Here is a 55,933-nt window from a genome sequence, read left to right as displayed (position 1 = left end):
TCGACACCGTCGGCCGGATCCCCATGATCTCGGCCACCTACATCGGGTCGGGGCTGCTGCTGCTCGGCACCGCCTGGATGTTCAACGAGGGCATGCTCACCGCGGTCACGCTGACCGCATGCTGGTCGGTGGTGTTGTTCGTGGCCTCGGCCGGGGCGAGTTCGGCCTATCTGACCGTCAGTGAGATCTTCCCGATGGAGACCAGGGCGATGGCCATCGCGTTCTTCTTCGCGATCGGCACGGCCGCCGGCGGCATCGCGGGTCCGCTGATCTTCGCCTCGCTCGTGGAGACCGGCGTGCCCAGTGACACCGCGCTCGCGTTCACCATCGGCGCGCTGGTGATGATCGCCGGCGGGCTGGTCGAGTTGTTCCTCGGGGTCAAGGCCGAGCGGAAGGGGCTGGAGGCCATCGCAGCGCCGCTGACGACCGCCGGGGCGACGCGGGCCGCCTGACCAGGTGGGCGACACGGTCGATGTACGCGGTCGGCAGACCGTACAGAAGGGACGCCATCTCCTGATCGTGGATCACCGGCAGGGCGGCAACCGCGTCGGAGGCCAGCCCACGGCAGTACTCGATCGTGTCGTCCGCCATGCGGCCCGCCCTCAGCCTGCGTAGCACCTCGTCGACCATTTCGGGCTTTCCGAGCAGCTCCCTGACGTCGGCACCGGCCATGAGCAGCGGCAGACTGTAGACCCCCTGCCGCAGATCGTTCCCAGCGGGCTTCCCCAGCTGCTCACTGGTAGCGGTCAGATCGAGCAGGTCGTCGAGGATCTGGAAGATCAGCCCGAACTTCTCCCCGTACGCCGCCATGCGCGCCCGGTCCTCCGGCGAGGCGTGCGCGCACACCGCCGCCACCAGGCACCCGGCCCTGAACAACGCGGCGGTCTTGCCGGTGATGGAGCGCAGGGCGCTCTCTTGGGTTCGGTCCGGATCGAAGAGATCGGTCGTCTCCAGGAACTGTCCCTCGGCCAGCTCGACGACGGTCGCCGCCAGCACTTCGGCGACCGGCCTGGAGACCGCCGTGATCGCCGCCAGCCCCGCCCTGGCCAGCATGAAGTCCCCGATCACCAACGCCCTGCCATCGCCCAGCTCGGCGTTGAGCGTCCGCGTGCCGCGGCGCTCGGTCGCCCGGTCCATGAGGTCGTCGTGCACGAGCGAGCCGGCGTGAATGAGCTCCACGCAGGCCGCCGCCGTGATCACCCGCCGGTCGGGCGCCTTGCCGAGCGCGATCGAGGTGGCGAGCGTCAGGGCGGGCCGCAGCCGCTTCCCACCGGCGGCGACGATGCGCTCGGCCCCGGCGTTGATGCCGGGCAGCGTGGAGGACCCGCTCAGGCGCCGGATCCTGGCCTCGACCTTCCGCAGACCTTGGATGATGGCAGGGCTGCTCAGAAGTTGATCCATACCTCCAGCTTGCGCCGCGGCCGCTGTGCGACGGCTGAGAGAGCCTGAGGGCTCTCTCAGTACGCTGGCCACCGTGACCGAATCGCCCGGCAAGGAGCTGTACGTCATTGTGTGCGCGGCAGAACCGGCCGCGGAGGTCGGCCGCCTGGTCGCCATGGCGCAGGACGAAGGGTGGATCGTCCAGATCGTCGCCACGCCGTCGGCACTGGACTTCATCGACGTGCCGGCACTGGAACGGCAGACCGGCCGCCCCGTGCGCAGCCGCTACCGCAAGCCGTCCGAGCCCAAACCGCCCCGCGCCGACGCGATCATCGTCGCGCCGGCCACGTACAACACGATCAACAAGTTCGCTCAGGGCATCGCGGACACCTACGCCCTGGGCGTGCTGGCCGAGGCGCCCGGCCTCGGCATCCCGGTCGTCGTGGTGCCCGTCGTCAACGACGCCTTGGCTGCCCGGATCCCGTACCGGCGCAGCGTGGAGGAGCTCCGGGCGGATGGCGTGCGGGTGTTGTCCGGCTTGGACTGGAAGCGAGCGCTGACGGAGCTCACCTCGGCGGGCTAAGCCCATGCGGCGAGAAGGTCTTCTGGGCGCCAGACCTGGCTCGTCCACGACCTCTCAATGCGTCGCAGGGCGAGGTCGGGGCGCCCCCGCTCGGCGAGAACGGCCGACCGTATTCCTGCAACGCCTCCATCCTCGTGTCACCCACGGCCGTGGCCAGGGCTCTGAAAGCCTCGTTCCAGTCCTGGGGGCGAGTGCCTTGGACCAGGTCCGCGTGGGGCGACCCGGCACAGGCCATGCCCTGGACCAGATCATGCCGTTCGGCGGCGGGCGTGCGGCCGCGTGACGCCTGGAAGATGAGAGCGCAGTTGAGCCTGACACCGTGTGAGGTGGTATGCCGGATGTGTCCGACGTAGAGGAGGAACATCGTGGCAATGGCGGAGCGGGTCGACGCCGTCCTAAGGGCGGGTGCGGCGCCGGGGTTCCACGGGCTCGTGGTGATGCGGGGCGGGGAGGTCGTGCTCGAGCGTTATGGGGCCGGGGTCGACTATCGGCTGGGCGATTCGCTGGGGCATGTCGCGTTCGATCGGGACACGTTGCACGACATCCGGTCCGTGTCCAAGAGCGTTGTGGCGTTGTTGTACGGCATCGCGCTCGGTGAAGGGCTGGTGCCGGAGCCGGGGGCGGCGCTGGTGACGCAGTTTGCGGAATATTCGGATTTAGTCGGAGATCCGGGGAAAGCTCATCTCACCGTCGAGCATGCGCTCACCATGACGCTCGGGCTCGAATGGAACGAGGACGCCCCGTACACGAGCACGGCCAACAGCGAGATCGCGATGGAGTTCGCCCCCGACCGCTACCGCTACGTGCTGGAGCAGCCGGTCGTCGAGGAGGCGGGAAAGGTCTGGCACTACTGCGGGGGCGCGACCGCCCTGCTCGGCGGGATCATCGCGCGCGGGACGGGGCGTCCCTTGGAGGAGTACGCCGCTACGGCGCTCTTCGGGCCGCTCGGGATCACCGACTTCGACTGGTCCAAGGGGGAGCACGGGGTGGTGTCGGCCGCGGCCGGGCTGCGGCTGCGGCCGGTCGACCTGGCCGCCGTCGGGCAGCTCGTGCTCGACGGCGGCCGCGGGATCGTGCCGGGCGCATGGCTCCAGGAGATGCTCCGGCCGCGAGTGAACATCGCCGAGGGCTTCGAGTACGGCTACCAGTGGTATGTGGTCACCGGCGACCGTCCCCACGTCAAGGGCATCGGGAACGGCGGGCAGGAGGTGCTCGTCCTCCCCGGGGAAGAGCTGGTCGTGGCGGTGACGGCGGGCCAGTACGACGGTGACCCGGCCAGTTCCAGGGCCGTCATCGAGGCCGTGCTCACGGAATGAGCGGGATCCGGCCCGTGGCCGCGCGGCCTTCCAGGAGGCGGTGCGCCTGGGCGGCCTCCTTGGGCGGGAGAGCACGAGAGGCTCGCCGCGAGCTACGCCGACCTCGTCAGAGGGCTGATGCGCGAGAGCTCGTCAGAGAGCTGATGGGCGGAGGACCGCCACGGCCGCTCTGATCGCCGGGTGCTCGCCGTACCCCCTTCTGAAGGCCACCAGCGTGCGGCGGCTCAGCGGCAGGCGGGTGAGGGTGACACCTGGCGGTGGTGAGCTCGCGGCCAGGCGCGGCACGAGCGCGACGCCCTGGCCGGCTGCCGCGAAGGCCAGGATGGTGTCGAAGTCGTCGATGTGATGCCGGACGCGCGGCTCGAACCCGGCCGCCTGACACGCCCTGATCGCCATGGTGTGGCAGAGTGTGCCGGGCTTGTTCATGATCCAGGAGTCGTCGCGGGCGTCGGCGACGGAGGGCCGGTCGGTCAGGTACATCGGCTCGCTGAACAGCGGCTCGGTCTCGATGGACGCGTCGGTGACCGGCGGGACGAAGTCGTACTCGTGCACGAGCGCCACGTCCAGCTCCCCCGCCCGCAGCGCGGCCGAGACATCGGCGGGGTCGATCTCGGAGACCATCGGCTCCAGCCCCGGGTGCGCCGCGGTGAGGGCGGTGAGGGCGGCGGGCAGGAGCGCGCGGGTGGCCGTGGGGAACGCGCCGATCCGCAGCGGGCCCGACGGCCCGCCACGGACGGCGGCGAGCGCGGCCGAGGCGCGTTCGAGCTGCTCTAGCACCGTCTGAGCGTGCTCGACGAGGAGGTGGCCCGCCGGGGTGAGCGTCACGGTGCGGCCGGTGCGTTCGAGCAGCGGCACGCCAGCCTCCCGCTCCAGCGCGCTGAGCTGCTGGGAGACGGCCGACGGAGTGAACGTGACCGCCTCTGCCACTGCGGCGATCGTGCCGCGCCGGGCCAGTTCGCGGAGCAGGAGGAGCTTGCGTGGGTCGAGCATAAGCTGAGCTTACGCTTGACCATAGAAATCCGAACTGGACCTAACGGGTTACGGTCGGTCAGTCTCGAATCATGTTGAGAGGAATCCACGTACCGCTGGTCACCCCGTTCACCGCGGCGGGCGAGGTGGCCGTTGACGCGATCGAGAAGCTCGCCCACCAGATGCTCGACGAGGGCGCGGCCGGGCTGGTCGCGCTGGGCACCACCGGCGAGGTGGCCGCGCTCGACGCCGAGGAGCGGGCTCGGGTGATCGAGGTGTGTGCACGGGTCTGCGGGCAGCGGCAGGCGCTGCTGACGGTCGGGGTCACGGGGAACGACGTGCGGTCGGCGGCGCAGGCGTTGCGGAGCCTGCCGGAAGGGGTCGGTGCCGCCCTGGTGACCGTCCCGTACTTCCTGCGGCCTGGCGAACGCGGCGTCGTCGCGTACTTCGAGGCGCTGGCCGAGGAGACGCCGGTGCCGCTGGTGATCTACCACATCCCCTACCGGACGGGGCAGGCCGTGAGCGCCGCGACGCTGCGCCGGCTGGGGGCGCATCCGATGGTCGCCGGGGTGAAGTACGCGGTCGGCGGGATCGATCTGGACGCCGTCGATCTGCTGGGGGACCTGCCCGACGGGTTCGAGGTGGTCTGTGGGGAGGACGCGTTCATCTCGCCGCTGCTCGCGCTGGGCGCCTCGGGCGGGATCCTGGCCGCGGCTCATCTGCGTACCCGGGACTTCGTCGAGCTGGCGGAGGCCTGGCAGGCGGGGGACGTGGCCCGGGCGCAGGCGCTCGGGCGCCGGCTGGCCCGGCTCTCGGCGGCGCTCTTCGCCGAGCCCAACCCGAGCGTGATCAAGGGCGTGCTGCACGCCCAGGGCCTGATCCCGACCCCGGACGTGCGGTTGCCGCTGGTGCCCGCCGGCGCCGAGGCGGTGTCACAGGCTCGCCTGGTAGCGGTACATCCAGGCCAGTGACTCCTGGCTCGCGCTCTTCTTGAGGAAGAACGGCAGCATCAGGTCGCGGAAGACCCGGGCGACCGGGCCCGCGGCCTTGCTGTTGCTGATCGTCCTGGAGTACGCCACGACCCGCTCCGCCCGAGGCCGCCGCTCGGCCTCGTAGCGCTCGAACGCCTCGCGGTGATCCCGGCCGTCGCGCAGGCACCGGGCCAGCACGATCGCGTCCTCGATGGCCAGCGAGGCACCCTGGCCCGCGCTGGGCGACGTGGCGTGGGCGGCGTCCCCGAGGAGCAGGACCCGGCCGCGGTGCCAGACGGGCACCGGCGGCAGGTCGTAGATCGGCAGGCCCGGCCCGACCTCGCTGCGCGCGATGAGCTCGGCGGAGGCGTTCGCGTCGTCCTCGAACGCCTTGACCAGCTCCGGCCGCCAGCTCTCAGGATCGTCGCCGAGCCGCCTCGGCAGGTTCGCGAACCACCACGTCGCACCGGACTCGGCCACAGAATCCATGGTCCCGCTCGCACGGGGGTCCGCTGGTAGCGCAAGCTGCCGCTCTGCGCCCCAGGCTCGCTGCTCTGTGTCTATGGTCGCGCTCGCACGGGGGTCCGCTGGTAGCGCAAGCTGCCGCTCTGCGCCCCAGGCTCGCTGCTCTGTGTCTATGGTCGCGCTCGCACGGGGCTCCGCTGGTAACGCAAGCTGCCGCTCTCCGCCCCAGGCTCGCTGCTCTGTGTTCGTGTAGCCGAAGAACGCGCGTTTGCCGAACACCATGTTGTACTCGCCGGGCTCCCCGGCGAGGTTGCCGTCCTTGACGATCCCGCCGAAGCTGTACAGGCCGCTGTAGCGGGGCGCGGGGGCCTGGGGGTCGAGGATCGAGCGGGTGCGCGAGCGCACGCCGTCACAGGCGATGAGCAGGTCGCCGGTGGCCTCAGAGCCGTCCTCGAACCTGGCCGTGACCTCGCCGCCACGGTCGTCGTAGCCGGTCAGGCGCTTGCCGTAGTGCATGTGGATCCCGCGTTGGACCGCCTCGTCGCGGATGGTGCGGTAGAGGTCGGAGCGCTGGACCGTGTGGCTGACCGTGCCGTCGTCGAGCCGCAGACCGTTGGCCACTTCGCCGAGCCGCTTGCCCGTGCCGCTCCACATGACCATCCGCGGGGTGGGGATGGCCGTGTCCAGCACCTGGCGGTGCGCGCCCAGCAGGCGCAAGGCGGCCAGGCCGTTCGAGGCGAGGTTGAGGAAGGAGCCGACGTTCTCGGCGCCCTGCCCGTACGCCTCGAAGATCTCGGCGTCGATGCCCACCTCGCGCAGGGCCATAGCGGTGACCGGGCCTGCGATGCCACAACCTATGATCAAAGCCTTCACTGTGATAACCTTTCGTTCGGTCGAACGAAATATAGAACGAAGGCGAGCCGGTGTCGAGAGGTATTTCGGAGCATCGAAAGAAATTGCTGGAAGGGCTCACCATGGCGGGGCGGGAGAGCAGCAACGCCGCCGTGATGTACCACACCGCCATGGGCGAACGGCTAGGGCTCGGCATGACCGAGGAGAAGGCCCTCGACCTGCTGCAACGCCTGGGCCCGCTGACGGCGGGCGAGATCGCGCAGCACACCGGGCTGGCGCCGGCATCGGTCAGCGGCCTGGTCGACCGGCTGGAGGGCAAGTGGCTGGTGCGGCGGGTGCGTGACACCAAGGACCGGCGCCGGGTCATCGTCGAGATCAACCAAGAGCGGCTGGCCGGGTTCGGGGAGCTGTTCGAGCCGTTCGTGGCCGCGCTCGCCGAGCTGTACGAGCGCTATACGGACGAGCAGCTCGAAGTGATCCTCGACTACCTCACCCGGTCGGCCGCCCTGCAACGCGAGGCCACCGCAGGGCTGGCCGACGGCGCTTAGCGTTCGGCATCTCTGATGGCCGTGCCGACCTCGCCCACCCGGTCGGCCAGCAGGCCGATCGCGCCCACCGCTCGTGCCATCGGGTCGTCGTCCGCGCCGCCCAGCGCCTTGGCCCTGAGGTACGCCCGCTTGATCTCCGCCCACCGTTCGGCCTGGGCCGGGGACAGGCGGCCGCGCAATTCGGCCAGCTTGAGCAGGTTGGCCTCGGCGTCCGTGGTCAGCGTCTGCGCCTCGCCCAGGTAGTGGTCGTCGATCAGCGCTTCCAGCTCGGCGTCGTTCATCGCGGGCACGATGCGCTCGGCCAGCTTGTTCATGTTCCGGTACGAACCCTGCAGCCGGAACGGCGGCTCGGTGCGGGCCGCGTCGGACTGGCCGGCCGAGGCGATGTACGCCTGATTGTTGGCCAGAACGACCTCCTGCACGCGGACCAGCTTGGCCAGGACGCTGAGGATCTGGTCCAGCTCCGGCTTCGTGTACGGGTGCTTGAGCTGGTCAGGCTGGACCGTCGTGTCGCCCTTCGCGAGGCGGACGAGCACCTCCACGTCGGCGCGGTCGCGGCCGGACAGCGGGGCCAGCACCGGGTTGGAGGTGAGGGCGTTGTCTATGTAGCTCAGCGCGAACAGCTCGTCCTTGCCCGACAGGACGTCGCCCAGGTTCCACACGTCGGCCCGGTTGGCGAGCATGTCGGGGATGCGGAAGCGCTGCCCGGACTCGGTGTACGGGTTTCCCGCCATGCACACCGCGAACCGCTTGCCGCGCAGGTCGTAGGTGCGGGTGCGGCCGTTCCAGACGCCCTCGATGCGGCGCTGGGCGTCGCACAGCGAGATGAACTTCTGCAGGAGCTCCGGTGAGGTGTGCTGGATGTCGTCCAGGTAGAGCAAGGTGTTGTTGCCCGCTTCGAGGGCGAACGAGATCTTCTCCACCTCCTGCCTGGCCGTCGCGTCGGGGGCGTCCGCCGGGTCGAGCGAGGTCACCTCGTGACCCAGCGCCGGTCCGTTCACCTTGACGAAGACCAGGCCGAGGCGGCTGGCCACGTACTCCATCAAGGTCGTCTTGCCGTAGCCGGGGGGTGAGATGAGCAGCAGGAGGCCCATCTGGTCGGTGCGTTTGCCCGCGCCCGCCGCGCCCAGCTGCTTGGCCAGGTTGTCGCCGATCAGCGGCAGGTACACCTCGTCGAGGAGGCGGTTGCGGACGAAGGCGCTCATGACCTTGGGCTTGTACTCGTCCAGGCGCAGGCGGTTGCGTTCGGCCTCGACCAGCTCGTTTCTGCTGCGCTGATAGGCACGGTAGGCCGGGACCCGCTCCTCCCTGTGGTGGCGGGTTCTGGTGAGGAGCTCGTCCAGCTGGATGTGCAGTTTGCGGTCTTTGATCCTGGGGTGGGTGCCCAGGAGGCCGTCCACGGTTTCGGCGCTGGTGGCGCTGGAGTCGTGGCGGGGGAGGTTGCCGCACAGTTGTACGGCGATGGCCTCCGCGGTCTCCGGGGCTTGGCGGTAGGCGCCCAGCCAGGCGGTGGCCAGTTGCAGGCGGTCGGGGAGGGGGAGCGCTTGGAGGTCGTTCTCGAACTCGCGCATCTTGACCGGGCCCAGGGACTGGCGGAAACCGTCCAGCAGGTCGCGTGCCGCCTTGCTGGTCACGAAGCCGATGGGGTTGCCGGCCAGCTCCTCGACGAGATACTCACCCGCCATGCCGCCCGCGCCGGCGCCTGGGCTCAATGCCCGGTCCGGGGGTGCCGCGTCGGTGGGATGCGGTGCGGTTGAGCTGGGCGGACTTGGGCGGAGTCCGGCCATGAAGGCGCTGATCCGGGCACCCAGCTCGCCGGCCAGCGAGCCCAGCGCAGGGGTGATGCCGAAGACCGTGCGGGCGCGGACCAGCGACACAGCCCGGGTGGTGAATGTTTTACGTGAAACCTCGTCCACCCCGAAAGCCCAGAAGAGCTGAGCCATGGCGCGGACCTCGGCGGGATAGCGGAGCAGTCCGGCACCCTCGCGCAGGCGCACCAGCGTGTCCAGGATGGTCGTGGCATCGTGGTCGTGCACCCCACGTTCGTATCCCTCGTCGTACCGGGACTCGGCGGCCTGACGCACCACGTCGGCCAGAGGCGCGCCCGACGTGACGGAGTCCAGGAGCGAGGCGGCCAGGTGTTCGGCGCGGTAGACCTCGGGCGTCTCCGACACCAGCAGCTGGTCCCAGAAGGGGCGGGTGTGCGCGAAGGAAGGCGGGACGGGGGAGCGGTAGTCGGTGCCGGTGATCGCGAAGTGCATGGTGTCGTCGTGCGGCACCAGCGTCAGGTCGATGGGCTGGGTGTTGACGGCGAAGCGGTGACGGCCAAGACGCAGGGTCTCGCCGCCGTCGGAGAAGAGGTCCAGGCGGTCGCGGAGCGCCCGGGCCGCCTCCTGCTGCGCCGACTTGATCCGCCCGTCCAGCTCCTCGGCCCGTACGGCGTCCCCGAGCGACCGCAGCTCCCCGGCGGCCGACCGGACCTTGGCCACCATCGGGTCGGTCGCGAAATACGTGTTGACCTCGTCCAGCGAGCCCAGCGAGCCGAGCCGGCGGGTGACGCTGCCGAGGACGCGCTCGGCGGAGGTGAAGAGCCGGTCCGCTCTGCGGGCCAGCTCGTCCAGCTGGGTCTGCTTGCGAGCGGAGAACGCCTCGTAGACGTCGTCCCGCTTGGCCGACAGCTGCGCGGCGAAGTCGTCGAACTCGCCGAAGCGCGACTCCAGGTTCTCCAGCTGCAGCATGAGCCGCCCGAGCTGCTCGTCGCATTTCCCGGGCGTGTCGGCCATCGCCAGCGCACCGGTGATGGCCTGTCCGAGCAGGGCGAACTCGGCGGCGAACGCGGCCCGGCCCTCCGTGCCGAGCAGCTCGCGCCGCCGCCCGTCGAGCACGGCCCGGGCCCGGTTCACGCCGCCGAGCACCTCCGCGATCCGGCCCAGGATCGACGTGCGTACGGTGGCGTCGGCGATGTCCAGCGAGCCGACGACCTCCGTGACGACCTCCAGGCCTTCAGCCTGCTCCGCCAGCCGCTCGGCGACGGGCGCGGCCTCGGCGACCGTGGCGATCGCGGCGGCGTCGGCGGCGAGCCGGTCGACGGCCGCGTGGTAGGAGGTGAACGCGTCCTCCCCGGAGAGGAACGCGACCGCCCGGCGACCGGTCGCGGTCACCTCCTCGGTCACGGAGGTGGACAGCGTGTCCAGCGCGGCCAGGTCGATGTAGCGGGTCTCGCGCAACGTCACGAGGTGGCCCTGGGCGCGGCGGAGTGTGGCGAGCATGGTCACCCATGCGTCGGCGGTGGCCGGGTTGTCGGCACGCGCCTGGCGTACCAGCTGGGTGGTCTCCTCCGTGGCCTTCGCGAGCGTGTCGGCGGCCAGCCGGGTGAGGTGCTCGACGTTCTCGTACTCGTCGAGGACCTGCTCGGCGGTGGCGCGGACGTCGGCGAGCGGCCCGCGCAGACCGTGCTCGCCGAGCCAGTGGTAGGAGTCGAAGGCCCGCGTGCAGGCGGCGATCAGCCCCTCGAACGTGCCTGCCGACGGCGCCATCTCCTCGACCATGCGGGACACGGACAGGCAGTCGGAGATGCCGCGCACCAGCTCGGCGTTGCCGATGCGCTCCAGGGGGCCGGTTCCGGCGGGCTGGGCCGCGGCGTAGGTGTCGGAGACGTACGGGGTCTGCCAGACCTGCATCGGGTGGACCCGGGTGGGCTCCTCGGAGGTGGCGCGGAAGACCACCATCGTGCCGTCGTCGAACAGCGAGTACCCGTGGCAGACGATGGGGTTGGCCACCTCCTTCCTGATCACGTTGTACGGCAGCAGCAGCGACCGCCCGTCGCCCCTGGCGTGGAAGACGTACAACACGTCCTCGCCGTTGGGCGAGCGGACCACCCGCTCGAACTCCAGGTCCGTCACGTCCGTGTCGAACGTCTTGCTGACCCCGGTCGTCAGGTAGTAACCACCGGGGAAGATCAGTCCCTGGTCCTCGGGGAGGCGCTGGCACGCCTGGCCGATGCCGTCCAGCCTGATCACGGCTTTGGTGCGGGTGTTGAAGACCAGGTGACGCCACTCGGTCTCCTTGTACGGCCGGATCCGCATGAGGATCAGCGGCCCCACCCTGGCGTACTCGACGTCGGCGTCGGCCAGGCTCTGCAACGGCTCGGCGACCGGCTCGGAGTAGATGCCGGCACCGGTCTCCGTGTTGTCCTCGATCTTGATGGTGAGGTCGCCGCCGACGGTCTCGACGAACACCTCCCCCTGGATCGAGATGTGCGGGTGGCGGCCGAGCACGTGGTCGTCGCGGGTGGTGACGGTCCACTCGAAGTCGTGCGACGGCGGGAAGACGTGGTCCCGCTCACCCCGGTTATCCAGATATTTCGGGATTCCGTCGTTCCCGACCGTCCAGCGCAGCACCCGCTGGTCGGCCGGGCCGGTCTGGAACACGGCGAGCAGCTTGCCCTCCACCCGCCTGAGCTGCTGGAGCCTGGTCTCCTTGTAATAGCGGTAAAGCTCGGCGAAGTCCTTCTTGAACGCCGGGTCGTCCAGCGACTGCAGCTTGTCGGCGTCGAACCTGAAGGCGTCGCCGTCCCTGGAGAACCGGTGCACCGCGAACACGTCGGCCACCGCCGTCTCCGGCTTGAGCCCGATGAAGACGTTGTAGCCGAACAACATCACGTCACCCAGGGAGACGATGTCCCTGGGGACGCAGTTGTTCTCGGTGCGGATCCGCTCGGTGCCCAGCAGGCGCAGCTCCGCACCGCCGAAGACCTTCAGCCGCGCTCCGTTGAGCGCCTCGGCCGCCGCCGCGAGGGCCTTGGCCTGGGCCTGGAGGCGGTTCCTGAGGACCTCGTAGGTCCCGGCCTCCAGCTCCGGGCCGGCTTGCACGGTGGTCACAGGTCCTCCAGGAACAGGGTGCGGCGTCCGATCTCGCTCACGGTCAGCCCTTCGCCCGGGCCAGCGCGGCGACCGGCGAGTCGGCCACGCCGAGGCGGCGGGCCGTGTCGAGCAACTCGCCGAGCGCCGACGACTGCGGGCCGCCGTCCTGGATGAGCCTCATGAGCAGGGCGGACACGGTCAGGTTCTTGATGTCCTCGGTACGGACGCCGCTGATCACGTTCGCGAGGTCGCCGGCCAGGCTGGCCTCACCGTTGACGTACGGCCGGACGAGCGCCCCGGCGACCTGCGAGTGGTCCACGAACCCGTCGATCGCCTTGCCCGCGGTGATCGAGCCGACCACCTTGTCGAAGAACATCGTGTCGCCGCCGACGATGTCGATGTTGGCCTTGGCGAGCCCGGCGGCCAGCACGCTCGCCTGCGACTCGGCCACCTGCCGCGACACGTCGATGTGCTTGAGCCGGATCTCCTTCTCGGCCTCCAGTCGCAGGCGGTACTCCTCGTGCTCCCTGCTGGCCTCGTCCAGTGCGGCCAGCGCGGCCGCCTTCTCGGTGAGACCCTCGGCCTCGGCCTTGAGCTTCTCGCCCACCGCGGCCGCGCCGGCCAGCGCCATCGCCTGCTCGCCTTCGGCCTGCGCCTTGAGCCGCGTGCCTTCGACCACTGCCATGGCCTTGGCGCCCTCGGCCTCGGCCGTGAGCTTCTCCTTCAGCGCCACGGCCTCGGCGCGGCCGACCTTCTCGATGGCCTCGGCGTCGCGCTCCTTGACCTGGACCTGCGCCAGGCCCGCGGCGGCGGACTCGGCCTGGACGCCTTCGGCCAGCCGGATCTTGGCCCGGGTCTCCAGCTCGGCGGCCTGCTGCTTGGCCTCGGCGAGCACGAGCTCCTCGCGGGCCTTGAACTTCGACGCGGCCTCCGCGGCCTCGGCCGCCTTGATGTCCTTGACCAGGTTCTCCTGGGCCTCGGCCTCGGCGGCGATGATGACCTGCTGGCGGGTGCGCTCGGCCTCCTCGACCACGCGCAGCCGCTTGATGGACTCCTCCTGCTCGGCCACGGTCTTGTCGACCGCGATGCGCTCGCGGATGACCTCGGCGATCGCCCGCTTCTCGGTCTCGACCTCCTTGTCCTTGGCGATGCGCGACAGCTCGGTCTCCCGCTCGCGGGCGATGACCTCCAGGACGCGGTCCTTCTCGATGCGCTCGCTCTCGATGGCGATCACGCGCTCGCGGTTCTTCGTGGCGACCGCGATCTCGCGGTCCTTGTTCTCGTGCTGGACGCCGATCTGCTCGTCGGTCCTGATGTGCGCGCTCTGGGCCCGCAGCCGCTCCTCGGCCTGCACGCGGGCGACCTCCGCCTCCTCGCGGGCCTTGACGGTCTCGATCTCGCGCTTCTGCTTCATCTCGGCGTCGGCCTGGCGGCGCTGCAGCTCGAGGATGGCCTCGCGGGCGTCCACGTTCTGGCGGGTGATCTCCTTCTCCTCGTGGCGCTGGAACTCGTTGGTCCGCACGTGCTCGATGGCCGTCAGCTCGGTGATCTTGCGGATGCCCTGCGCGTCGAGGATGTTGTTCTTGTCGAGCTGGAGCAGCGAGGTCTGCTCCAGGTAGTCGATGGCGGCGTCCTCCAGGCTGTAGCCGTTGAGGTCGGTGCCGATGAGCCGGACGATCTCATCGCGGAACTCGTCGCGCTTGGTGTAGAGGTCGACGAAGTCGAGATGCTTGCCGGCGGTCTTGAGCGCCTCGGAGAACTTGGCGTTGAACAGCGCCTGCAGCGTGGCCTCGTCGCTGGCGCGCGCCGTGCCGATGGCCTGGGCGACCTTGATGACGTCCTCGGCGGTCTTGTTCACGCGGACGAAGAATGTGATCTTGATGTCGGCCCTGATGTTGTCCCGGCAGATCAGGCCCTCGCGGCCGGTGCGCTCGATCTCGATGGTCTTCACCGAGATGTCCATGATCTCGGCCTTGTGGACGACGGGCAGCACGATGGCACCGGTGAACGTCACGTCGACTTTGTTGACCTTCGACACGATCAGCGCCTTGCCCTGCTCGACCTTGCGGAAAAGCCGGGCGATGAGGATGAAGATGCCGATGACGATGATCAGGATGACGGCGAGGAAAACGCCGAAGCCGGTGGAGATGACGTCCATCAGAGCTCGCTTTCGTAGGGCATGACCCAGAAGAATTCGCCGTCTGCGTCGTATTCGAAGATGAGTGCTTTGTCGCCGCGCGCGAGGCGGTCCTGACCGGTCGTGCGTACCTGCACGACCGCGGACGAGCCGTCGGCGGCGGTGACCTCGGCCTGGCCGAAGTCGTGCGTGGCCGAGCCGGTGCGGATGACGCACATCTGGCCGACGAAGTCGCCGCGCGAGTGCCGGTCCCCGTCGGGAAAGAGCCTGCGCAGCGGAACCAGCAGGCCACGGGTGGCGAGCCAGGCTCCGCCCGCGGCGGCGAAGGGGACGGCGATCAGTAGGCCGCCGAAGCTTGCGCCCAGGAACTGGCTGCCGATCAGGCACAGGAGCCAGGCCACCGCGATCAGCACCGAAAGCGTGATCCCTGCCGGGACTCCGCCGAGGCCCAGCCAGGATGCGTCGTCGTCCAGCTCGAAGAGGCCGGTGATGACGACCAGCCAATAACCGACGACCACGACGAGCAGAAAACTGAAAATGACCGTCGGAAAGCTCAGCGCCGTGCTTAAGAACTCGCCCATCCCGCCTCGGTGCCCATCCCCCGTGTGATGTCCTGTCGGACTATATCGAGATAAAGAGCGACTAAAGGTAAAAGTTCCCGAACGGTCTGAGTGGTTGACCTCAACCAAAGTTGAGGTAGCAGGCTGGTCCCCATGAGCGAAGTGATGAGGGCGGCGGCGTTCGCCGAGCCCGGCGGTCCCGAGGTGCTGAAGGTGATGGAGCTGCCCGCGCCCCAGGCCGGTCCCGGGCAGGTGCGCGTGCGGGTGCGGGCGGCCGGCGTGCAGCCGTTCGACACGGCCGTGCGGGCGGGGTGGCTGCCGCCGTACATGGGGGAGGTCGGTTACCCGCGCATTCCAGGCAACGAGTTCGCGGGCGTGGTCGACCAGGTGGGCACGGGCGTGACCGGAGTGGCGGCGGGGGACGAGGTGCTCGGGTTCTCGCGGTTGTTCGCCTACGCCGAGTACATCGTGGTCGACCGCACGGACGTGGCCCCGAAGCCCGCAGAGGTGCCGTGGGAGGTAGCCGGCGGGCTGACCGCGGGGGTGCAGACGGCCGAGCTGGCCCTGGACGGGCTGGGTGTCAAGGAGGGCGAGACGCTGCTCGTGCACGCCGCGGCCGGGTCCGTGGGGACGGCCGCCGTGCAGATCGCCAGAATGCGGGGCGTGAGCGTGATCGGCACCGCCCGCGAGGTGAACCACGACTACCTGCGCGACCTCGGCGCCGTCCCGGTCGCCTACGGGCAGGGGCTCGCCGACCGGGTCCGCGCGCTCGCACCGGGCGGGGTCGACGCCGCCCTGGACGGGGCCGGGGGTCACGCCTTGGAGGTCTCCTTGGAGCTCGTCCGCGACCGGGGACGGATCGTCACGCTGGTCGAGCACGGCAAGGCCGCCGAACTGGGGGTGAAGCTCGTCCAGGGCGAGCGTACGGCCGAACGGCTCGGGCGCTACGCCGCCCTGTGCGCCGAGGGGCGCTTCAGGTTCCCGGTGCGGCGGGCGTACCGGCTGGAGGAGGCCGCGGACGCGCACCGGGAGATCGAGACCGGCCACGGGCAGGGGAAGGTCGTCCTCACGATCTGAGGAGAACGGCCTCGGCTATGGCCAGGCCGATCTCGTTGAGCTCGCTCTCGCCGTCCTCGACGTCCCACAGGGCGTTCTGCAGGACCCGGCCCAGCGTCCAGCCGGCCGCCCGCTGCGGGTCGAGGCCGAGCCCGTCCACCATCAGGTCGAAGCGGCGCAACACGGCCCGGGTCACGTCGCCGGTCGCGACCACGTCGTCCCACCGGTTGTCCAGGGCTGGCCACAGGTCGAACCCTGGGTCGCCGGCCAGCGGCTTGGGGTCGATGGCCAGCCACGGCTCCCGGTCGGCGGCCAGCACGTTGTCGTAGTGCAGGTCCCAGTGCAGCAGCCGGTCGCCGGGCTCGGAGACGAGCTCGGCGACCGCGTCCGCGCACCACCGCAGCCAGTAGCGGTCCTGCTCGCGGGGCAGCTTCGTGAGAGCTTCCTCCACGTTGTCGAGCATGGCCTGGGCGATGTCGCCTAGCCGGCGCATGTCCTCGGGCGCGGGGTGGGCGACGAGCCGGGCGAGCAGCTCGGTCAGGATCTTCAGCGCCTCGATGTCGTCGGGCACGGCCGACAGCGGGCGGTCGGCGTGCAGCCGTTCGAGCAGCAGGGTGCCGGTGTCCGGGTCGGAGCCGAGCAGCCGTACGGAGGCGTCGCCGTCCCAGGCGCGTAGCCCCATCGCCTCGGTGGCGTTCTCGTCGGTGACGGGTTGCAGCTTGAGCGCGGCCCTCGTGCCGTCCGCGCGGATCACCGGCAACACCAGCGACACCACGCCGTGCCCGGGCTCGCCGTCCAGCCGCAGCTCCCATTCCTCCAGGTAGCGCTCGGCCAGCGCGGGAAGCCCGGCGGACCAGGCACGACCGGCCTCCCCGTCGTACTTGATGTGGGACTCGGTCAGCGCCGCCGGGACCGTGATCCGCATCAGTAGTGCCAGGGGAAGGGCGACCAGTCGGGGGCGCGCTTCTCCAGGAACGAGTCGCGCCCCTCGGCCGCCTCGTCCGTCATGTACGCCAGCCGCGTCGCCTCACCCGCGAACACCTGCTGCCCCACCAGCCCGTCGTCGATCATGTTGAAGGCGAACTTCAGCATCCGCTGCGCTGTGGGCGACTTGCCGTTGATCTTGCGGGCCCACTCCAGGGCCGTCGCCTCCAGTTCGGCGTGCGGCACCACGGCGTTGACCATGCCCATGCGGTGGGCGTCGGCCGCCGTGTATGTCTCGCCGAGGAAGAAGATCTCGCGGGCGAACTTCTGCCCGACCTGGCGCGCCAGATAGGCCGAGCCGAATCCGCCGTCGAAGCTGGCCACGTCGGCGTCGGTCTGCTTGAAGCGGGCGTGCTCCGCGCTGGCCAGCGTGAGGTCAGCCACGACGTGGAGGCTGTGGCCGCCGCCCGCCGCCCAGCCCGGCACCACGCAGATCACGACCTTGGGCATGAAGCGGATCAGGCGCTGCACCTCCAGGATGTGCAGGCGCCCGGTCGAGGGGGAGCCGTCGGCGTACTGGTAGCCGTCCTTGCCTCTGATGCGCTGGTCGCCGCCCGAGCAGAAGGCCCAGCCGCCGTCCTTCGGCGACGGGCCGTTGCCGGTGAGGAGCACGCAGCCGACGTCGGTGGTCTGCCTGGCGTGGTCGAGCGCACGGTAGAGCTCGTCCACGGTCTGCGGGCGGAACGCGTTGCGCACCTCGGGACGGTTGAAGGCGATCCGCACCGTGCCCTGGTCCACCGCGCGATGGTAGGTGATGTCGGTGAAGTCGAATCCCTCGACCACCTGCCATGCCTTGGGATCGAACAGCTCGGAGACCATGGACGTGAGCCTAATGGATCTGGTCTCCGGCCCACTCGTCGCCGTCAACGCGCGCACGTTCGCCGTGTTCACGGCCTGACACCCCGAGCGCGTGCGGCGCAAGCTCGCTAGGTGACCTCCGCGCGCAGCTCGGCGAGCAGCTCCCCTTGGTCGGCGAGCATGTCGGTGAGGATCCGGCGGGCGGCGCCGAGCAGATCGGCCAGCTCCGGCGTGGCCAGTGTGTAGACCACCGTGCTGCCCTCGCGGATCGCGCTCACGATCCCCGCCCTGCGCAGGACCGCGAGCTGCTGCGAGAGGCTCGACGGCTCGATGTCGATCTGGGCCAGTAGATCCCTGACGGGCAGCGGCCCTTCCTGGAGTAGCTCCAACACTCTGATGCGAGCGGGGTGGCCGAGCGTTCGGAAGAAGTCGGCCTTGGCCTGATGGACCTCCACGTGCATATAGCCCAGACTAATCCAGCGGAGTTGCATAATTCTTCAAGTCACCATGTTGTTGGATAGCATGACAGCGGGGACTAGGGAGTAGCCATGGGCCGAGGAAGAGCCAAGGCGAAGCAGACGAAGGTCGCTCGCCAGCTGAAGTACACCAACCACAACATCGACTACGACCGGCTCCGCGAGGAGCTCGGTGCCGACACGCGGCATGAGGAGAGCTACCCGTCTACGGCGTCCGAGCAGGAGTCCGAGCGCGCGCAATGACGCGGGTCCGCTTCGCGGGCGTGAGGGTGACGTTCTTCAGCCGCCTGGCCTCCGGCGCCTGGTCGGGCGCCGAGAGCTCCAGGCGGTTCAGCACCTCGCGCATGATGACGCGCATCTCCAGGAGCGCCAGCTGCGCGCCGACGCAGAAGCGCCGGCCGCCGCCGAACGGCATCCAGGCCCTGTTCTGGTGCCCGTCCATGTAGCGTTCCGGGCGGAACTCCTCGGGAGAGGGGAACGCTTCGGGGTCACGGTGCACGAGCGGGATGTACGGCCCGGCGTACCAGCCGGCCGGGATCTCGTGCTCGCCCAGCCGGAGCGGGGCGTCGAGCAGGCGCGGCGCCTCATAGACGACGGGCCGGACGCGTAGCACCTCCTTGACCACCGCGTCGAGGTAGGGCTCGTCGTCCGGCAGCCGTTCCATTGTCTCGGGCAGGCGCAGGAGTCGCTCGAAGGCCCAGGCCAGGCCGGTCGCGGTGGTCTCGTGGCCGGCGATCAGCATGGTGACCAGCTCGTCGCGGATCTCCTGGTCGCCCAGCTCGGTCTCGACCAGCCTGCCGAGGACGTCCGTGCCGCCCGGCGTCGCGCGTCGGTGGCGGATCTCGTCGAACAGGATCGTGTCCACCTCGTCGCGGAGCCGGACGAACCGCCCGTACGCCAGGAACGGCACCCGCGCGGCCATTCCGCGCAGCCGCTCCGGCAGGGCCAGGAGCTGCATGGACCCGCCGGTCTCGATCAGCTCGGGCAGCAGCGCCCGCAATCTGCCGACCCGCCCGGCGTCCCTGATACCGAAGATCAGCCTGATGATGATCTCCAGCGTGATGTCCTGCATCCGCTCGCGAAGCGTGAACGGCCTGCCCAGCGGCCAGGTCGCGATCTTCTCGGCGGCGATCGCGGCGATCTCGTCGCGGTAGCCGGCGACCTGCTTGGCGCGGAGCGGCGGGTTGAGCAGCTTGCGGTGTCGCCACCAGCCGTCGCCGTCCAGCGTGAGCACCGAGTGCGCGCCGACCATGTGCTCCAGGAAGTCGCGCCGCGCCTCACCGGCGCGCCCGCCTGTCTGGTCGGTCTGGTAGATCTGCGCGGCGAGCTCGGCGGTGGTCACGTAGACCTCCGGCGGGTAGCCGGCGTAGCGCGCCGTGAAGATGGGCCCGTACCTGCGGTGCAGGCGCTCCATCATGCCGGGCGCGTCCCGCATGAACCACGCGGTCTGCACCAGCGAGGGAAGCCTCGGTCCGGGAGGGATCATGCCGAATCTCCAATGTAGATATACGTACGTCATATACGCTCGTATTATCTCTGTAGCATGGATCGCGTGGCGCGAACAGAGGCCGGTGGATACCGCGAAAGACTGCTGGCGGGCGCGGTGGCCTGCCTGCAGGAGAAGGGCTATGCCCGGACCACCGCACGAGACCTGGTCGCCGCTTCCGGCACCAACCTGGCCTCCATCGGCTACCACTTCGGCGGCAAGGACGCGCTGCTCAACGAGGCCATAGCCGGCGTCTTCGACCAGTGGACCGAACACGTCGAGCGGTCGATGTTCGGCGCGGAGCTCGGCAGCCCCAGGGAGATGCTGGAGCGCGCGATGGTCGCGCTGGTCGACGTGTTCGAGGAGCTGCGGCCGCAGCTCATCCTGTGCGTCGAGGGTTACCCGGCGGCGTTGCGCGAGCCTGTGCTGCGGGCGAAGATGGCCGAGGCGTACGCGCGGACCCGGCAGACGGGCGCCGACATGATCAGGCGGGCCGCCGCACAACTCGGCGTCGAGCCGCCGATGTCGCCCGAGGTGCTCGTGTCGGTGCTGGTGGCGATCTCGGACGGGCTCATGATGCAGTGGCTGCTCGATCCGGCGAGCACCCCCGACGCCCGCCAGGTCGTGGACGCCCTCGCCAGTCTGTCGAGCTTCATCGCCTAGTCAGGTGGCGCAGGAGTCGTGGGTGGCGTCGAAGCCCTTGATCGACTCCGTGTCGTCGGAGCGCAGTGGTTTCAGGCCCGTCCAGTCGTCGCCGATCACGAGCACCAGCCGGTTCGTCCGCGCCCCTGCCACCTTTCTGGGCACGGCGGCGAGCAGGTCGCCGGTCAGGGTGGGCACGCGGGTCTCGCCGTTCGGCCCGTACAGGATCGTGGTCTTGGGCTGCGGCTTGCGTGCCGAGTCCCCGATCCTCGTGATGTGGTAGCCCCGCTGCTCCAGGAACGCCGCGACCTGGGTGCCCAGCCCACTGCGCCAGGTGCCGTTGCGGAGCTCAATCTGGATCTTGGAGCGGCCCACCTTGGCCTGGCCGCCCTTGATGCCTTCGACGCTCTGGTCCTTGGCCACGATCTGGAACAACCGTCCGGCCTGCGGCTGCACCCACTCGACCCGGCCGGGCTGGGTGAGCGAGTAGTGCCACGGGGTGGTGATGAAGCGGATCTTCCCGGCGTCCAGGCCCTGGAGGCTGGTGGCCAGATCCTTCATGACACCCGGGGACAGGCCACGGTCGGTGGTCACCGCCTTGGTGCCGGCGTCGAGGAGGGCGAAGAGCTTGGCCGGGTCGGTGAGCGTCTCGCCGCTCATGGCCTTCTTGACCATCGAGGCGATGAACATCTGCTGCCGCTGGATACGCCCGATGTCGGAGCCGTCGCCCATGCTGTAGCGGGCGCGTACGTACCCCAGCGCCTGCTCCCCATTGAGCGTCTGCCGCCCGGCGGGCAGGTGCAGCAGCGCCTTCGTGTCGTCCACACGCTGCGGCAGGCAGACCTCCACGCCGCCCACGGCGTCCACCATGCTCTTGAACCCGGCGAAGTCCACCTTGACGAAGTGGTCGATGTGGATGTGCGTCAGCGTCTCGATCGTCTTCCAGGTGCAGGCGATGCCGCCGGAGTTGAACGACTCGTTGATCATGCCGAGATGCGGCCGCTGCCCGGAATGGCCGCCGGTGGCCCGGCAGGCGGGCAGCTGGACCAGCGAGTCACGCGGGAAGCTGATCACCATCGCGTTGTCGCGCTTGGACGACACGTGCACCAGCATGATCGTGTCGGTGCGCTCGCCCGTGACGCGGCGGCCGTACTTGGCGTTCTTGCCGGTGCGCTGGTCGGAGCCGACGACCAGGATGTTCATGGCGGTCCCGGCGACCTTGGGCGGGCGGGTGGCGCCGAGGTCGTCGGCGGTGACGTCCTCGTGCTTGATGTTGCCGCTCAGCTTGGCGTAGACGCCTACCGTGACGCCCGCGACCAGGAGGACGACGGTCACCGTGACCGCGAGCACCCAGCGCAGCCAGGGGCGCCTCCGACGTCGTGACGGCACGCCTGGACCGGAGGGTGGCGCGTCGACGAGCCCGCTGCTCACGTGACTCCCAAGGGACGGGGCCGAAGGGCCGCCGCCCCTGGCCAAGAGCCTCGCCGTACAGATCTCGGCCGTGGAACGAGCTTGAGTGTACTCAGTCGGGCTCGGTCATGCTGGGCGATGGGGTCAGTCAGGGATGTTCAGGCGGAGTGAGACGGTGCCGCGCAGGTCCAGCCAGGCCGTGCCGGGGCCGCGTACCAGTCTCAGCACCACCTCCTCGCAGCCTGGGCAGCGGGCGACCAGGCCGGGCTCGGGGCCGTACACGCGGAGCGCGGCGACGGGACCCGTCAGCCCGCAACTCGCGCAGCGGCCGATGGCGGCGGTGACGTCCACGGCGAAGATCTCGCCGAGCGGGCCGGCCAGGGCATTGCCGTCCAGGTGTTCTGCGGTCATGGTCAGCCTCCGGTCGGGCCGAATCGTTCGGTTCTGATCCGCTCCGGCGGGTGCCCGAGCGCCAGCAGCAGGTCGGCGGCCGCCTCGACGAAGCCGGTCGGCCCGCACACGTAGCAGTCCGGCTCGAAGTCGGCCGGCCAGCCGCCCTCGGCCAGGTCGGCCAGCGTGATCCGCCCGGCCGGACGGGCCGCGCCGGAGGGCGTGGCCCTGGTGTAGAGGTAGGCGATGTCCAGTCCGGCCTCCGGCTGCCGCAGCTCGGCGGCGAAGTAGCGGCTGTCCTGGTCGCGGAGCGAGTAGAGCAGGCGGAACGGCGCGCGGCTGCCCGCCTGCCGGCGCGCCCGGATCATCGCCATCAACGGCACGATCCCGGACCCGCCGCCGACCAGCACCACCGGCGCCTTACTCTCCGGCCGCCACACGAACCAGCCGCCCACCGGGCCGCGGATCTCGACCTGGTCGCCGGGCTCGACCACCTCGTTCAGGTACGGCGAGACCTCGCCGTCGGGCACGGTCTCCACGGTCAGCTCGATGCGTTCGCCGTCGGCGGGCGCGGCCAGCGAGTAGCTGCGTTGCGCGGTGTAGCCGTCGTCGGCCGTCAGGCGCACGTCCACGTGCTGCCCCGCCACGTGCCCGGGCCAGCCGGGCACGTCGAACACCAGCGTGCGGGCGGTGGCGGTCTCGGCGCGGCTCTCATGCAGGCGGGCGGCCCGCCAGACCAGGCGGCGGCGCACCTAGTCGCCCTCGTAACGCTGCTCGCGCCACGGATCGCCGTAGTTGTGGTAGCCGGCGGTCTCCCAGACGCCGGGCGAGTCCTCGTTGAGCAGCCGGATGCCGCGCACCCACTTGGCGGACTTCCAGAAGTACAGGTGCGGCACGAGCAGCCGGGCCGGGCCGCCGTGCCGGGGCTCCAGCTCCTCGCCGTCGAAGCTGTGCACGATCCAGGCCTTGCCGTCGAGCAGCTCCTCGAGGGGCAGGTTCGTGGTGTAGCCGCCGTAGGAGTAGACCAGCGCGTATTCGGCGGCGCTCTCGACGTCCTCGAAGAACACGTCGAGGGAGACGCCCTCCCAGGTGGTGCCGAGCTTGGTCCACTTGGTGACGCAGTGGATGTCCACCGTGGGCGTCTGCATGGGCAGCGCCATGAACTCCTGCCACGACCAGCGGTGGGTCTGCCCGTCTTCGGTGTCGATGGCGAACTCCCACCGGTCGAGCGGGACCCGCGGCGTCGGACCGGCCGACAGCACCGGGAAGTCCTCGACCAGGTATTGGCCGGGCGGCAGCTCGTCGCCGCCCTCTCTGCGCCTTCCGCGGAAGCCGCGCGAAACGATCCCCACGACCGCCCCTTCCTAGTGATCCCGTCCCATTCCACCACGCCGGGGGGTGACGAGCCCGGATTCGTAGGCGAACACGACGAGTTGTGCCCTGTCGCGGGCATGAAGCTTGGTCATCGCCCTGCTGACGTGGGTCTTCGCGGTGGTCGGGCTGATCACCATGTGGGCGGCGATCTCGTCGTTGGACAGGCCGCGGGCCACCAGCGCGGTGACCTCGCGTTCGCGGTTGGTGAGCACGTCCAGGCCCTCGGGGGCGGACTCGGGGCGGCGGGCGACGTACTCGCCGATCAGGCGGCGGGTGATCGCGGGGGACAGCAGCGCGTCGCCGCGGGCCGCGACCCTGATGCCCTGCAACAGGTCGGCGGGCTCGGTGTCCTTGACCAGGAAGCCGCAGGCCCCGGCCCGGAGCGCGGTGAAGACGTACTCGTCCAGGCCGTAGTTGGTGAGGATCACGACGTGCACGCCGGTCAGCCGCTCGTCGGCGGCGATGCGCCGGGTGGCCTCGATGCCGTCCATCACCGGCATCTGGATGTCGACGAGGGCCACGTCGGGCCGGTGCTCGAGGGCGCGGGCGACGGCCTGCTCGCCGTTCGCCGCCTCGGCCACCACCTCGATGTCGTCCTCCGCCTCCAGCAGGGCGCGGAAGCCGCCGCGGATGAGCGCCTGGTCGTCCACGAGCAGCACGCGGATCACGTTGGTTCTCCCGAGGAAAGTGCGGGTTCTGCCAAGGGGAGCTCGGCGCGGACGATGAAGCCGCCCTCCGGGCGGGGCTCGGCCCGGAGCCGGCCGCCGAGCGCCGTGACCCGCTCGCGCATGCCGAGCAGGCCGACGCCGGGTACGGGTGGCGTCTCGGGGTCGGCCTGGCCGTCGTCGTCCACCTGCACGACCAGCTCCTCGTCCGCGTAGTCGATCCGGACCGCGGCCGCGGCCCCGCCGGCGTGCCTGGAGACGTTGGTGAGCGCCTCCTGGACGATCCGGTACGCGGCCCGGTCCACCTCCGCGGGCAGTTCCCTGCGTACGCCGGAGATCGTCACCGTGGCCGGCAGCCCGGTCGAGCGCGCCCGCTCCACCAGGTCGTCGAGCCGGTCGAGGCCGCTGGCCGAAGGCTCGCCGTCGGAGTCGCGCAGCACCTCCAGCGTGGCGCGCAGCTCCCGCATGGCGTCGCTGCTGGCCTCCTGGATGGCGACAAGCGCCGCCGGCACCTCCTCGCCGCGCTTGCGGGCCAGATGGACGGCCACCCCGGCCTGCACCTTGATGATCGAGATGGAATGGGTGAGCGAGTCGTGCAGCTCCCTGGCGATCCGCAGCCGCTCCTCGCCCGCCCGCCGCCTGGCGGCCTCCTCGCGGGTGCGCTCGGCCTCGGCGGCGCGCTGCTCGGCCTGCTCCAGGTACGCCTGCCGGTGCCTGGTCACCGTGCCCGCCACCCCGGCCGCCACGAACCAGCCGAGCAGCAGGGTCGTGCTCTGGAAGATCTCCTGGCTGTCGCGATCGGTGAAGGTGGCCAGGTTGTTCGCCAACGTGACGCCCAGGAACACCATGCCGGCCAGCGGAGCGAGCAGCCGGTGGCCGGCCTTGACCGCGCCGTACACCGACACCAGCACGGGAAAGGCGGCCGGCGGCCCTGGCTGGGCGTGCACCGCGTACACGAGCATGCAGGGCGTGGTGACGAACAGCGCCACCAGGGGCGCCCGGCGCCAGGCGACGAGCGCGAGGGAGGCGATGAGGACGGCTGCGAGGTCCAGAGCTCCCGTGCCGGGCGTGGTGAGCACGGCGAGCGACAACACAGCAGCCACCACCACGGCGAGCATGCCGTCCCTGGCGAGGGGTGGCCACCGGTCCAGATAGCTCATCTCTGCAGATTAGGGTCTTTTCCCGCGATGATCCTCCGTTGGAGGGCGTATTCCCTCACTACTCCCGGCGAAGTAGCCCCGTAGATCGTGATCCGGTGGACGTATGCGGAGAAGCCTCCTCTGACAGGACGACCGCTGACCGGCCGGAACACCACTATGTGCGGATATGGAGACGATCCGAGAGCGGGGCCAGTTCCGCTACGTGAGACCTGTGCCACCGAAGGCGGCCACCGGGCGGACCGCCCAGGTCTACGCGCAGCTCGCCCAGGACTTCGGCATGGCCCGTATGGCGGTCTTCCTGACCTTGTCGCCGGCGGCGGACGTGCTGGCGGCCACCTGGGCCATGTTGCGGGAGTCCCTGCTGGCCGGGGAGGCCCCGCGGGCCGGCAAGGAGGTCGTGGCGCTGGGCGTGTCGCTGGCCAACAAGTGTCCGTTCTGCGTGGCCGCGCACACGACGCTGCTGCACGCGACCGGCGACCACCGGCTGGCGGAGACCATCGCCGCCGGCGGCGTCCCTGACGATCCCGCGCACGCCGAGCTGCTGGCGTGGGCAAAGGAACGGGGCGGCCGGGAGCCGTTCGTGTCCGCGCACTCGCCCGAGTACGTCGGCACCGCCCTGGCCTTCCACTTCATCAACCGCATGGCCTCGGCGCTGCTCACCGAGAACCTGCTCCCCGGCAACCTGCAGAAATCCCGCCTGGTCAGGAGTGTGGGCGGCCGGGCCATGTCCCGCACCGTACGCAGGCGGCTGCCTCCCGGCGCGAGCCTGCCGCTGATCGCGGATCTGGCCGGGCGCCCGGAGCCGGTCTGGGCGGAGGGCACCCCGATCGGCGCCGCCTACGCCGCGCTCAGAACCGTGGCGAGGGCCGGCGGCGAGCTGCTCGCCCACCCCGCCCGCGTCGCCGTCGTGGAGGCGGTCGCCGCATGGGACGGCTCGCATCCGCCCCTGGGCAGCGCCTGGCTGGACGACCTGCCCATGGAGGACCGCGCCGGGGCCAGGCTGGCGCTGCTCGCGGCGCTCGCGCCGTACCGCGTGACCGACGCCGACGTCGCCGCCTGGCACGGCTCCAGGACCGACCAGGACCTGGTGCGGCTCTTCGCCTTCGGCGCGATCACGGCCACCGAACACGCCGAGACCCTCATCACCCGAGCACCCGCAGGAGAACGATCATGACCGTACACCAGCACGTCGCCGCCCCTTCATGGACCATGCAGTCGTTGCGGGCCGTGGTGGTCCTGCACGTCGTCGCGCTGCTGTTCCAGGCGGTGACGGCTGGAATGTTGCTGTCCTCGTCCGGCGGCCGGGCCCTGCACGTCATGTCGGGGGTCGCCCTGGTCGTCATCGGCCTCCTGCACCTGGTCATGGCGATCCTGGTGTGGCGGCCGGGCGGTGGGCCCGCGCAGTTCATCCCCTCCGCCGCGTTGCTTCTGGTGTTCACGGTCGTGGCGGCGATCCTCGGCGACCTGGGCGCGAAGACCTTTCACCTGCCGCTGGGCGTGCTGCTGTTCGGCGGTGGCGTCGTGCAACTCAGCAGGGTGCTGGCCCGGCCGGGCCGGGCATGAACCCGGCAAGACGCGACGTGCTGCGCCTGCTCGGCCTCGGCGCGGTGGCGGTGGCCGCGGCGCCGGGCTGCTCCCTGCTCGCCGGCACCCCGCAGCCGCAGCTCCTGGCCAGCGCGGCGCCCCTGCCCAAGCCGTACGCGGTGCCCCTGCCGGTCCCCGAGGTGGCCAAGCCGGTACGCGGCGCCGGCGGCGCCGACTTCTACGAGTTGACGGAGAAGGCGGCCGACGTGGAGGTGCTCCCCGGCCTGCGTACCCAGATGTGGGGATATGGCGGGCAGTTCCCTGGGCCGACCATCGTGGCCCGCAGCGGGCGCAAGACCGTTGTGAAGCTGGTCAACCAGCTCGGCGTGCCGACCGTCCTGCACCTGCACGGCGGGCACACACCGCCCGAGTCCGACGGCTTCCCGACGGACCTGGTGGCGCCCGGAGCCTCCCGCGAGTACGTGTTCCCGCTGGAGCAGCGGGCCGCCACGCTCTGGTACCACGACCACCGCATGGACTACACCGGGCCGCAGGTCTGGCGTGGTCTGGCCGGCATGTTCCTGGTACGCGACGCCGAGGAGGAGGCGCTGCCGCTGCCCGCCGGGGAACGCGACCTGCCGCTGCTGATCTGCGACCGGTCGTTCGCCGCCGACGGCACCCTGCTCTACCCGGCGCTGGGGAACCGGCCGGGCGTGCAGGAGGGGTACATGGGCGGCGTGCTCGGCGACGTGATCCTGGTGAACGGGGCGCCGTGGCCGGAGTCGCGGGTGGCCAGGGCGCGCTACCGGCTGCGGTTGTGCAACGGCTCCAACGCGCGCACGTACGAGCTCGCCACCGGCGGCCCGATGGTCCAGATCGGCACCGACGGCGGGCTGCTGAGCGTGCCGCGCACGGTGCGGCGGATCCGCCTGTCCCCGGGAGAGCGCGCGGACGTCATCGTCGACTTCTCCGCCTACAAGATCGGCCAGCACGTCGAGTTGCGGAACCTGGCGGGGGAGGGCGCCCAGGCGAGGGTGATGCGGTTCGCGGTGGACCGCGACGAGGCTGACGACTCGGCCGTTCCGCAGCGGTTGTCCACGGTCGAGGCGCTCGACCCGGGCAAGGCCACCGTGACGCGGGACTTCGAGTTCAGCAGCGGCAGCATGCATGGCGGCACCGGCTGGCTGATCAACGGCCGGCCGTTCGACCCGAAACACATGGAGGCCAGGCCCAAGCTCGGGGACGTCGAGATCTGGCGGCTGACCAGCGACGTGGCCCACCCGGTCCACCTGCACCTCGACCACTTCCAGGTGTTGTCGGTCAACGGCGAACGGCCGGCCGGGCCGCCGGAGTGGAAGGACACCGTCGAGCTCCGCGACGCGCAGACCGTCGAGATCGTCACCCGGTTCACCGATTACCGGGGCCGCTACGTACTGCACTGCCACAACCTCGAGCACGAGGACATGGCGATGATGGCGAGTTTCGAAGTCGTATGAAGGGATCAGCATGCCTGCCGACCTGGCGGAACGTTTCCACGCCTTCCTGACTGAGATGCCTCACGAGCTGGGCTTGGGGGAGGAGGACGCCGCCGCCGTGCTCGACCGTTACTACGTGCCGGAGATCGAGTACTGGAACGACGGCATCTGCCTCGACCGCCAGCGGCTGATCGACCACGTGAAGCCGGCGCGCAAGAACGCGGTGAGCGTGCGGATCGAGGTGCACGAAAGCCTCGTGGGCGAGGACGTGGCCGCGGCGCGCTACACGTTGCGCGCGGTCATGCGCAAGGGCAAGACGATCACGACGGAGATCTACCTTTTCGCCCGGTACGCCCACGACGGGCGGATCCGCCGGGTCGACTCGATCACGCGCATGTCGTGACCGGCACGGTGGTCACAGGCGGTCGGAACGCGGCCAGACGTACTCCAGGTCGTCCGGCTCGTCGTCGCCGAACACCGTCCGGTAGAAGCCGGGGTCCTTGCGCAACAGCGCGGAGCGATGGCTGCGGTGCAGGGCCGCCTCGTAGCCGGCCCACATCTTCACGACCGGGTGGTGGCGCCAGCCGTACTCGGAGACGGTGAGCGCGCGCAGGATCTGCAGCGCCTCGACCCGCTGTTTATCCAGCCGGAGCGGGTCGAGGACCGCGGCCGAGGCGGCGAAATCCGGATAGGGAAGAAAGGTCTGCATCGGTCACCTCCGCTGACGTGCTCCTTCCCAACGATCATCTGGACCACCCGCCGGGCGGCGCTCACAATCGGGGTCATGGGAGACGCGTATGTCGGCGCCAGGACGCCGCGAAGGGAAGACGCCAGGCTGCTGACCGGCCGTGGCAGGTACGTCGGCAATGTCCGCCTGCCGGGCGCCGCGCACGCGTACGTCGTCCGCAGCCCCATCGCCCACGGCCGGCTGATCGGCTGTGACACGAAGGCGGCCTGGTCGGCCGACGGCGTGCTCGACGTCGTCGTCCCGGCCGATGCGGCCGGCATGTGCCTGCCCTGCGTCAGCGTGGCGCCCGGCCAGCCGATCACGGAGTATCCCGTGCTGGACGAGACGATCAGGTACGCCGGTCAGCCGCTCGCCGTCGTCGTCGCCCGCACGCCCGAGGCCGCCAGGGACGCCGCCGACCTCGTCGAGCTGGAGCTCGACGAACTGCCTGCCGTGGCCGGCATGGAACGGGCGCTGGAGGCCGACGCCCCGCTGCTCTACCCCGACTGGGGCACGAATGTGCTCACCGACTTCACACTCGGCGACGCCGACTGCGCCGCCGCCGTCGAGGCGGCCGAGCACGTGGTGGAGATGACGTTCCGGATGGGCCGCGTCTCGCCGTACCCGATGGAGCCGCGCGGCGTGGTGGCCTCCTACGCCGACGGCGAGCTGACCGTCCACACCTCCACCCAGTCGCCGCACCACGCCCGCGAGCAGCTGGCGGACGTGCTCGGACTGACCCACGACCGGGTACGCCTGATCGGCGGCGACACGGGAGGCGGGTTCGGCGGCAAGGAGCACGTCTACCCCGACGAGGTGCTCATCTGCCTGGCCGCCATGCGCCTGGGCCGCCCCGTGTCCTGGGCCGAGTCGCCCGGCGACCGCCTGCTGGCCACGCTGCCCGCGCGGGCCGCCGTGCATCGGGGGCGGCTGGCGCTGGACGGCGACGGGCGGTTCGTGGCGCTGCAGGTGGACGTGCTGGGCGACATCGGTGCCCACCCGTCGAACGTCGGCGCCTCGACCGCCGCGGTGACGGCCACCTTGCTGCCGGGACCGTACCGGTTCGACCGGGTCGCGGTCCGCGTGCGCGGCGTCGTCACCACCACCACGCCGACGGGCTCCTACCGGGGCTTCGGCCAGCCCGAGGGCACGCTGACCAGGGAGCGGCTGATCGACGAGGCGGCACGCAGGCTGGGCGTCGACCGGGTCGAGCTGCGACTGCGTAACATGCTGGAGCGCGACGAGCTGCCGTACACGACGCGCGTCTACACGCCCTACGACTCCGGCGACTACCCCCGCGCCTTGCGGACCCTCCACCATCTGGCCATGCCTTCGGAGAAGGACGACGGGCGCCGGCGGGGCATCGGTTACTCCTGCCACGTGGAGACCACCGGCATGGGGCCGTCGATGGATCTGAAGGCCACCGGTTTCCTGGCCGGCGGGTACGAGACGGCGGTCCTGCGCATGGAGCAGGACGGGTCCGTGGTCGTGACGTCAGGCGTGGTGCCCATCGGGCAGGGCATCGAGACGGCGCTGGCGCAGCTCGCCGCCGACCGGACGGGGGTGCCCATCGATCGGGTGCGGGTGGTGATGGGGGACACGGCTTCGACGCCGTACTCGGGGATCGGCTCGATCGCCAGCCGGGCGCTGACCGTCGGCGGCGGGGCGGTCGTCCAGGCCGCCGGCCGGCTGCGCGACAAGCTCGTGGCCATCGCCGCGCATCAGCTGGAGGCCGCGCCCGCCGACCTGGAGATCGCCGACGGGGCCGTGCGGGTGAAGGGCGATCCGCAGGCGTCGGTGACCCTGCGCGCGCTGGCCACGTCCGCGTGGCGTGGCTGGGACCTGCCGGACGGGGTCACGCCCGGGTTGGAGGAGCGGGCCAGCTACGACCCGGCCGCCTACACCTACGCGTACGGGGCGCACGCGGCCGCCGTCGCCGTCGACCCGGAGACCGGGGCGGTCGAGGTGGAGCACTACTGGGTGGTCAACGACGCCGGGGTGCTGGTGAACCCGGCGGTGGTGGAGGGCCAGATCCACGGCGGCGTGGCCCAGGGCATCGGTGAGGCGCTGACCGAGGAGATCGTCTACACCGAGGACGGCCAGCCGATCACCGACTACTTCCTGCCCACGACGAGGGAGATCCCGGATATTCAGGTCGTCATGCTGGAGACGCCCTCGCCGATCACGCCGGGCGGCATGAAGGGCGTCGGCGAGGCCGGCACGATCGGCCCGCCCGCCGCCATCGCCAACGCGGTGGCCGCCGCACTCCCCGAGATCGCCGACAAGATCACTGATCTGCCGCTGACCCCGCAGGCGCTGTGGTCCCTGCTGGAGGTGTCGAGGGCCCAAGGCTGGGCACGGAACGCCTGAGCAGCAGTAATCGGGGGATCATGGAATATCGGGAGCATCTTGAGCACCCGCGCCGTGCTCGCCGCAGTGGCCGCCCTGGAGGCGGCGCCGGCGAGCGGTGCGGACAAGGTCATCGAGGAGGTGGCCGCCGGCATCGCGAGCGGTTAAAAAGAATGGCAAATTTCTTGCCGAAGATTCGACCCAGACGGCTTTCTCGTGCGTACAAGTTTTGACAGCCGCGTACGGCAACCGAGAGGTAGGCACTCTTGTTGAACCAGACGCGCATTCGCTGCCCCGCACCGGAAAGAGAAGCCATGACCACGCTGCGATCGGCTCCCCAGAGCAGGATGCAGTACGTATGGCCGCTGCGCGAGGACGCCCGGACGGTCGGTCACGCACGAGCGATCATTCGTACGGAATTGTCGGCCCTGACCCTTTCCACTGATGTTGTTGATGACGCCGTGCTCATGGTGAGCGAATTGGTGACAAATGCCTTCATGTACGGCGACGCACCCTACGAACTGATGCTTCACGTGGACGCAAAAGAGATCATGTGCGTCGTCGTGGACAGCAGCCCGATCCTGCCCGCCCCGGCACCGCACGACCTCGGCGCCGAGCACGGGCGCGGCCTGCGCATCATCGCCCGGCTCTCCGACGGCTTCTACGGCTGTCACCCCCAGCGGTACGCCACCCGCCCGGACCTGGTCGGCAAGGCCACCTGGTTCGCCCTGCCCCGCCAGGGCCTGCAGGCCAACGTGGTGCCGATCAGGCCCGGGACGTGACGCCCCGCGCGCCCAAGTGAGGTGGGGTGGTCCCTACCGCGCTCTGGGTGGCACGCAGGCTGGGCGGTGATCGCGAGCGTTCGTACCGTTGACGGCCATGAGGACTCCCACGAGAACGCGAATGCTCGCCCTCGCCTGCGCCGGGCTGGTCCTGGCGACCGCGACCGGCCCGGCGGCGCTGGCCGCGACCGGAGCACCCGCTTCGCACGCCGTGACGATCGACGACAGGGGCACGATCGTCTCAGCCGACCTGCTGGCGCGCTTATCCGCCGGCCAGATCGCCGCCTATCTCACCGAGGCGAAGTTCCCGGTGCCGGACCGGCCGCAGGGGGCCGACCTGTACGCCGTCGTCTACCGGACCACCGCCGTGGACGGCACGCCGACCACGGCGAGCGGTGTCGTCGCGCTGCCGCACAGGTCGAGGCACGGCCTCTGGACGGTCAGCTACCAGCACGGCACCTTGGCCACCAAAGCCGGCGCCGGGTCGGTCTCCGACGGCGACGGACGGGCGGCGCCGCTCATGTTCGCCGCGGCGGGCTTCGCCGGCGTCGCGCCCGACTATCTGGGCCTGGGCAAAGGGCCGGGCTTCCACCCGTACATGGACGCGGCCACCGAGGCCTCGGCCTCGCTCGACCTCCTGCGCGCGGCCGGCGAGCTGGCGGCCGGCAAGGGGCGCTCGCTGAGCGGGGACGTGCTGCTCACCGGCTTCTCCCAGGGCGGTCACGCGACCATGGCCCTGGGGAAGGAGCTGCGGGACGAGCGCGGGCTGCGCCTTCGCGGGGTGGCGCCGATCGCGGGTCCGTACGACGTCAAGGACGCCGAACTGCCTGCCTTGCTCGGCGGCCGGCTGGATCCGGGCAGCGCGACCTTCTACCTGGCGTACTGGACGGTTTCCATGAACCGTCTGCACCACTTCTATGACTCGCCGTCGGAGGTGTTCCAGGACCCGGGGGTCGAGCGGCTGTTCGACGGGCTGCACAACTTCGACGAGATCGTGGCGGGCCTGCCCGCATCGCCGCAGGACCTGGTCACCCCCGCGTACCTGAAGAGCGTCTCGCAACCGTCGGGTCCGTTGCTGCGGGCACTGGAGGTCAACGACACGACCTGCGCGGGGTGGCGCCCCGGTGTGCCCGTCCGGCTGTACGCCGGGCGCGGCGATCGTGACGTCGCCATCGCCAACTCCTACCACTGCCTGCGCGACCTGCGGGCGAGCAAGGTCAAGGTCTCGCTCACCGACGTCGGTGACGTCGATCACTTCACGTCGGCGAAGCGGTCGCTGCCGAAGGTGCTCGACTGGTTCACCGCGTTGCGCGACGCGCGCCGATAATCGGAGGCGTGTACCGGCGATGGTTCCTCCGGCTGGGCGGTGTGGCCGCGGCAGGGATGCTCGGGGCGCTGGCCCAGGCGGAGGCCGGGCACACGCCAGACGACTCGTTCCTGCGATTACGCCGCCGATGGCGGGAGATCAGCGCGGGCTCCGGCTACGACCCGGCCGCCGAGCCGTACCGGAGCAGGCTGGCCGAGCTGGGCGGGAGAGCCGCCCGATACCGCGACACGATGGCCCCGGCGCGCACGCACCTCTGGCCCGACCAGGCGTTCCCGTCCTTCGTGGCGACGCCGCGGCGGTTGCGGACGATGGCGCACGCGTACGTGCTGGACGGCACCGGCCTGACCGGCGACGCGGGCCTCGCCGCGGCCGTCGCCGCCGGGGTGGACCACTACCGGCGGCACGTTTACGCGGCCGGCGCCGACCCGGCCGGCAACTGGTGGCACTGGCAGATCGGCGTGCCGAAGGCGCTGCTCGACGCGGCCGTGCTCATCGGACCGCACCTGGACGAGCGGCCGAGCCTGGCATTGCGGGACGCCGTGGACCACTTCGTCCCTGAACGTCGCCTCGGCGCCTACCGCGGCACCAGCACCGCGGCCAACCGTGTGGACCTGTGCCTGGTGATGTTGTTGCGGGCCATGCTCAGGTCCGACCCGGGCAAGGCGGATCTGGCGGTGTCCGCGTTGTCGCCGGTGTTCCGCTACGTCAGCGAAGGCGATGGGTTCTACCGGGACGGGTCGTTCATCCAGCACACCTACGTTCCCTACCAGGGCGCCTATGGCGTGACCCTGCTGTCGGGGCTGACCACGATGTTCGCGGTGCTGCGCGGCTCGCCGTGGGAGGTCGCGGACCCGGTCGTGTTCGACGCGGTGGACCGGTCGTTCGCGCCGTTCGTGCGCGACGGGGCCTGCATGGACCTGGTACGCGGGCGCGGCGTCGGCCGGCGGCCCTTCGGCGACCACGAGAAGGGTCACGAGATCGCGGCGGCGATCCTGCTGCTCGGCGACGTGGCCCCGGCCGGCACACGGGCCCGCTGGCACGCCATGGTGAAGGGCTGGGCGGTGCGGAACACGTACCGGCCGATGCTGGAGCACGCCGAGTCGGCCGTCCACGCCCGCCTGGCGGCGATCATGGCGGACGCTTCCGTGCTCGCCGCGCCCGAGCCGGTCGGGCACCGGCTGCTGCCGATGAGTGCCAGGGCCGTACACCGCAGGCCGGGTTGGTGCGCGGCGCTCAGCATGGCCTCCCACCGGATCGGCCACTACGAGCACGGCAACGGCGAGAACCTGCGCGGCTGGCACACCGGCTCGGGGATGCTCTACTGGTGGGCCGGCGGCCACGGCGAGCAGTACTCCGACGCGTTCTGGCCGACCGTGGACCCCTACCGCCTGCCCGGCACGACCGTCTCCACCCGGCGGCTGCCCGACGGGGCGGGCGAGGGCTGGGGTGACACGTGCACGCCCTGGCGATGGGTGGGCGGGGCCACGGACGGTGAATACGCGGCCGTCGGGCAGCACCTGTCCGGGCTGGAGAGCACGATGGAGGCGTTCAAGTCGTGGTTCTTCCTCGACGACGCCGTCGTCTGCCTGGGAGCGGGCATCACCTGCGCGGACGGAACACGGGTCGAGACGATCGTGGACAACCGCAGGACCGACGCCCCGCTCGCCGTCGAGCCGGGCTGGGCCCACCTGGACGGCCACGGCGGCTACGTGGTCCAGGGGCCGCTGCGCACGCTGCGCGAACGCCGTACCGGCGGCGGGGCGAGCCGCGACTACGTGACGCTCTGGCTGGACCACGGCGTGGATCCCCGCTCGGCCGGCTACGTCTACACGCTGCTGCCGGGCGCGAGCCGGGCGGAGACGCGCGCCAGGGCCGCCGACCCCGGCCGGTTCCGCGTGATGGCCAACTCCACCCGCCTGCAGGCCGTCCACGTCCCTTCGCTGGGGCTCACGGCGGCGAACTTCTGGACCGCCGGAGCCGTCGGCGACCTGGCCGCCTCCGCCCCGTGCGCGGTCCTGGCCCGCGAGCACGGCGACGGCACGGCCACGCTCACCGTGTCGGATCCCCGGTGCGCCCTGGACGAGCTGACCGTGACCTGGTCCCGGCCGGTAGCCGGGATGCTGGGCGGTGACGCCCTCCGCACCGGCTCCACCTTCACGTTCCGGCGGCTCGCCGCGCGGGAGGGCGCCTCCATCACGGTCACCGTGCGGCTCAGCCCTTAGGCCGCTCGCCGAGCGTGTCGCTCCAGCCCATCTGCTCCAGCGTCACCTTCAACATCGGCCGCTCTCTGTCCCACATCTCGTACTGCAGCAACTCGGCCGTCTCGCTGTCGATGATCAGCCGGACGGTGATCGTGTGCGCCGTGGGCGCGGAGAGGGCGACCCCCGTGCGCCCCAGCGTGTCGGTGGCCTGTCCCTGTGAGGTGATGCCCGGCTGGTCGGCCAGCGCCTCGAACAGGGCCGATCGGGTGCCGGGCTGGAGCGGCGCTGTCATCAGATCGACAGCGGTCTGCCACAGGTAGCCGTTCTTGTCGGCGTTCGCGGTGTTGGGGCTGCTCTGCCACAGCGCATCCAGTTTCCGCTTCAGCGTGTCCTTGGCGCCCGGCAGCGCGGACAGGTTCTGGAGGGTCAGGCTCGGGTTGTCGATCGACAGGACCCGCTCGGTGTCGTCCACGCGGGTCCTGGCCTCCTCGTCCACCAGCTTGGGCGAGCCCGCCGCCTGCCACGCCGCCTCGTCCGCCGGCGAGCCGAACGTGACCGCCACGTCCTGGTTGCTCACGGTGCGTCCGGGCTCGCCCTGCTTCATGGCGCGCCAGGACTCGCGCGTGTCGGCCGCGAAAGCCAGGTACGGCAGTTCGGCCATCTTCAGCTCCGTGACCTTCCGCTCGAACTCCTTCTTCGCGGCGGCCAGCCCGTCGGAGTCGCCCTTGAGCCGTTCCTCGGTCCGCTTCTGCTCCTGCACCAGGGCTTTGATCTTGGCCTGGTAGTCGCTCGGCAGGCTCTGGACCCGGTAGGACGTGCGCTCGCGCACGTACCAGTAGCGGCCCGACGTGGCCGGTTCGCGCATCGCCGTCGTGGCCGCGGCCAGCAGGAACGAGCGGGGGCTCACCGGCTGGGCGGCGAGTGGCGTGGGCGTCGGCGGGCGGGGGGCCGCGCTCTCGCCGGAGAGCGCCACCACGGTGGCCGCCGCGGTGAGTCCGGCCGCCACCGTGCCCGCCAGCAGCAGGAACGGACGTCGCGAACGGCGACGCGGGGCGGGGCGCGGGCTCGCGAACGCGCGGGCCAGGTCGGCCGAGCGGCGCCGCCGGTACGCCTCCTCGGTGAGCTCATCGAGTGCCGCCGGCTTGAGCTCGGCGAACATGCGGTCGGTCATGCCATCCTCCGGGACGGGTATTCCACGCGGAGCGCCTGACCCAGGCGTTTACGCGCGCGGTGCAGCCTGACGTTGTACGTGCGGACCGAACAGCCCATGACGGCGGCGGCCTGCTCGGGCGGCAGGCCGTACCAGGTGGCGAACACCATCGCCTCCACGTCCTGCTCGGGCAGGGCCGACAGTGCGGCCAGGGCGGTCTCCCTGTCGATGACGTGCTCGGCGACGTCGCCCCCGGCCTGTTCCCGGTGGAGTGCCGCTATGCGGTCGACGAGCGCCTGCCGCCGGTGGCGCGAGTCGCGCTGCTTGGCCAGCAGGTTGCGGGCCACCCCGAGCAGCCATGGCAGCGGCGACTCCGGCAGCTCGTGGAGCCGCCGCCATGCCACGAGGAACGTCTCGCTGGAAACGTCCTCGGCCACGTCACGCTCGGCCCGCAGCAGGGCGTAGCCCAGCACGCGGCGATAATGCCGGTCGTAGAGGTCGGTGAATCGTTCTTCGGGATCGTCCACACCCAGTAGTCCCTCCGGACGCTCTCCGATTACCGCATCACTCCGGTTTTCTCGTCCGCGATTCCCGATACTCCCGCACCACCAGGTCGGTGAGCTCCTGCAGCGAGGTCTCCGCGGTGGGCTTGTCGACGTGATCGTGCCGTGTTGCAGCAGGTTGACCCGGTCGCACACCTCCAGGATCTGGGCGTAGTTGTGCGCGATGATCACGATGGACACCTCGCCGCGTGCCTTCAGGTCGCTGACCAGGTCGAGGATCAGCGCGCCCTCCTTGGCTCCCATCGCCGCCAGCGGCTCAGCCGCTCGGGCACCGTGACCCCGTCGGCGATCAGCTGCTCGGCGATGGCGTACAGGTCGTCGAAGGTGTTCTGCTTGTTGTGCAGCCGCCCGCCGTCCCACCACTCCAGGCCGAACTCGCCGCCGCCACGCAGGTGGGCGTGCGCGTAGATGCCGCCCGCCTCGACGAACGCGGCCAGCGGCCCCAGGTACGAGGCCAGCTCGGCGACGTTGAAGCCGCCGTACCCGTGGATCAGCGTGGGCTGTGGCCGGGTGCGGTCCAGGTCGGCGCGGTGCACCAGCGTGCAGGGGATGCGCGTGCCGTCCTTCGACGTGGCCCACACACGGGAGGTGACCAGCCCGGGCAGGGTGTGCCCGGCGCCCTGCAGGGCCGTCAGCTCCCCTGACGCCAGCGCGTAGTGGTAGACGGTCGGCGACTGCGTGTACGAGGTGTAGCCGAAGGTGATGGCGTCCTCGCAGCCCACGACCTGGTCCATCACGCCGAGCGCGACCACGCCCTGGGCGACGGAGCTGACCGAGCCCGCGCCCGGCACCGGCACCTCCCCGAGCTCCGCGCCGTCCAGGTCCAGGATCCGGATGCGGGAGACTGTGTCCACCAGCTCGCCCAGCACGAGCCGGTCGCCGGCCAGCGTCACGCCGGTGAGCACGACGTCGCCGCCGGGCACCAGCTCGGTCCAGGCGCCGGGGTCGCCGGGACTGTCGAGGGGGATGCGGACCAGGCGGCCGCGTGGTGCGCCGTGCGTGGTGACGGCCACGTAGGCGTCGCCTACCAGCACGCCCTTGTAGAGATGCGCGGCGTCGGTGATGAACTCCGGCCACTCCCAGCGGCGAGTTGCGCGCCGAGCAGGCCACGGAGCGCCGTGAGGTCGTCGGACGGCTCCTTGAGCACCTCGGCGATCTCGTCCAGGGACAGGCCGAGCCCGCGCAGCGCCCGCACCCGGTAGAGCCGCCGCAGGTCCGCCTCGGTGTAGCGGCGGTGGCCCGCGGCCGTCCGCTCACCGGCCCCGACCAGGCCGATCTCGTCGTAGTGGTAGAGCGTCCTGATGGTCACCCCGGTCCTGCCTTGGCCAGCTCCCCGATGGTCCACCGGCGCTCGCCGCCGTCGCTCGTGCTCACGCTCCGACCGTAGGACCTCCCGCCACGGGAGGTTCAAGGCCCTTGACGAAGAGGCCCGCAGCGCCTAAGTTCCCGGCCACCGGCGAAACATATCGTTACGCCCCCGAAACTTTCGGAGGTCTTCGGTGAAGTCCCTGATCATCGCCTTGGCGCTCGTCGCCGCCATCCCGCTCCCCGCTCACGCCGATCACCGTACGCCGCGTGACTTGCGCGATCTCGCGCACCAGACCGGCATCAGGATCGGCAGTGCCGTCGACATCGCCTCCCTGCGCGACGAGGCCGACTACCGCAAGGTGCTGAACCGCGAGTTCACCCACGTCACCGCGGAGAACGCGATGAAGTGGGAGTCGGTCGAGCCGGAACGGGGCGTCTTCACCTGGGCCGACGCCGACGCGCTGGTCGACAACGCCCGCCGCAACAACCAGAAGGTGCGCGGCCACACCCTGGTCTGGCACAACCAGCTGCCGGCGTGGCTGACGACCGGCGTCGAGAACGGCACCATCGACGCCGCCGAGCTCAGGAACATCCTGCGTGACCACGTCACCACCCAGGCGCGCCGCTACAAGGGCAAGATCAGGGCCTGGGATGTGGTCAACGAGGTGGTCAACGACGACGGCACGATGCGGCAGAGCATCTGGCTGACCCACCTCGGCCCCGGCTACATCGCCGACGTCTTCCGCTGGGCCCACCGCGCGGACCCGCACGCCAAGCTCTACATCAACGACTACAACCTGGAATGGAACGTCCCCAAGATCGAGACCACGCTCTCGATCGTCAAGGACCTGCAGGCGCAGGGCGTCCCGATCCACGGCATCGGCTTCCAGGGCCACCTCGGCATCCAGTACGACTACCCCGGCGACTGGGCGAACGTCATGCGCCGCTTCGCCGACCTGGGCCTGGAGGTCGCGGTCACCGAGATGGACGTGCGCATGGTGCTGCCGGTGACGCCCGAGAAGCTGACCACCCAGGCCGAGTACTACCAGCGGGCGCTGACCGACTGCCTCAGCGTCAAGGCCTGCCGCGAGTTCACCGTCTGGGGCTTCACCGACCGGCACTCGTGGGTGCCCGGCTGGTTCGAGGGCGAGGGCGCGGCCTGCCTGCTCGACGAGAACCTGGCGCCCAAGCCCGCCTACCACGCCCTACTGGGGGTCAAAAAGGCATAGCTCAAAAGATTTCCGGCCGCCGTGTCGATCCGGCGTGGGCACGTTCGACGCGATCAGTGAGAAGACGATTTCGCCAGTGAAAGGGATCGCGTCATGCAGAAGATCACCACGTACCTCTGGTTCGACAACCAGGCCGAGGAGGCCGCGCAGTTCTACACCACGCTGTTCGCCGACTCCCGCATCCTGGAGGTCCAGCGCTACCCCGAGGGTGCGCCGGGCCCGGCGGGCACGGCGATGGTCGTCACGTTCGAGCTCTCCGGCCAGCGGTTCATCGCGTTGAACGGCGGCCCGCAGTTCACGTTCAACGAGTCGATCTCCCTCTACGTCGACTGCGAGTCGCAGGAGGAGGTCGACGAACTGTGGGCCAAGCTCACCGACGGCGGCGAGGAGTCGCAGTGCGGCTGGCTGAAGGACAGGTGGGGCCTGTCCTGGCAGATCATCCCGCGCCGGCTGACGGAGCTGCTGAGCGACCCCGACCCGGCCACGGCGCAGCGTGCCATGCAGGCGATGCTCGGCATGCAGAAGATCGACGTCCGGAGCCTGGAGGAGGCCGCCAAGGGCTGACGGTCCTCGGGTGGCCGCTGAGTATCTCATCGGCCACCCGGTTCGGCCAGCCCGTACGGCAGGTCGGGCCGCTGCGAGGCGATGTGCAGTAACCGGTTGTACTTGATCACCCGCTCGCCACGCGCCGGCGCACCCGACTTGACCTGCCCGCACCCGCCGGCCACCGCCAGCTCGGCGATGAAGTCGTCCACGGTCTCGCCGGAGCGGTGGGAGACCATCCGCGCGTACTCGTGCTTGCGGCACACCTCCATGGCCTGCAGCGTCTCTGTGACGGTGCCGACCTGGTCGACCTTGATGAGCGCGGCGTTGGCGATCCCCGCGGTGATGCCCTGCTCGATGATGGCGGGGTTCGTGACGAACACGTCGTCACCGACCAGTTGCAGCCGCTCGCCGAGCCGGTCGGTCAGCTGCCGCCAGCCTCCCGTGTCATCCTCGGCCAGGCCGTCCTCGATGCTCCAGATCGGGTAGTCGGCGGCGAGCTCCGCGTACAGCTCGATCAGCTCCAGGCTGGACAGGCGCTCGCCGGCCACCTGGTACGCGCCGTCGGCGCGGCGGAAGCGGGAGGCGGCCGGGTCCAGCGCGATGGCCACCTGGTCGCGGGCGGGGGTATAGCCGGCGTCGTCGATCGCCTCCACCAGCGCGGCCAGCACTTCGCGCGGGTGCGTGAAGTCGGGCGCGAAACCGCCGTCGTCGCCCTGACCCGTCGGCCGCCCTGCCGCGGCCAGATTCCTCCGCAGCACGGCGTAGATCTCGGCCCCGGCCCGTACGGCCTCCGCCATGGAAGGCGCCCCGATCGGGGCGATCATGAATTCCTGGAAGTCGAGCTGGTTGGAGGCGAGCATTCCGCCGCTGACGAGGTTGAAATGCGGCACCGGCAGCCGCGGCCGCACGGTGTACGGGCTGAGGAACTCCCACAGCTGCTGCCCCTGGGAGGCGGCCACGGCCCGCGCGGTGGCCATCGAGACGCCCACGGTGGCGTTGCCGCCGAGCCTGCTCTTGGCCGCGGTGCCGTCCAGCTCGATCAGGGCCTGGTCCACGTCCGCCAGCGAATGCCACGGCCGGCCCTTGAGCCGGTGGAAGATCGAGCCGGTGACGAGGGCCGCCGCCCGGGACACGCCCGCGCCGCCGTACCGGCTCATGTCACCGTCACGCAGCTCGACGGCTTCCTTCGTGCCGGTGGACAGGCCGGAGGGCACGCCGGCCCAGCCGGTCGCGCCGCCGGCCAGGGTGAGCGTGACCGACAGGGTGGGGCGGCCGCGCGAGTCCAGGATCTGCATGGCGCCCAGGTCGATGATGTGGAACGCGCACACGACTCCTCCTGATGGGTACATCACGGGTCGTCTTCGACGTTGTCATGGTCGTGTGCGCGTATATAGGGCAAATCATCCTTTATTCCAGCCGGCGACCGGTCAGGGCGCCGTGACGAGACGTCCCATCCGGTAGACGGCCAGGGGGCGCCGCAGCGCGGTGATGTCGGTCAGCGGGTCGCCCGCCACGGCCAGCAGGTCGGCGTCGAACCCGGGCGCGATCATGCCCTTGCGCTCGTCCACCCGGCAGGCCCGGGCCGCGACCGACGTGCTCGCCCTCAGCACGTCGATGGCCGCGTACCCCTGCTCGACCAGCATCTCCGCTCCGTACGGCAGCACCCCGTGCGGCTTGGGCGGCCCGATCCCCGCGTCGGTCCCGATGACGAAGTCCACCCCGGCGGCGTAGAAAGCCTGCACCGCCGCCATCATGCCCGCGATCCGCTGCTGGATACGCGGTGGTGGCGGCACCGGGCTCGGCGCCATCCCCGCCGTGAGGGACACGACGACGTCGGCGGCGGCCAGCCGGGCGATCAGCCCGTAGTCCACTTCGAAGGAGTCCTCGGTGAAGAACGAGCAGTGCTCGATCGAGTCGAAGCCGGCCTCCAGCGCGTGCGAGATCCCCTCCGCGCAGTGGGCGTGCCCGGTGATCGGCAGGCCGTGCGCGTGCGCCTCGTCGGCCGCCGCCTTCAGCTCGGCGAGGCCGTACTGGAGCAGGTGCGAGTGGGTGCCGGCGGTCATCTCGCCGCCCGTCACCATCATCTTGATCACGTGTACGCCCCGCGCCGCCCGCTCCCGCACGGCCTCGCGTACCCCTTGTTCGCCTGCCGCCGCACCGCCCAGGAACCAGCAGTGCCCCTTGGGCGTGGTGATCGGCGGCCCGGCGGAGAGGATCTCCGGGCCGTCGAGACCGAGGTCGAGCCGTAGCGCCAGATAGTCCCGATCGCCCAGGTCGCGCACCGTGGTCACGCCGGCCGCCAGGTGTTGCCGCGCCGCCGACCGCATGCGGTCGGCGAGCCCTGGCTGCTCCAGCGTGCCCACGACGTCGAGTCCGGCGTCGAAGGCCAGGTGGACGTGGCAGTCGATCAGTCCGGACAGCAGCGTGGCATCACCCAGGTCGACCGTGGCGGGCGCGTCGCCGGTGACGTCGGCGACGCGCCCGTTCTCGACGATCACCACGCGGTCGTGGTGCATTTCCCGGCCGTCGAAGAGACGGCGAGCACGTAACGCGAGCATGCCGCCACCGTCCCAGGGCCGCGGCGGGAACGCCTGAGTACGCCTTACTCAATCTCAGGGGCGCGGGACCGCGATGCCGCCGTAGCGGTCCCAGCCCTGGGAGATGCGGTCATGGTATTTGGCGGCCTCGGCCGCGTCCCTGACCCAGTCCCACTCGCCACCGGCCGCCGGCACCGGATAGGTCCGGATCTGTTCGGCGACGCGCTGGGCGTCGTCGAGCCCGTCCCAGATGAGCCGCTTCATTTTCGTCGTCCGCTGCTGCTCGTCGCGCACGTAGATCCGGTATCCGAAGTACGCCGCCGCGACCGCCCGGTGCAGCCTGGCGGTCAGCACCGTCCGCTCGAAGTACGCCTTGAGCTGCTCGAAGTGCTCCGGCTTCAGGTCTCGCCCGGCCTTGACGACGTCCCGCAGCGCGCTCTCCGCCACCCGCACCCCATGATCCTTCTCCGTGAGCACGTACTCCAGGTACTTGGGCGTCATGTGGTCGCCCATGGTCACCCAGCCCCTGTCCAGCACGTACTGCGCCTCCCTGGCCAGCGTGGGGTCGGTCTTGCAGGCGGCCGGCGACAGATGGTCGACCACGTCGATCCAGAAGTGGAAGCGCTTGTTCACGCCATGACGCACATAGGTGACGGGCGGGTCGATCCACTTGCCCGCCACGCTGCGGTGATAGCTCGAACAGTACGGCTCGTAGTCGAGCCGGGAGTGGTTCGCGGTGTTCGTGCCCAGGCTGTAGAGCACCGAGGTGACGATCTCGTACGACTTCGACAGCGCCGAGGCGACGTCCCGCGCGGCCCGCGGCCCGTACGTCCTGGCCGCGAACTCGTGGTAGATCGTCTCCACACTCACCCGGGGATCCTCCGTGGCCCGGGCCAGCGCGTACAGGTTGATCTCGGTGGGCGTGCCGATGATGCGGGACTCGTCGTAGCGGTCGGTCCTGGCCACGTAGCCGATCACGTTCGGCAGCGTCTGGTAGTGACGCAGCCGTTGGACGTGCTCCTCCGGCCACGCGTTCGCGATCTTCCCCTGGCCGTTGTACTCGCCGGCCGCGTCGTACTCGACGAGCACGGGGCGGTCGATCCGCGAGATCGTGGAGTCGTTGGGGTGGGTGAGGAAGAAGTCGTGCGGCGTGGCCTTGGCCATCACCTTGACATGCGGGTTGCGGACCAGCGCGATCGCGCCGATCGTCCGCTCCATCTCCTCCGGGAAGTAGCCGAAGGTCCGCAGGTAGAGCCCGAGCCCCCGTTCGTCGACGATGACCTCGGCGACCTGGTCGACCAGATAGGCCAGCTTCTGCTCGGCCGTGGTGAGCTTCGCCGAGTGTTGCCGCTCCACCCGTGCCCCGGTCTCGATGAACGTCAGGATCACGGAGTCGATGTCCGGCACCAGATGGAGCATCTCCCGGTAGTCCTGCTTGAACCACTCCCAGAAGGCCGGATCGTCCAGGTCGATCGTGCCGCCGGGCCCGGTGCGGAACTCGGCGGGGTAGTAGTCCAGGTCGTAGAGCGAGTGGTCCCAGATCGCCACCTCGGCGATCCCGGCGTCGTGGGCCGCCTTGGTGAGCCGGTTGGCCTGCGCCTGCTTGGCGGGCTCCCGCACTTCGCGCAGGTCGTGCACGATCTCGTGGCTCAGCTGCAGATGGTTGATCCGGTACGGCTTCGCGGCGGCGATGACGGCGTCGGCCCCGGCGTCGCTGTCGGACAGGATCGTCCATCCGCGCACCTGACCGGCCTCGGCCCGCGCGCCGGGCATCGCCACTCCGGCCGTCGCCAGCAGGATCAGGACGGCGAAGAGGCGAGGGAGTGCCGTCGCCCCACGGAGTGACGCCATGGACACGCGCCTCATTGCTCCACCCCGTTCACGAACACCTTCCGCAGGGTCAGGTCGTCGGTGAAGGCGATCTTGTTCGGTCCCGCGACGTTCGTGAACGCGCACTTCTCCAGGTGCACCCCGACCAGATGGTCCGTCTCCAGGCCGACCAGATTGAGCACGGCGTCGGCGCCGTCGATCTCGGTCCGCGTCATCCGGATGTCGCGGACGGACACCGGCTCCGTGCCGCCCTCGTTGCTGTTGTAGGCCATGTTGACGAAGACGACCTCGCGGTCCACGTTCTGGCCGGTGAAGTCGCGCACGTGGACACCTTCGATGAAGGCGCCGCGCTTCTTGCTGGCCTTGATGTAGACGGGATACTTCACCGGGTAGTTGCCGGGGAAGTCCGGCGAGTTGATCACGCACCGTTCGGCGAAGACGTCGCGGACGCCGCCGGACATCTCGCTGCCGACCGTGATGCCGCCCCAGCGGCCGGAGAAGTGACAGTCCTGGACGACGATGTTCTCGCTGGGCACGCCTACCCTGCGGCCGTCGGCGTCACGCCCGGACTTGACCGCCACGCAGTCGTCGTTGGTGTTGAACCGGCAGCCGTGGATGTGCACGTACGACGACGCCTCGGGGTCGCAGCCGTCGGTGTTGTAGAGCGTGCTGACGACGGTGATGTCGCGTACGGTGACGTTCGTGCACAGGACCGGGTTGACGGTCCACATGGGCGGCTCGAGGATCGTGACCTCGCTGACCAGGATGTTCTGACATTTCACGAACTGGACCATGGCTGGCCGCAAGTAGTGCCCTGCTCCGAACACGCGCTGCTCGACCGGCACGCCGTCGTCGCCCATCTTCCGCAGCGCCCGCTGGTCGGCGCCCTGGGGCCCGCTGTTGGCGTACCAGCTCTCCCATGGCCCCTGCCTGGCCTGGCCGTCCAGCGTGCCCTTGCCCGTGACCGCGATGTTCCGCTGGCCGTGGGCGTACACGAAGGGGCTGTAGTTGTAGCACTCCGTGCCTTCCCACCGGGTGAAGACGACCGGCAGGTACGCGTTCGGGTCGGGGCTGAAGGCGATCACGCCGCCCTCGGACACGTGTAACTCGACGTTGCTGAGCAGGTGAACGGCACCGGTGAGGAAACGCCCCGGCGGGACCACGACCCGCCCGCCACCGTTGCGGTGGCACTCGCTGATGGCCGCCTTGAACGCGGCCGTGCAGTCGGTCGTCCCGTCGCCCACGGCACCGAAAGTGGTGACATCCCATCTTCGCCGCGGGAACCGGGGAGGCCGGATCTTCTTCAGAATGTGCGGCACCTTGTGCCATGGATCCGATGATCGGGCTTCGGCCTGCGCCGACGCGGTTCCTGGAAGGATCGTGGCGGCTGCGAGAGCTCCGCCGGCTGTCAGTAGAGATCGTCGAGAGTGCATGGGCCACCACCGGGGGTGTGGAGACATCGGATCTCTGTGAGCGTAAATCGCGCCGTGCCGGAATTCAAATCCTTACGAAGTTAATTGCGAGCGCCAGGCCCGCGGTGCCAGGAGTGACAACTCACGCTTTGGTCGTTCGGCGGGCGAGCCATTGCTCGCGAGTGATCGCGTACTCGACTTCGCCAAGGTGACTGCCGGGGAGCGGATCTTCCCAGTCCATGTGGAAGGTACGGATGTGCTCCATGCCGACCGCGGCCATCGTTGCGCGGGAGGCGGTGTTGACCGCCATGGTCTCGGCGAAGATGCGCGTCAACCCGAGATCTTCGAATCCGTGTCGAATGAGCTCGCGGGCCCCCTCGCCGGCCAACCCCTTGCGCCAGTGGCGACGCAGCAGGCGGTACCCGAGCTCGGCCTGTCCTTCGACCGGGCCCTGGTCGGCGCGCTCCGGCGGCTCCAGGATCCACCAGCCGACGAACTGCCCGTCGACGAAACCGGCCCAGAAGCCGAGTCCCGCCACGCGGCTCGCGACCGCCAGCCGCTGGGGATGGAGTGCCTCGACGTCCGCGCGGCTGCGGGCCCGGCCGTTGCCGAGGTAACGCATGACCTCGGGGTCGGCGTCGAGTTCGATCTCGTGCTCGAGGTGCTCGTCGGACAGGGGGATGAGCTCGATGCGGTCAGTTCGCAGTATCGCCTGAGGCATGGGACGCATTCTTGCGCTCGATCCACCCCTGCGGCGAGCCGTTATGCCGCCCGTTCCGGCTTCTTGAGCAGCTCGGTGAGGGCCGAGATGCTGTGCTCGCCGTGACCGGCCGCCACGGCCCGCTTCAGCAGGTCATGAAGCGGGGCCTGCCACGAGACGTCGATGTTCGCCTCCCTGCCGAGGTCCTCGTCGTACGGGATGCCGGCCAGGAAGAGGTTGACGCTGGCTTCGGGGTCGGAATAGGCGCCGCTGTCGATCTCCCGGGCGTAGCCGGGCAGCAGAGAGATGATCATCTCCAGCCACTTGGCGGAGAACCGCACCATGCTGCTCACCTCCAACCCGCGGGCCTGGACGGCGGCGGCGCCCTGGAAGAAGCCGACGAGCGCCGGCAGCAGGGTGGCGCCCACCGCCATCTCGTACAGCTTGGCGAGGTCCGGCTCCACGCCGAGATGCACGGTGTCGCCGCCCATGACCCGCAACGTCGCCAGGTGCTCCGCGAAGACCCTCGGGTCGCCGCCGTAGTACAGCAACGTGTCCGGCGCTCCCACCGCCGAGGGCACGTTCTTGATCGCCCCGTCGAGGCACCGGGCTCCCTGCCCGACCGCCCAGGAGGCCATCTCGCGCGCGCCGGCCGGGGAGCCGCTGTTCAGGGTGACCAAGGCGCGCCCGGTCAGCGCCGCCGCGGCCGGTCCCAAAGCCTGCCGGGTGGCGTCGTAACCGGTCAGGCAGGCGATGACCAGGGGGCTCGCCGCCACCGCGTTCTCGACGGCCTCGGCGTGGCTCGCGCCCTTGGCGGCGAGGGGGGTTGCCCTGGCAGGGGTTCGGTTCCACACGGTGGTCGGGTGTCCGGCCTTGAGGAACGCCTCGGCCAGCGCCGTCCCCATCGAGCCCGATCCAATGATCGTCACAGGTGTCATGGTTCGTACTTTGAAGGAATTACTGACATATGATCAAGTACCGATAATTTTGTCGGGTACTGACAGAGAGGTAAGTGAGGCTTCAATGAAGACACGGGCCTTCACCTGCGGACTCGACGCCGCCATCGCCGTCATGGGAGGCAAGTGGAAGGGCCTGATCCTGTTCGCCCTCCAGGACGGGCCGCTGCGCTTCGGCGAGTTGCGGCGCGCAGTGCCCGGCATCAGCGAGCGGGTGCTGATCCTGCAGCTCCGGGAGATGGAGACGGCCGGTCTGGTGCACCGCGAGGTCTACCGTCAGGTGCCGCCGAAGGTGGAGTACTCGCTCACCGACTTCGGCCGCACCCTCAACACCGCGATGGCACCGCTCGGCGAGTGGGGCGAAGAGCACCTGGACCGCATCGAGTCCATTCCCTGGGACCAGGTCAAGTGATCAGCCGCGGGCGCGCTCAGCAGGCGGTCCGTGCGAAGGCGCCGGTGACGAGGGCGCCGGCGTGGGCCAGGCCGCTGGAGGCCGCGATCTCGTCGAGCGTCTGGGCCTCGCGGATCAGCGCCAGCCGTACTCCTTCCTCCGTGATCGTGAAGCCCTGGACGGCCGGGTAGGGCAGGCTGTTGTACGCCCACGGAGTCGAGAAGTAGTAGGCGCCCGTGTCGTGCAGCACGACGACGTCGCCCTCCTCGAGCTCGGGCAGCTCACGGCCGTGGGCGACCACGTCCCCGGCGAAGCAGCAGGGCCCGGCGACATCCTGCGCGAGCGCCGGGCCCTGCTTCGGGCGCCCCTTGGCGTCATAGGCGCCGACACGCAGCGGCCAGGCGTCCGGCATGAACACGGTCCGGGTGGCGACGTGCGCGCCCGCATGGGTGATCGCGATGCGCCTGCCGCCGGCCTCCTTGGTGTACTCGACCAGCGCGCCGATGAAGCCGTTCTTGGCCAGCAGCGCCCGCCCGAACTCGGTGACCAGCGCGTACCGGCCGTCGAAGAGGTCCGGCACGGCGGCGCGCAGCGCGGCCACGTAGTCGGCGAACGCCGGGGTGACCTCGTCGCCGGCGAAGTTGACGGGCAGCCCGCCGCCGATGTCGAGGCTCGTGACCTGGCGGCGGCCCAGCGTCGCGTTGATCTCCTCGGCCAGCCGGTACGTTTCGGCGATCCCGGCGGCGATCAGGTCGAGCGGGCAGCCCTGGGAGCCGACGTGCGCGTGCAGCCGGGTCAGCCAGGGCCGCGTGGCGAACGCGCGCACGACCGCTTCGCGGGCCCCCGGGTCGCGCAGCGCGACGCCGAACTTCGAGGTCGCGGTCGCGGTGCTCATCGCGCCGATGGACCCCGAACCGACCTGCGGGTTCACCCGCAGCCCGACGACCGAGGCGCAGCCGTCGGGGCGCAGGACGTCGATGCGGCGCAGCTCGTCGAGGTTGTCGGCGTTGACGGCGACGCCGAGCGCGAGGGCCTGGGCCAGCTCCTCGCGGGTCTTCGCCGGGGAGTCGAACACGATCGTCGCGGGGTCGAACCCCGCGTCGAGGGCGATCCGCAGCTCGCCTGAGCTGGCGACCTCGCAGCCCATGCCCTCGGTGGCCAGCAGCCGCAGCACGGGGATCAGCGACGCGGCCTTGGCCGCGAACGTGTGCAGCACACCGGGGCCGAACGCCTCGTGCAGGTCCGCGACGGAATCGCGGACCCCGTCGGTGTCGATGAATCCGGCGACCGGGTGGTCGGCGCCCAGTGCACCCACGTCCACGGCGTGGCGGACGACGTCGGCGACCCTGCTCTGCATCACGTCCAGGCTCCAAGGGGGAGTTTCGGAAGGCCGCATACGAGATTCAGGCATGGACGGGGCCTGAGTCTCCAGCTGTCCGGCCAAAGAGGCTCCCCGATTTTGGCCGATCGGCTAAGGCTTTCTCACCAGCCGGACGGCCAGAGTGATCAGCAGCCGGGTGTCCGGGTCGTCGAGGTCGACCCCGAACCGCTCGCGCGCCCTGCGCAGCCGGTAGCGCAGCGTGTTCGGGTGCAGGACCAGCCGGCGTGCGGCCGTGGTGACGTCCCCGCCCGCGTCGAGGTAGGCGGCGATCGACCCGACCAGATCGCCCCCGTTCGCGATCAGCTCGTGGATGGGCCCGCCGCCGCGCTCCCAGATCGGGCGGACGGCGTCGAGGACGCGCAGGACGTCCAGGCCGGGACCGAGGTCGGTGGCGAGCGCCCAGCGGGTCGCCGCGCCACGCCGGCGCAGCAGCCGCACCACCAGCCCCGCCTCTTCCCGCGACGCCGCCGCGCGCAGCGGGGACGGCACCGGCGACCCGGCGCCCACCCATACCGGCCCCGGATCCGGCGTCGAGCCGCCCCGCCCGGCCGTCTCGCGCGAGTGCGCGGCCAGCTCCCGTGCCAGCGTGTCCAGCTCGCGGGCCAGCGCGGCGGCCTCCCGCGGGCCCGGGTCGCGGACGTCGGCGGCGTCCCGGCCCTCGGCCGGATGCGGAATCGGCAGCAGAGCGGTGACGCGGCCCAGTTCGCGCAGCACGCGCACCTCCGAACGGTAGGAGGCGGCCTGCAGCGCCAGGGCGCCCATGAGCCGGTCGGCGCCCGGTCCCGGCGGGCCGTCCAGTTCGGCGACGACCACGGCGCAGCGCAGGTCGGGTGACAGGCCGAGCGACCAGGCGTGCGTGCTCATGTCGCCGTCGCCGGACAGCAGCACACGAAGCGCGTGCTCCTCCCTCCGGCGCGCCGCGCTCTCCCGCATCCGGTGCTGGACGAGGTACGGCACGGCCACCTCGGCGGCCCGGCTCAGCGCGCTCGCGGCGTTCGGGGTGAGGCTGCGGTCGTCCGCGGCGGCCCAGATGGAGCCGAGCATCTCGCGCCCGCTGCGGATCGCGATGATCAGTCGCTCCGGGGTGTCGCCCTCGGCGGGCCGGTGGATCACCTCGCTGGACGACCAGAGCGCGCGCAGCAGCCCGCTGCGCCGCATCTCGTCGACCCGCCAGTCGGGCACCCGGCCGCCGAGGATGGTCGAGCGGCGCAGCTCGTCCGCCTCGGGGCCGGTGGCCGAGTGGGCGAGGACCCGGAACTGGGTGTCCTCGATGGTGATGGATCCTCCGGTGAACTCGGCGACCACCGACGCAAGGGCCGCCAGGCCGCCTCCGGCCGTCACGTCGGCCATCCGATCGCCCCGTCCGGCCTCGGCGTACGCGAGGGCCGACCGCAGCAGCGTGGCCACGTCGTCCCAGTCGGCCCACTCGGCGCGGGCCAGCAGCGCGACGCCGTACTGCTCGGCGACCACGAGTGCCTCCTCGGCCGGCCCGCGCACGATCACGGCGGCCGCGCCTCGCCCGGCCGCCTCGCGGATCACGATCCCGGGCTCCTCAAGCCCGGCGGCCAGCACGATCCGGTCCTGGTACGACTTGGCGGGCCCTTCGGCGCCGATGACGATGCCGTCGATGCGCATGTCCTGGCCGAGCGGCGCGAGGAGCAGACGAAGGATGCCGCCCTCGTCGAAGGCGAGCAGTTCGCGCAGGCTGACCCACTTCACCCCGTCGAGCTTATGCGCGCTCTCCTGGTCAGCGCGGCGGCGACGGGGCGAGGTCCTGGCCGGCTTCGACGCTCGGCTGTACGCCGGAGGGCGGAGCGGGGACGGTGTCGATGAAGGCGGTGCCCGCAGCGCGGAAGGCGGCGACCCCTAGTTGCACGGCGGCGGGAGAGACCACCTGGTCCTTGATGTGGTAGATCCAGTCCACCTGTTGCCGGTAGGTGCGCGTGGTCGAAGCGCCGCTCAGGTCGATGAACCACTGGTTGAACTGGATACGCATGGGCTGCTCCGGGTAGTGGATGTCGCCGTGGTCGGCAAAGAGACGGCCGTCCACGTAGTACTTCACGCGTTCGCCGGAGACCTGGATGACCAGGTCGTGCCAGCCTTCGAAGCTCGCCCGCTCTGTGGTTTGGGCGTTCACCGCCTGCCACGGATAGGCCCGGTAGGTCTCCCAGGTCGTGGCGTTCAGGACGGTGCCCGGCTCGTCCCAGCCGCCGTTGGGCAGGTACTCGAAGTCCAGCTCGCAGTAGTCGGGGTCCATGTCTCCCCCCGAGGGGGCGATGGTGAAGAACGTCTGGACGACGTGTTCGCCGTCGGCCCCGCTGGTGGGGGTGTCGCTGAAGCGGACTCTGGCCGCGTAGGTGCCTTCGTGGAACTTGTGATTCGCGGTCAACAGGGAGGTTTGCACGGTGCCGGAGGCGGTGCCGTCCGTGGAGGAGTCGAGCGTCAGCAGCCCGTCGGGGAAGCTGACCGCCGACGGCGACCAGGTCGCGCCGCGCACACCCGGGCGGCCGGAACCGGAGCGCACGGTCCAGCCGCGCAGGGCGAGCAGAGGGTCGGAGGAACCGGCGTAGGAGAAGTCGTCAAAGAGCTCAGCGGCGGCGCCCTGCGGGGTTGGTGTGTCCGTACGGCCAGGCGTGCCCCAAACGAGCCTCCCTTGTACGTAGACGGCGACCTTGTCCCAATTGGCATAGGAGCTCTGCACGCCGTAGGAGTGGTCGTCGGACTGGGTGAAAATCCGCCCGTCGGCTCGGGAGAGGCGAAGTTGTATGTCGCCGCTGGTGGCGCCGGGGTTGAGGGTGCCGCCAGTGAAGCCGAGCTCCAGGTACTGGTCATCGCCCGCCTGGCGGACGAACTGGCCGGTGACGGTGGTGCAGCCCACCATCGCCCAGGAGCAGGAGAACCGGTAGGTCTCCGAGCCGGTCAGGTAATAGCGGATCGTGAGCTCGTTGAGCGGGATCGCGGCGGCACCGTCGTTGAAGAGCTGAAACGAGGGCTCGGCCTGGGCCGTGGTGGGGCCGGGAGAGCTGTTCCTGTATTGGAGGCGCACGGTCTGCTGGGCGTCGGTGGTGAGCAGGCACGCGAGACGGATGGCGGCTGTGACGATCACCACGTAGGTGACCATCCTGCGGGCCAGGAACCGCGCCATCATCTCCTCCTCAACCTGCGGCGGCCGGAGACGGGTTCGCGAGTGCGCCCGGAAAACCTCTCAAGATGAGGGCGCCGCCATAGCGCCAGATATATGTCCGCCCACGTCGGTGACCATCACACCTTTAGTCCTGAACCCGGTAATGAGCACGGCAAGGCTGGTGTGGCGAGTTTCCGGGAGCGACCTCCTCCGCGCTCATGAACGCCGGCTGCGCCACTTCCTCGCGGCGCAGCCTTGGGGTGCGGCGGCGCACCGTCGCCCTCACTGGGCCGCCGGCCACCTCCCGCGCCGCCTCCTCGATGCATCACCATCTTGACAGGTGACGCACGGGCTTGCCAGTATCGTCACCAGTTGAACCGGTGACGCATCGCGCGTTCCCGCCGTATTTCCGCCTGCCGAGAAGGGAAAAGCCATGGCTGCCAGTTACACCGGGGTCGTCACCGTCACGGGGGAGGGCCGGAACGGAGGCCGGGTCCAGGCCGACGACGGCCTCCTCGACACCACGCTCGCCATCCCGAAGGAGTTCGGGGGAGCGGGCGGGGCCACCAACCCCGAGCAGTTGTTCGCCGCAGGCTGGGGCTCCTGTTTTCTCGGCGCTGTCAGAAGGGCGGCGGCAACGCGCAAGATCACGCTGAAGAGCACGGAAATCACGGCGGAGGTGACCCTGCACCACGGCGACGACGGCGAGTTCGGCCTCAGCGCCGTGCTCAACCTGGAGCTCGGAGGCGTGGACCAGCAGACGGCCGACGAGCTCGGCATCGCGGCCCACCAGATCTGCCCGTACTCCAAGGCGACCCGCGGCAACATCCCGGTCACCATCAACGCGAAAGCCGCCTGAGGTGCGACCGGCACAGGACGCCGCCGAGACCACTCGGCGTGCCCGCTTCAGTCGGCTGCCCGAGCGGGTCCGGCTCGAGGACACGGTCGAAGAGCGAGCCGCCACCCCGCCGGACCCCGCGCAGCGGGCCTACGACGCGGACGAATGGCTCGTGCGGTACTGCCTATGAAATCTGGAGGGGCATCGTGATGCGCATTCCCAAATCCGTGAGAGCGCTGGCCGTAGCCGCGATTGTGGCGGCCATCGCCCTAGGGTGCCTGGCCCAGGTGTTCTGAGCGGATGTCATCAGGCCGGTCACCGCAGCCTGGCGATGTCCTCTGCCATTGATCTCCGTGGGAGCGACGCTCGACGTGGGACCACGGTGTGCCGGCCGCAAGAACCGAACGCGTCTTGCCGGCACACCGGACAAAGTCCCGAGCCGCGTCGGCTGTCACGGTGTCTGCAGAAGGCGCTTCAGGGTCACAGCCCAGGGGCCGGCTGCCCGGTCCCGCGTGAGGGGGTCCGGGAGCGCGGAGACCTTGGCGCTCCAGTCGGTCCGCGTGACGTAGCGCTCTCCCTGGTTTCGTGTTCGAAGGTGCGGCGCCATTCATGATAATGACGAGCACTCCCATGCAGCGTCACTGCACCCTGAACTTCTTCGCGACTGTGTCGGCCATTGCCGCCAAGTCGCCTTCTGGATCGTAAAAGATGTTGTGATACTCGATGTTCATCTCCCCGCCGAGCACGTTCAGTATCTCTCTGAGCTGACCCTGTTGCGCCTTCATGTAGTGTGGCAACGCGACAATTTTTATGATGCGCAGACTCTCTGGATCCCCCGTGTATCCCGCTCGAATCTCGCCGAGGAGCGCCTGGAGATGCGCGGCGTCCAATGCGACGCAGAGCCACTTGTTCGGTGTGCGCAGACCGAATTTATGGAAGAGTGGATTCGTGAAATCTGGATTAACAAAGTGAATTCGATCACCGTTGCGCTGGATGAGGCCGGCCACCTCGAGGCGGGCGACCAGCTCATTCGCCTCTTGCGTAAGCTGGCTCTCGTGGAACAGGTGAAAATCCACGCCTTCTCTTGCGTCGGCCGGAATGGCGCCGGCATCCTTGAGCCGATCTATAATGCTGGCCCAGAACTCGGATCTGGCCTCGTCTGTGAACGGAAAGTCCGGCCTGCCGTCGGGATGGTGTTCACTGGTGTCATTGTAGTCATCCCCCAAGGATGCGATTCTGATGTCAGCCTCTGGCGCCCGTTCGCGCAACGACATGACCACGGTTCCCGTGAGCGTCAGGCCCCTGCGATCGGCTGGTATCGCATTCTCGTCGGTTATGGGACCGCTGTAGTCGACAAGATATGGCCCAAAGCCCTCGATCACTACAACAACTGGTTCACCCGAGCGAAGCGCGTCAACAATCTCCTGTACCTGGATGTACGAAAAATCAACTCCATTCTCTGTATAATCTGCCTCTATTGTCTCGATTTCGGCACTGATGCTTCTCAGTTGCTTCCTGGAGAAGGTGGAACCGAGGCCTTGCTCGAGCTTCTCCTGGAGGATCGGGCGCCACTTGTCGGCCACCCTCTGTACCCGCCGCTCAACGTCGGAGAGGGAGCGGTCCTCTGGACGTGCGGAAGGCTCTTCCCCGTGCGTGCCGAGCGGGCGGGCCGGCTGTGAGCCTTCCGGCGATGTCCGGTCGATGCGTGCGCCAGCCGGGTCCGGACTTTCAGCGGGTTTGCCGGAGAGCCGCTCGCTCGCCGCGGGGACGGCCGATGGCTTGCGCGTATCGGTGGGTAAGGGGTGCCCGTGCCTGCTCAGTTCGTGCAGGATTCCGTCGATCTCGGATTGGAGAGCGTTGCGTTCGGCATCTGTGGTGGCCGATGCCAGCTTGCGGGTAAGGAGCCGGAACTCGTTGTGGCGGGCGGTGACGCATTGGTCGAGGCCGCCTGTCAGGGTGGGCTGCAGGTGGCGAGCGCGTGATTGCGGGGCGGCTCGGCGTTGGAAGGTGTCGGTGAGTTCGTGGATGACAAGTCTGGCCACCTGGTCGGGGGCCACTCGGGGCGTCAGCCGTACCAGATGCGGGTCGGTTTCGGTGCCTTGGCCCACCCGGGTGCGGCCTAGACGGTTGCGCCCGACCGCGCCGATCTCGAAGCGGAAGTGCTGGATGCCGTTGCCGGTGTCCACGACAAGAGTGCTCGCATCGATCCAGCGCCAGCCCTTGACGTCGGTGCCGAAGTCTGCGGGCAGCGCCTGGGTGTCCAAGGCGGCCCGCACTTCATCGACCGTCAGTTCCTGCAGATCCTGGTGTCGTCCGTCAGGGACGAACCGCGTCCCTGCGATGGGCCCGGCCGCCACCAGGGTGTAGCGGGAACGTCGATCTGCCCCGGTCGGCCCCAACCACCGGTTGATCAGCCCGGCGATGCCGCGCTTTGACGGCTCTGTCCTGCCCGCGGGCTGGGCGTCCTGCGTGTCCTGGTCAGAGACCTGTCTCTTATAC

Annotated in this window: 52 protein-coding genes (1 of these 52 cut by a window edge); 21 read left to right on the top strand and 31 right to left on the bottom strand. The window is 70.1% G+C overall.

Features of this window, described 5'->3' with window-relative positions; translation table 11 throughout:
* Positions 1–452, top strand: partial view of an MFS transporter gene (locus ETD86_RS05530; RefSeq protein WP_138664999.1) — the 3' end only. Its footprint begins 988 nt before the window's first position; only the last 452 of its 1,440 coding nucleotides appear in the window; its start codon lies beyond the left edge, outside the window; its stop codon occupies positions 450–452.
* On the opposite strand, the gene ETD86_RS05525 is transcribed toward ETD86_RS05530, so the two are convergent.
* On the bottom strand, positions 379–1,401 hold the full coding sequence (locus ETD86_RS05525) for a polyprenyl synthetase family protein (RefSeq protein ID WP_138664998.1): 1,023 nt from the start codon (positions 1,399–1,401) through the stop codon (positions 379–381). The two genes, ETD86_RS05530 and ETD86_RS05525, sit on opposite strands and share 74 nt — an antisense overlap.
* A gap of 73 nt (positions 1,402–1,474) precedes the next feature.
* Between ETD86_RS05525 and ETD86_RS05520 the strand changes: the two genes are divergently transcribed.
* Positions 1,475–1,963: a flavoprotein gene (locus tag ETD86_RS05520; RefSeq protein WP_138664997.1), complete on the top strand. Its 489-nt coding sequence runs from the start codon at positions 1,475–1,477 to the stop codon at positions 1,961–1,963.
* Positions 1,964–2,334: 371 nt separating this feature from the next.
* A complete protein-coding gene (locus ETD86_RS05515) occupies positions 2,335–3,279 on the top strand; it encodes a serine hydrolase domain-containing protein (protein ID WP_246147663.1) in 945 nt (314 codons plus the stop codon).
* A gap of 132 nt (positions 3,280–3,411) precedes the next feature.
* Here ETD86_RS05515 and ETD86_RS05510 read toward each other — a convergent pair whose 3' ends face one another.
* Complete coding sequence (locus ETD86_RS05510) at positions 3,412–4,269, bottom strand: LysR family transcriptional regulator (RefSeq protein ID WP_138664995.1); 858 nt, start codon at positions 4,267–4,269, stop codon at positions 3,412–3,414.
* 71 nt (positions 4,270–4,340) lie between these two features.
* Here ETD86_RS05510 and ETD86_RS05505 point away from each other — a divergent pair, with 71 nt between their 5' ends.
* The gene (locus ETD86_RS05505; RefSeq protein WP_170222899.1) at positions 4,341–5,219 is read left to right on the top strand and encodes a 4-hydroxy-tetrahydrodipicolinate synthase family protein; all 879 of its coding nucleotides are present in this window, start codon (positions 4,341–4,343) and stop codon (positions 5,217–5,219) included.
* Here ETD86_RS05505 and ETD86_RS58995 read toward each other — a convergent pair.
* Positions 5,181–6,557, bottom strand: coding sequence for an FAD-dependent oxidoreductase (locus ETD86_RS58995; RefSeq protein WP_170222898.1), 1,377 nt, complete (start codon positions 6,555–6,557; stop codon positions 5,181–5,183). The genes ETD86_RS05505 and ETD86_RS58995 overlap by 39 nt on opposite strands.
* 83 nt (positions 6,558–6,640) lie before the next feature.
* Here ETD86_RS58995 and ETD86_RS05495 point away from each other — a divergent pair, with 83 nt between their 5' ends.
* A complete protein-coding gene (locus ETD86_RS05495; RefSeq protein ID WP_246147657.1) occupies positions 6,641–7,084 on the top strand; it encodes a MarR family winged helix-turn-helix transcriptional regulator in 444 nt (147 codons plus the stop codon).
* Here the strand turns inward: ETD86_RS05495 and ETD86_RS05490 are convergent.
* From ETD86_RS05490 to ETD86_RS05480, 3 genes are read right to left on the bottom strand one after another with little or no spacing between them, the layout of a single operon-like run.
* Positions 7,081–11,964, bottom strand: coding sequence for a DNA repair ATPase (locus tag ETD86_RS05490; RefSeq protein WP_138664992.1), 4,884 nt, complete (start codon positions 11,962–11,964; stop codon positions 7,081–7,083). The two genes, ETD86_RS05495 and ETD86_RS05490, sit on opposite strands and share 4 nt — an antisense overlap.
* Positions 11,965–12,007: 43 nt before the next feature.
* On the bottom strand, positions 12,008–14,104 hold the full coding sequence (locus ETD86_RS05485; protein WP_138664991.1) for a flotillin family protein: 2,097 nt from the start codon (positions 14,102–14,104) through the stop codon (positions 12,008–12,010).
* Positions 14,104–14,664: an OB-fold-containig protein gene (locus ETD86_RS05480; protein WP_138664990.1), complete on the bottom strand. Its 561-nt coding sequence runs from the start codon at positions 14,662–14,664 to the stop codon at positions 14,104–14,106. Before ETD86_RS05480 ends, ETD86_RS05485 begins: the two co-directional genes overlap by 1 nt.
* A gap of 144 nt (positions 14,665–14,808) precedes the next feature.
* Between ETD86_RS05480 and ETD86_RS05475 the strand changes: the two genes are divergently transcribed.
* Positions 14,809–15,720, top strand: a complete 912-nt coding sequence (locus ETD86_RS05475) for an NADP-dependent oxidoreductase (RefSeq protein ID WP_138665029.1) — start codon at positions 14,809–14,811, stop codon at positions 15,718–15,720.
* Here the strand turns inward: ETD86_RS05475 and ETD86_RS05470 are convergent.
* The 3 genes from ETD86_RS05470 to ETD86_RS05460 form a co-directional block, all read right to left on the bottom strand.
* Complete coding sequence (locus tag ETD86_RS05470; RefSeq protein WP_138664989.1) at positions 15,710–16,624, bottom strand: aminoglycoside phosphotransferase family protein; 915 nt, start codon at positions 16,622–16,624, stop codon at positions 15,710–15,712. The genes ETD86_RS05475 and ETD86_RS05470 overlap by 11 nt on opposite strands.
* Positions 16,624–17,502, bottom strand: coding sequence for a 1,4-dihydroxy-2-naphthoyl-CoA synthase (locus ETD86_RS05465; protein WP_138664988.1), 879 nt, complete (start codon positions 17,500–17,502; stop codon positions 16,624–16,626). Before ETD86_RS05465 ends, ETD86_RS05470 begins: the two co-directional genes overlap by 1 nt.
* Positions 17,503–17,609: 107 nt before the next feature.
* The gene (locus ETD86_RS05460; RefSeq protein ID WP_138664987.1) at positions 17,610–17,942 is read right to left on the bottom strand and encodes an ArsR/SmtB family transcription factor; all 333 of its coding nucleotides are present in this window, start codon (positions 17,940–17,942) and stop codon (positions 17,610–17,612) included.
* Between the two features lie 87 nt (positions 17,943–18,029).
* Between ETD86_RS05460 and ETD86_RS05455 the strand changes: the two genes are divergently transcribed.
* Positions 18,030–18,200 carry a DUF3073 domain-containing protein gene (locus tag ETD86_RS05455; RefSeq protein ID WP_138664986.1) on the top strand — a complete coding sequence of 57 codons (171 nt, stop codon included), beginning with the start codon at positions 18,030–18,032 and terminating at the stop codon, positions 18,198–18,200.
* Here ETD86_RS05455 and ETD86_RS05450 read toward each other — a convergent pair.
* Positions 18,163–19,443 (bottom strand): cytochrome P450, encoded by a 1,281-nt coding sequence (locus ETD86_RS05450; protein ID WP_170222897.1) that lies wholly within the window; start codon positions 19,441–19,443, stop codon positions 18,163–18,165. The genes ETD86_RS05455 and ETD86_RS05450 overlap by 38 nt on opposite strands.
* A gap of 66 nt (positions 19,444–19,509) precedes the next feature.
* Between ETD86_RS05450 and ETD86_RS05445 the strand changes: the two genes are divergently transcribed.
* Positions 19,510–20,106, top strand: coding sequence for a TetR/AcrR family transcriptional regulator (locus ETD86_RS05445; RefSeq protein WP_170222896.1), 597 nt, complete (start codon positions 19,510–19,512; stop codon positions 20,104–20,106).
* Here ETD86_RS05445 and ETD86_RS05440 read toward each other — a convergent pair whose 3' ends face one another.
* The 6 genes from ETD86_RS05440 to ETD86_RS05415 form a co-directional block, all read right to left on the bottom strand.
* Positions 20,107–21,516, bottom strand: a complete 1,410-nt coding sequence (locus tag ETD86_RS05440; RefSeq protein WP_138664983.1) for an LCP family protein — start codon at positions 21,514–21,516, stop codon at positions 20,107–20,109.
* Between the two features lie 123 nt (positions 21,517–21,639).
* Complete coding sequence (locus tag ETD86_RS05435; RefSeq protein WP_138664982.1) at positions 21,640–21,906, bottom strand: DUF6510 family protein; 267 nt, start codon at positions 21,904–21,906, stop codon at positions 21,640–21,642.
* Between the two features lie 2 nt (positions 21,907–21,908).
* On the bottom strand, positions 21,909–22,637 hold the full coding sequence (locus ETD86_RS05430; RefSeq protein WP_138664981.1) for a ferredoxin reductase: 729 nt from the start codon (positions 22,635–22,637) through the stop codon (positions 21,909–21,911).
* Entirely contained in the window at positions 22,638–23,237 is a 600-nt protein-coding gene (locus ETD86_RS05425; RefSeq protein ID WP_138664980.1) for a molybdopterin-dependent oxidoreductase, read from the bottom strand. It abuts the gene before it with no gap.
* A 12-nt stretch (positions 23,238–23,249) separates the two neighbouring features.
* Positions 23,250–23,927 (bottom strand): response regulator, encoded by a 678-nt coding sequence (locus ETD86_RS05420; protein ID WP_138664979.1) that lies wholly within the window; start codon positions 23,925–23,927, stop codon positions 23,250–23,252.
* Positions 23,924–25,084: a sensor histidine kinase gene (locus ETD86_RS05415; RefSeq protein ID WP_138664978.1), complete on the bottom strand. Its 1,161-nt coding sequence runs from the start codon at positions 25,082–25,084 to the stop codon at positions 23,924–23,926. The genes ETD86_RS05420 and ETD86_RS05415 overlap by 4 nt, the downstream gene beginning before the upstream one ends.
* A gap of 166 nt (positions 25,085–25,250) precedes the next feature.
* On the opposite strand from ETD86_RS05415, the gene ETD86_RS05410 reads away from it, so the two are divergent.
* From ETD86_RS05410 to ETD86_RS05395, 4 genes are read left to right on the top strand one after another with little or no spacing between them, the layout of a single operon-like run.
* Positions 25,251–26,258, top strand: a complete 1,008-nt coding sequence (locus tag ETD86_RS05410) for a carboxymuconolactone decarboxylase family protein (RefSeq protein ID WP_138664977.1) — start codon at positions 25,251–25,253, stop codon at positions 26,256–26,258.
* Positions 26,255–26,647, top strand: a complete 393-nt coding sequence (locus ETD86_RS05405; protein WP_138664976.1) for a hypothetical protein — start codon at positions 26,255–26,257, stop codon at positions 26,645–26,647. Before ETD86_RS05410 ends, ETD86_RS05405 begins: the two co-directional genes overlap by 4 nt.
* Positions 26,644–28,104: a multicopper oxidase family protein gene (locus ETD86_RS05400; RefSeq protein WP_138664975.1), complete on the top strand. Its 1,461-nt coding sequence runs from the start codon at positions 26,644–26,646 to the stop codon at positions 28,102–28,104. Before ETD86_RS05405 ends, ETD86_RS05400 begins: the two co-directional genes overlap by 4 nt.
* Before the next feature lie 10 nt (positions 28,105–28,114).
* Positions 28,115–28,486 carry a nuclear transport factor 2 family protein gene (locus tag ETD86_RS05395; RefSeq protein WP_138664974.1) on the top strand — a complete coding sequence of 124 codons (372 nt, stop codon included), beginning with the start codon at positions 28,115–28,117 and terminating at the stop codon, positions 28,484–28,486.
* Positions 28,487–28,498: 12 nt separating this feature from the next.
* On the opposite strand, the gene ETD86_RS05390 is transcribed toward ETD86_RS05395, so the two are convergent.
* Complete coding sequence (locus ETD86_RS05390; protein ID WP_138664973.1) at positions 28,499–28,792, bottom strand: MSMEG_6728 family protein; 294 nt, start codon at positions 28,790–28,792, stop codon at positions 28,499–28,501.
* 75 nt (positions 28,793–28,867) lie between these two features.
* On the opposite strand from ETD86_RS05390, the gene ETD86_RS05385 reads away from it, so the two are divergent.
* The 4 genes from ETD86_RS05385 (at position 28,868) to ETD86_RS05370 (ending at position 35,490) form a co-directional block, all read left to right on the top strand.
* Complete coding sequence (locus ETD86_RS05385; RefSeq protein WP_138664972.1) at positions 28,868–31,180, top strand: xanthine dehydrogenase family protein molybdopterin-binding subunit; 2,313 nt, start codon at positions 28,868–28,870, stop codon at positions 31,178–31,180.
* Between the two features lie 293 nt (positions 31,181–31,473).
* Positions 31,474–31,941, top strand: coding sequence for an ATP-binding protein (locus tag ETD86_RS05380; protein WP_138664971.1), 468 nt, complete (start codon positions 31,474–31,476; stop codon positions 31,939–31,941).
* A 97-nt stretch (positions 31,942–32,038) separates the two neighbouring features.
* Positions 32,039–33,268, top strand: a complete 1,230-nt coding sequence (locus ETD86_RS05375) for an alpha/beta hydrolase family protein (RefSeq protein ID WP_138664970.1) — start codon at positions 32,039–32,041, stop codon at positions 33,266–33,268.
* A gap of 8 nt (positions 33,269–33,276) precedes the next feature.
* Positions 33,277–35,490, top strand: coding sequence for a polysaccharide lyase 8 family protein (locus tag ETD86_RS05370; protein WP_138664969.1), 2,214 nt, complete (start codon positions 33,277–33,279; stop codon positions 35,488–35,490).
* Here the strand turns inward: ETD86_RS05370 and ETD86_RS05365 are convergent.
* The 4 genes from ETD86_RS05365 to ETD86_RS05345 are packed head-to-tail and all read right to left on the bottom strand — an operon-like array spanning position 35,480 to position 38,491.
* On the bottom strand, positions 35,480–36,640 hold the full coding sequence (locus ETD86_RS05365) for a CU044_5270 family protein (RefSeq protein WP_138664968.1): 1,161 nt from the start codon (positions 36,638–36,640) through the stop codon (positions 35,480–35,482). The genes ETD86_RS05370 and ETD86_RS05365 overlap by 11 nt on opposite strands.
* The gene (locus ETD86_RS56695) at positions 36,637–37,425 is read right to left on the bottom strand and encodes a sigma-70 family RNA polymerase sigma factor (RefSeq protein WP_211369848.1); all 789 of its coding nucleotides are present in this window, start codon (positions 37,423–37,425) and stop codon (positions 36,637–36,639) included. The genes ETD86_RS05365 and ETD86_RS56695 overlap by 4 nt, the downstream gene beginning before the upstream one ends.
* Positions 37,401–38,216: a prolyl oligopeptidase family serine peptidase gene (locus ETD86_RS05350; protein ID WP_138664966.1), complete on the bottom strand. Its 816-nt coding sequence runs from the start codon at positions 38,214–38,216 to the stop codon at positions 37,401–37,403. The genes ETD86_RS56695 and ETD86_RS05350 overlap by 25 nt, the downstream gene beginning before the upstream one ends.
* Entirely contained in the window at positions 38,207–38,491 is a 285-nt protein-coding gene (locus ETD86_RS05345; protein WP_138664965.1) for a MerR family transcriptional regulator, read from the bottom strand. Before ETD86_RS05345 ends, ETD86_RS05350 begins: the two co-directional genes overlap by 10 nt.
* Before the next feature lie 190 nt (positions 38,492–38,681).
* On the opposite strand from ETD86_RS05345, the gene ETD86_RS05340 reads away from it, so the two are divergent.
* Positions 38,682–39,719, top strand: coding sequence for an endo-1,4-beta-xylanase (locus ETD86_RS05340; protein ID WP_138664964.1), 1,038 nt, complete (start codon positions 38,682–38,684; stop codon positions 39,717–39,719).
* Positions 39,720–39,812: 93 nt separating this feature from the next.
* Positions 39,813–40,283: a VOC family protein gene (locus tag ETD86_RS05335; RefSeq protein WP_138664963.1), complete on the top strand. Its 471-nt coding sequence runs from the start codon at positions 39,813–39,815 to the stop codon at positions 40,281–40,283.
* A 26-nt stretch (positions 40,284–40,309) separates the two neighbouring features.
* Here the strand turns inward: ETD86_RS05335 and eno are convergent, their stop codons facing one another.
* The 6 genes from eno to ETD86_RS05305 all read right to left on the bottom strand — a co-directional run bounded on the left by eno (position 40,310) and on the right by ETD86_RS05305 (position 47,682).
* On the bottom strand, positions 40,310–41,560 hold the full coding sequence (eno, locus tag ETD86_RS05330) for a phosphopyruvate hydratase (protein ID WP_425465614.1): 1,251 nt from the start codon (positions 41,558–41,560) through the stop codon (positions 40,310–40,312).
* 132 nt (positions 41,561–41,692) lie between these two features.
* Entirely contained in the window at positions 41,693–42,823 is a 1,131-nt protein-coding gene (locus ETD86_RS05325; RefSeq protein WP_138664962.1) for an amidohydrolase family protein, read from the bottom strand.
* A 54-nt stretch (positions 42,824–42,877) separates the two neighbouring features.
* Positions 42,878–44,653, bottom strand: coding sequence for a hypothetical protein (locus ETD86_RS05320; RefSeq protein WP_211369845.1), 1,776 nt, complete (start codon positions 44,651–44,653; stop codon positions 42,878–42,880).
* 11 nt (positions 44,654–44,664) lie between these two features.
* Positions 44,665–46,065, bottom strand: coding sequence for a glycoside hydrolase family 28 protein (locus ETD86_RS05315; RefSeq protein WP_138664961.1), 1,401 nt, complete (start codon positions 46,063–46,065; stop codon positions 44,665–44,667).
* Between the two features lie 121 nt (positions 46,066–46,186).
* A complete protein-coding gene (locus ETD86_RS05310) occupies positions 46,187–46,765 on the bottom strand; it encodes a GNAT family N-acetyltransferase (protein WP_138664960.1) in 579 nt (192 codons plus the stop codon).
* Between the two features lie 41 nt (positions 46,766–46,806).
* The gene (locus ETD86_RS05305) at positions 46,807–47,682 is read right to left on the bottom strand and encodes an NAD(P)-dependent oxidoreductase (protein ID WP_138664959.1); all 876 of its coding nucleotides are present in this window, start codon (positions 47,680–47,682) and stop codon (positions 46,807–46,809) included.
* An 85-nt stretch (positions 47,683–47,767) separates the two neighbouring features.
* On the opposite strand from ETD86_RS05305, the gene ETD86_RS05300 reads away from it, so the two are divergent.
* Positions 47,768–48,112 carry a winged helix-turn-helix transcriptional regulator gene (locus ETD86_RS05300; protein ID WP_138664958.1) on the top strand — a complete coding sequence of 115 codons (345 nt, stop codon included), beginning with the start codon at positions 47,768–47,770 and terminating at the stop codon, positions 48,110–48,112.
* Positions 48,113–48,128: 16 nt separating this feature from the next.
* Here ETD86_RS05300 and ETD86_RS05295 read toward each other — a convergent pair whose 3' ends face one another.
* The 3 genes from ETD86_RS05295 to ETD86_RS05285 form a co-directional block, all read right to left on the bottom strand.
* On the bottom strand, positions 48,129–49,448 hold the full coding sequence (locus ETD86_RS05295; protein ID WP_211369842.1) for a type III PLP-dependent enzyme domain-containing protein: 1,320 nt from the start codon (positions 49,446–49,448) through the stop codon (positions 48,129–48,131).
* Positions 49,449–49,562: 114 nt separating this feature from the next.
* The gene (locus ETD86_RS05290) at positions 49,563–51,191 is read right to left on the bottom strand and encodes a PucR family transcriptional regulator (RefSeq protein WP_246147656.1); all 1,629 of its coding nucleotides are present in this window, start codon (positions 51,189–51,191) and stop codon (positions 49,563–49,565) included.
* A 28-nt stretch (positions 51,192–51,219) separates the two neighbouring features.
* Positions 51,220–52,620: a cellulose binding domain-containing protein gene (locus ETD86_RS05285; RefSeq protein ID WP_138664957.1), complete on the bottom strand. Its 1,401-nt coding sequence runs from the start codon at positions 52,618–52,620 to the stop codon at positions 51,220–51,222.
* A 409-nt stretch (positions 52,621–53,029) separates the two neighbouring features.
* Here ETD86_RS05285 and ETD86_RS05280 point away from each other — a divergent pair, with 409 nt between their 5' ends.
* Together ETD86_RS05280 and ETD86_RS54855 are read left to right on the top strand one after the other, a co-directional pair.
* Positions 53,030–53,455 (top strand): organic hydroperoxide resistance protein, encoded by a 426-nt coding sequence (locus ETD86_RS05280; protein ID WP_138664956.1) that lies wholly within the window; start codon positions 53,030–53,032, stop codon positions 53,453–53,455.
* Between the two features lies 1 nt (position 53,456).
* Positions 53,457–53,624, top strand: coding sequence for a hypothetical protein (locus ETD86_RS54855; protein ID WP_170222894.1), 168 nt, complete (start codon positions 53,457–53,459; stop codon positions 53,622–53,624).
* A 448-nt stretch (positions 53,625–54,072) separates the two neighbouring features.
* Here ETD86_RS54855 and ETD86_RS54850 read toward each other — a convergent pair.
* Positions 54,073–55,933 (bottom strand): hypothetical protein (locus tag ETD86_RS54850; protein ID WP_170222893.1); only part of this gene is annotated, 1,861 nt, incomplete at its 5' end.

Source organism: Nonomuraea turkmeniaca (genome assembly GCF_005889735.1).
GTDB lineage: Bacteria > Actinomycetota > Actinomycetes > Streptosporangiales > Streptosporangiaceae > Nonomuraea > Nonomuraea turkmeniaca.
This window is presented reverse-complemented; position numbering and strand designations above follow the sequence as displayed.

Excerpts from the sequence above, each read along its gene's own strand:
- ETD86_RS05455 (WP_138664986.1), top strand. The coding sequence starts at position 18,030 with ATGGGCCGAGGAAGAGCCAAGGCGAAGCAGACGAAGGTCGCTCGCCAG.
- ETD86_RS05465 (WP_138664988.1), bottom strand. The coding sequence starts at position 17,502 with ATGGTCTCCGAGCTGTTCGATCCCAAGGCATGGCAGGTGGTCGAGGGA.
- ETD86_RS05375 (WP_138664970.1), top strand. The coding sequence starts at position 32,039 with ATGAGGACTCCCACGAGAACGCGAATGCTCGCCCTCGCCTGCGCCGGG.
- ETD86_RS05525 (WP_138664998.1), bottom strand. The coding sequence starts at position 1,401 with ATGGATCAACTTCTGAGCAGCCCTGCCATCATCCAAGGTCTGCGGAAG.
- ETD86_RS05390 (WP_138664973.1), bottom strand. The coding sequence starts at position 28,792 with ATGCAGACCTTTCTTCCCTATCCGGATTTCGCCGCCTCGGCCGCGGTC.
- ETD86_RS05325 (WP_138664962.1), bottom strand. The coding sequence starts at position 42,823 with ATGCTCGCGTTACGTGCTCGCCGTCTCTTCGACGGCCGGGAAATGCAC.
- ETD86_RS05335 (WP_138664963.1), top strand. The coding sequence starts at position 39,813 with ATGCAGAAGATCACCACGTACCTCTGGTTCGACAACCAGGCCGAGGAG.
- ETD86_RS05365 (WP_138664968.1), bottom strand. The coding sequence starts at position 36,640 with ATGACCGACCGCATGTTCGCCGAGCTCAAGCCGGCGGCACTCGATGAG.
- ETD86_RS05485 (WP_138664991.1), bottom strand. The coding sequence starts at position 14,104 with ATGGACGTCATCTCCACCGGCTTCGGCGTTTTCCTCGCCGTCATCCTG.
- ETD86_RS05405 (WP_138664976.1), top strand. The coding sequence starts at position 26,255 with ATGACCGTACACCAGCACGTCGCCGCCCCTTCATGGACCATGCAGTCG.
- ETD86_RS05305 (WP_138664959.1), bottom strand. The coding sequence starts at position 47,682 with ATGACACCTGTGACGATCATTGGATCGGGCTCGATGGGGACGGCGCTG.
- ETD86_RS05450 (WP_170222897.1), bottom strand. The coding sequence starts at position 19,443 with ATGATCCCTCCCGGACCGAGGCTTCCCTCGCTGGTGCAGACCGCGTGG.
- ETD86_RS05315 (WP_138664961.1), bottom strand. The coding sequence starts at position 46,065 with ATGCACTCTCGACGATCTCTACTGACAGCCGGCGGAGCTCTCGCAGCC.
- ETD86_RS05460 (WP_138664987.1), bottom strand. The coding sequence starts at position 17,942 with ATGCACGTGGAGGTCCATCAGGCCAAGGCCGACTTCTTCCGAACGCTC.
- ETD86_RS05320 (WP_211369845.1), bottom strand. The coding sequence starts at position 44,653 with ATGGCGTCACTCCGTGGGGCGACGGCACTCCCTCGCCTCTTCGCCGTC.
- ETD86_RS05410 (WP_138664977.1), top strand. The coding sequence starts at position 25,251 with ATGGAGACGATCCGAGAGCGGGGCCAGTTCCGCTACGTGAGACCTGTG.
- ETD86_RS05515 (WP_246147663.1), top strand. The coding sequence starts at position 2,335 with ATGGCGGAGCGGGTCGACGCCGTCCTAAGGGCGGGTGCGGCGCCGGGG.
- ETD86_RS05480 (WP_138664990.1), bottom strand. The coding sequence starts at position 14,664 with ATGGGCGAGTTCTTAAGCACGGCGCTGAGCTTTCCGACGGTCATTTTC.
- ETD86_RS05475 (WP_138665029.1), top strand. The coding sequence starts at position 14,809 with ATGAGGGCGGCGGCGTTCGCCGAGCCCGGCGGTCCCGAGGTGCTGAAG.
- ETD86_RS05400 (WP_138664975.1), top strand. The coding sequence starts at position 26,644 with ATGAACCCGGCAAGACGCGACGTGCTGCGCCTGCTCGGCCTCGGCGCG.
- ETD86_RS05385 (WP_138664972.1), top strand. The coding sequence starts at position 28,868 with ATGGGAGACGCGTATGTCGGCGCCAGGACGCCGCGAAGGGAAGACGCC.
- ETD86_RS05300 (WP_138664958.1), top strand. The coding sequence starts at position 47,768 with ATGAAGACACGGGCCTTCACCTGCGGACTCGACGCCGCCATCGCCGTC.
- ETD86_RS05505 (WP_170222899.1), top strand. The coding sequence starts at position 4,341 with ATGTTGAGAGGAATCCACGTACCGCTGGTCACCCCGTTCACCGCGGCG.
- ETD86_RS05435 (WP_138664982.1), bottom strand. The coding sequence starts at position 21,906 with ATGACCGCAGAACACCTGGACGGCAATGCCCTGGCCGGCCCGCTCGGC.
- ETD86_RS05285 (WP_138664957.1), bottom strand. The coding sequence starts at position 52,620 with ATGATGGCGCGGTTCCTGGCCCGCAGGATGGTCACCTACGTGGTGATC.
- ETD86_RS05415 (WP_138664978.1), bottom strand. The coding sequence starts at position 25,084 with ATGAGCTATCTGGACCGGTGGCCACCCCTCGCCAGGGACGGCATGCTC.
- ETD86_RS05380 (WP_138664971.1), top strand. The coding sequence starts at position 31,474 with ATGACCACGCTGCGATCGGCTCCCCAGAGCAGGATGCAGTACGTATGG.
- eno (WP_425465614.1), bottom strand. The coding sequence starts at position 41,560 with ATGCAGATCCTGGACTCGCGCGGCCGCCCCACCCTGTCGGTCACGCTC.
- ETD86_RS05470 (WP_138664989.1), bottom strand. The coding sequence starts at position 16,624 with ATGCGGATCACGGTCCCGGCGGCGCTGACCGAGTCCCACATCAAGTAC.
- ETD86_RS05395 (WP_138664974.1), top strand. The coding sequence starts at position 28,115 with ATGCCTGCCGACCTGGCGGAACGTTTCCACGCCTTCCTGACTGAGATG.
- ETD86_RS56695 (WP_211369848.1), bottom strand. The coding sequence starts at position 37,425 with ATGGGAGCCAAGGAGGGCGCGCTGATCCTCGACCTGGTCAGCGACCTG.
- ETD86_RS05510 (WP_138664995.1), bottom strand. The coding sequence starts at position 4,269 with ATGCTCGACCCACGCAAGCTCCTCCTGCTCCGCGAACTGGCCCGGCGC.
- ETD86_RS05280 (WP_138664956.1), top strand. The coding sequence starts at position 53,030 with ATGGCTGCCAGTTACACCGGGGTCGTCACCGTCACGGGGGAGGGCCGG.
- ETD86_RS05310 (WP_138664960.1), bottom strand. The coding sequence starts at position 46,765 with ATGCCTCAGGCGATACTGCGAACTGACCGCATCGAGCTCATCCCCCTG.
- ETD86_RS05295 (WP_211369842.1), bottom strand. The coding sequence starts at position 49,448 with ATGCAGAGCAGGGTCGCCGACGTCGTCCGCCACGCCGTGGACGTGGGT.